The 53,625-nt window shown below is 63.6% G+C and carries 58 protein-coding genes and 1 pseudogene (1 of these 59 only partly in view); 23 read left to right on the forward strand and 36 right to left on the reverse strand.

Features of this window, described 5'->3' with window-relative positions; all coding sequences use genetic code 11:
- Nucleotides 1-211 (forward strand): annotated as a pseudogene (locus B7X65_RS18775) (RNA-binding protein); the annotation flags it as partial.
- A gap of 128 nt (nucleotides 212-339) precedes the next feature.
- Here B7X65_RS18775 and B7X65_RS18780 read toward each other — a convergent pair.
- From B7X65_RS18780 to B7X65_RS18795, 4 genes are all read right to left on the reverse strand, one after another.
- On the reverse strand, nucleotides 340-1,122 hold the full coding sequence (locus B7X65_RS18780) for an SDR family oxidoreductase (protein WP_293595820.1): 783 nt from the start codon (nucleotides 1,120-1,122) through the stop codon (nucleotides 340-342).
- Nucleotides 1,123-1,184: 62 nt separating this feature from the next.
- Nucleotides 1,185-1,874: an LPS export ABC transporter periplasmic protein LptC gene (gene lptC / locus B7X65_RS18785; protein WP_293595821.1), complete on the reverse strand. Its 690-nt coding sequence runs from the start codon at nucleotides 1,872-1,874 to the stop codon at nucleotides 1,185-1,187.
- Nucleotides 1,874-2,476, reverse strand: a complete 603-nt coding sequence (locus tag B7X65_RS18790) for an HAD hydrolase family protein (RefSeq protein ID WP_293595822.1) — start codon at nucleotides 2,474-2,476, stop codon at nucleotides 1,874-1,876. Before B7X65_RS18790 ends, lptC begins: the two co-directional genes overlap by 1 nt.
- Nucleotides 2,477-2,484: 8 nt before the next feature.
- Complete coding sequence (locus tag B7X65_RS18795; RefSeq protein ID WP_293595823.1) at nucleotides 2,485-3,477, reverse strand: KpsF/GutQ family sugar-phosphate isomerase; 993 nt, start codon at nucleotides 3,475-3,477, stop codon at nucleotides 2,485-2,487.
- Nucleotides 3,478-3,567: 90 nt separating this feature from the next.
- On the opposite strand from B7X65_RS18795, the gene B7X65_RS18800 reads away from it, so the two are divergent.
- Genes B7X65_RS18800 through B7X65_RS18810 form a run of 3 tightly spaced genes read left to right on the forward strand, consistent with a single transcriptional unit; the run spans nucleotide 3,568 to nucleotide 6,681 of the window.
- Nucleotides 3,568-5,553, forward strand: a complete 1,986-nt coding sequence (locus tag B7X65_RS18800) for a monovalent cation:proton antiporter family protein (RefSeq protein WP_293595879.1) — start codon at nucleotides 3,568-3,570, stop codon at nucleotides 5,551-5,553.
- A gap of 14 nt (nucleotides 5,554-5,567) precedes the next feature.
- Complete coding sequence (locus tag B7X65_RS18805) at nucleotides 5,568-6,110, forward strand: histidine phosphatase family protein (RefSeq protein WP_293595824.1); 543 nt, start codon at nucleotides 5,568-5,570, stop codon at nucleotides 6,108-6,110.
- A 4-nt stretch (nucleotides 6,111-6,114) separates the two neighbouring features.
- On the forward strand, nucleotides 6,115-6,681 hold the full coding sequence (locus tag B7X65_RS18810) for an adenine phosphoribosyltransferase (protein WP_293595825.1): 567 nt from the start codon (nucleotides 6,115-6,117) through the stop codon (nucleotides 6,679-6,681).
- Nucleotides 6,682-6,788: 107 nt separating this feature from the next.
- Here B7X65_RS18810 and B7X65_RS18815 read toward each other — a convergent pair whose 3' ends face one another.
- From B7X65_RS18815 to rpmH, 7 genes are all read right to left on the reverse strand, one after another.
- Nucleotides 6,789-7,586 carry a hypothetical protein gene (locus B7X65_RS18815; RefSeq protein ID WP_293595826.1) on the reverse strand — a complete coding sequence of 266 codons (798 nt, stop codon included), beginning with the start codon at nucleotides 7,584-7,586 and terminating at the stop codon, nucleotides 6,789-6,791.
- Between the two features lie 255 nt (nucleotides 7,587-7,841).
- Nucleotides 7,842-8,333 (reverse strand): Crp/Fnr family transcriptional regulator, encoded by a 492-nt coding sequence (locus B7X65_RS18820; protein WP_293595827.1) that lies wholly within the window; start codon nucleotides 8,331-8,333, stop codon nucleotides 7,842-7,844.
- 139 nt (nucleotides 8,334-8,472) lie between these two features.
- Nucleotides 8,473-9,921, reverse strand: a complete 1,449-nt coding sequence (gene mnmE, locus B7X65_RS18825) for a tRNA uridine-5-carboxymethylaminomethyl(34) synthesis GTPase MnmE (RefSeq protein WP_293595828.1) — start codon at nucleotides 9,919-9,921, stop codon at nucleotides 8,473-8,475.
- 45 nt (nucleotides 9,922-9,966) lie between these two features.
- A complete protein-coding gene (gene yidC, locus B7X65_RS18830; protein WP_293595829.1) occupies nucleotides 9,967-11,694 on the reverse strand; it encodes a membrane protein insertase YidC in 1,728 nt (575 codons plus the stop codon).
- Nucleotides 11,691-11,981: a membrane protein insertion efficiency factor YidD gene (yidD, locus tag B7X65_RS18835; protein ID WP_293595880.1), complete on the reverse strand. Its 291-nt coding sequence runs from the start codon at nucleotides 11,979-11,981 to the stop codon at nucleotides 11,691-11,693. Before yidD ends, yidC begins: the two co-directional genes overlap by 4 nt.
- 44 nt (nucleotides 11,982-12,025) lie before the next feature.
- Entirely contained in the window at nucleotides 12,026-12,436 is a 411-nt protein-coding gene (locus tag B7X65_RS18840; protein WP_293595881.1) for a ribonuclease P protein component, read from the reverse strand.
- 45 nt (nucleotides 12,437-12,481) lie between these two features.
- Nucleotides 12,482-12,616 carry a 50S ribosomal protein L34 gene (gene rpmH, locus B7X65_RS18845; protein WP_077595646.1) on the reverse strand — a complete coding sequence of 45 codons (135 nt, stop codon included), beginning with the start codon at nucleotides 12,614-12,616 and terminating at the stop codon, nucleotides 12,482-12,484.
- Nucleotides 12,617-13,043: 427 nt separating this feature from the next.
- On the opposite strand from rpmH, the gene dnaA reads away from it, so the two are divergent.
- The 7 genes from dnaA (at nucleotide 13,044) to B7X65_RS18880 (ending at nucleotide 21,041) form a co-directional block, all read left to right on the forward strand.
- Nucleotides 13,044-14,438 (forward strand): chromosomal replication initiator protein DnaA, encoded by a 1,395-nt coding sequence (gene dnaA, locus B7X65_RS18850; RefSeq protein WP_293595830.1) that lies wholly within the window; start codon nucleotides 13,044-13,046, stop codon nucleotides 14,436-14,438.
- Between the two features lie 269 nt (nucleotides 14,439-14,707).
- Nucleotides 14,708-15,814, forward strand: a complete 1,107-nt coding sequence (gene dnaN, locus B7X65_RS18855; protein WP_096699065.1) for a DNA polymerase III subunit beta — start codon at nucleotides 14,708-14,710, stop codon at nucleotides 15,812-15,814.
- 168 nt (nucleotides 15,815-15,982) lie between these two features.
- On the forward strand, nucleotides 15,983-18,556 hold the full coding sequence (gyrB, locus tag B7X65_RS18860) for a DNA topoisomerase (ATP-hydrolyzing) subunit B (RefSeq protein WP_293595882.1): 2,574 nt from the start codon (nucleotides 15,983-15,985) through the stop codon (nucleotides 18,554-18,556).
- A gap of 24 nt (nucleotides 18,557-18,580) precedes the next feature.
- Entirely contained in the window at nucleotides 18,581-18,880 is a 300-nt protein-coding gene (locus B7X65_RS18865; RefSeq protein WP_293595831.1) for a nucleotidyltransferase domain-containing protein, read from the forward strand.
- Nucleotides 18,877-19,227, forward strand: a complete 351-nt coding sequence (locus B7X65_RS18870; protein ID WP_293595832.1) for a DUF86 domain-containing protein — start codon at nucleotides 18,877-18,879, stop codon at nucleotides 19,225-19,227. Before B7X65_RS18865 ends, B7X65_RS18870 begins: the two co-directional genes overlap by 4 nt.
- 14 nt (nucleotides 19,228-19,241) lie before the next feature.
- The gene (locus B7X65_RS18875) at nucleotides 19,242-19,853 is read left to right on the forward strand and encodes a 3'-5' exonuclease (protein ID WP_293595833.1); all 612 of its coding nucleotides are present in this window, start codon (nucleotides 19,242-19,244) and stop codon (nucleotides 19,851-19,853) included.
- A gap of 84 nt (nucleotides 19,854-19,937) precedes the next feature.
- A complete protein-coding gene (locus tag B7X65_RS18880; protein ID WP_293595834.1) occupies nucleotides 19,938-21,041 on the forward strand; it encodes a 3-deoxy-7-phosphoheptulonate synthase in 1,104 nt (367 codons plus the stop codon).
- A 94-nt stretch (nucleotides 21,042-21,135) separates the two neighbouring features.
- Here the strand turns inward: B7X65_RS18880 and B7X65_RS18885 are convergent, their stop codons facing one another.
- The 6 genes from B7X65_RS18885 to B7X65_RS18910 all read right to left on the reverse strand — a co-directional run bounded on the left by B7X65_RS18885 (nucleotide 21,136) and on the right by B7X65_RS18910 (nucleotide 27,098).
- Nucleotides 21,136-21,927, reverse strand: coding sequence for a hypothetical protein (locus tag B7X65_RS18885; RefSeq protein ID WP_293595835.1), 792 nt, complete (start codon nucleotides 21,925-21,927; stop codon nucleotides 21,136-21,138).
- Complete coding sequence (locus B7X65_RS18890; protein WP_293595836.1) at nucleotides 21,920-22,696, reverse strand: hypothetical protein; 777 nt, start codon at nucleotides 22,694-22,696, stop codon at nucleotides 21,920-21,922. Before B7X65_RS18890 ends, B7X65_RS18885 begins: the two co-directional genes overlap by 8 nt.
- Nucleotides 22,693-24,531: a hypothetical protein gene (locus B7X65_RS18895; RefSeq protein ID WP_293595837.1), complete on the reverse strand. Its 1,839-nt coding sequence runs from the start codon at nucleotides 24,529-24,531 to the stop codon at nucleotides 22,693-22,695. The genes B7X65_RS18890 and B7X65_RS18895 overlap by 4 nt, the downstream gene beginning before the upstream one ends.
- Before the next feature lie 255 nt (nucleotides 24,532-24,786).
- Nucleotides 24,787-26,334, reverse strand: a complete 1,548-nt coding sequence (locus B7X65_RS18900) for a DNA cytosine methyltransferase (protein WP_293595838.1) — start codon at nucleotides 26,332-26,334, stop codon at nucleotides 24,787-24,789.
- Entirely contained in the window at nucleotides 26,324-26,806 is a 483-nt protein-coding gene (locus B7X65_RS18905; protein WP_324498450.1) for a very short patch repair endonuclease, read from the reverse strand. Before B7X65_RS18905 ends, B7X65_RS18900 begins: the two co-directional genes overlap by 11 nt.
- Nucleotides 26,799-27,098, reverse strand: coding sequence for a hypothetical protein (locus B7X65_RS18910; RefSeq protein WP_293595839.1), 300 nt, complete (start codon nucleotides 27,096-27,098; stop codon nucleotides 26,799-26,801). The genes B7X65_RS18905 and B7X65_RS18910 overlap by 8 nt, the downstream gene beginning before the upstream one ends.
- 168 nt (nucleotides 27,099-27,266) lie before the next feature.
- On the opposite strand from B7X65_RS18910, the gene B7X65_RS18915 reads away from it, so the two are divergent.
- A complete protein-coding gene (locus tag B7X65_RS18915) occupies nucleotides 27,267-27,680 on the forward strand; it encodes a VOC family protein (RefSeq protein ID WP_293595840.1) in 414 nt (137 codons plus the stop codon).
- A gap of 177 nt (nucleotides 27,681-27,857) precedes the next feature.
- Here B7X65_RS18915 and B7X65_RS18920 read toward each other — a convergent pair whose 3' ends face one another.
- Nucleotides 27,858-28,253: a response regulator transcription factor gene (locus tag B7X65_RS18920; protein ID WP_293595841.1), complete on the reverse strand. Its 396-nt coding sequence runs from the start codon at nucleotides 28,251-28,253 to the stop codon at nucleotides 27,858-27,860.
- A gap of 286 nt (nucleotides 28,254-28,539) precedes the next feature.
- Between B7X65_RS18920 and B7X65_RS18925 the strand changes: the two genes are divergently transcribed.
- The 5 genes from B7X65_RS18925 to B7X65_RS18945 all read left to right on the forward strand — a co-directional run bounded on the left by B7X65_RS18925 (nucleotide 28,540) and on the right by B7X65_RS18945 (nucleotide 31,169).
- Nucleotides 28,540-28,746 carry a hypothetical protein gene (locus B7X65_RS18925; RefSeq protein ID WP_293595842.1) on the forward strand — a complete coding sequence of 69 codons (207 nt, stop codon included), beginning with the start codon at nucleotides 28,540-28,542 and terminating at the stop codon, nucleotides 28,744-28,746.
- Nucleotides 28,747-28,891: 145 nt separating this feature from the next.
- Nucleotides 28,892-29,200 carry a nucleotidyltransferase domain-containing protein gene (locus B7X65_RS18930; protein ID WP_096699076.1) on the forward strand — a complete coding sequence of 103 codons (309 nt, stop codon included), beginning with the start codon at nucleotides 28,892-28,894 and terminating at the stop codon, nucleotides 29,198-29,200.
- Entirely contained in the window at nucleotides 29,190-29,540 is a 351-nt protein-coding gene (locus tag B7X65_RS18935) for a HepT-like ribonuclease domain-containing protein (protein ID WP_293595843.1), read from the forward strand. The genes B7X65_RS18930 and B7X65_RS18935 overlap by 11 nt, the downstream gene beginning before the upstream one ends.
- 205 nt (nucleotides 29,541-29,745) lie before the next feature.
- Nucleotides 29,746-30,324, forward strand: a complete 579-nt coding sequence (locus B7X65_RS18940; RefSeq protein ID WP_293595844.1) for an NnrU family protein — start codon at nucleotides 29,746-29,748, stop codon at nucleotides 30,322-30,324.
- 257 nt (nucleotides 30,325-30,581) lie between these two features.
- Nucleotides 30,582-31,169, forward strand: a complete 588-nt coding sequence (locus tag B7X65_RS18945; RefSeq protein WP_293595845.1) for a hypothetical protein — start codon at nucleotides 30,582-30,584, stop codon at nucleotides 31,167-31,169.
- Nucleotides 31,170-31,296: 127 nt separating this feature from the next.
- Here B7X65_RS18945 and B7X65_RS18950 read toward each other — a convergent pair whose 3' ends face one another.
- Complete coding sequence (locus B7X65_RS18950; RefSeq protein WP_293595846.1) at nucleotides 31,297-33,003, reverse strand: AarF/UbiB family protein; 1,707 nt, start codon at nucleotides 33,001-33,003, stop codon at nucleotides 31,297-31,299.
- Between the two features lie 303 nt (nucleotides 33,004-33,306).
- Between B7X65_RS18950 and B7X65_RS18955 the strand changes: the two genes are divergently transcribed.
- A complete protein-coding gene (locus tag B7X65_RS18955; RefSeq protein WP_293595847.1) occupies nucleotides 33,307-33,765 on the forward strand; it encodes an SH3 domain-containing protein in 459 nt (152 codons plus the stop codon).
- A gap of 86 nt (nucleotides 33,766-33,851) precedes the next feature.
- Here the strand turns inward: B7X65_RS18955 and B7X65_RS18960 are convergent, their stop codons facing one another.
- Entirely contained in the window at nucleotides 33,852-34,214 is a 363-nt protein-coding gene (locus B7X65_RS18960; protein WP_293595848.1) for a DUF4148 domain-containing protein, read from the reverse strand.
- A gap of 294 nt (nucleotides 34,215-34,508) precedes the next feature.
- Here B7X65_RS18960 and B7X65_RS18965 point away from each other — a divergent pair, with 294 nt between their 5' ends.
- Nucleotides 34,509-35,465: an alpha/beta hydrolase gene (locus B7X65_RS18965; RefSeq protein ID WP_293595849.1), complete on the forward strand. Its 957-nt coding sequence runs from the start codon at nucleotides 34,509-34,511 to the stop codon at nucleotides 35,463-35,465.
- A gap of 550 nt (nucleotides 35,466-36,015) precedes the next feature.
- Here B7X65_RS18965 and minE read toward each other — a convergent pair.
- The 5 genes from minE to B7X65_RS18990 form a co-directional block, all read right to left on the reverse strand.
- Complete coding sequence (gene minE, locus B7X65_RS18970; RefSeq protein WP_077592906.1) at nucleotides 36,016-36,288, reverse strand: cell division topological specificity factor MinE; 273 nt, start codon at nucleotides 36,286-36,288, stop codon at nucleotides 36,016-36,018.
- A gap of 6 nt (nucleotides 36,289-36,294) precedes the next feature.
- Complete coding sequence (gene minD / locus B7X65_RS18975) at nucleotides 36,295-37,110, reverse strand: septum site-determining protein MinD (RefSeq protein ID WP_293595850.1); 816 nt, start codon at nucleotides 37,108-37,110, stop codon at nucleotides 36,295-36,297.
- Between the two features lie 128 nt (nucleotides 37,111-37,238).
- Complete coding sequence (minC, locus tag B7X65_RS18980) at nucleotides 37,239-38,006, reverse strand: septum site-determining protein MinC (RefSeq protein ID WP_293595851.1); 768 nt, start codon at nucleotides 38,004-38,006, stop codon at nucleotides 37,239-37,241.
- A gap of 298 nt (nucleotides 38,007-38,304) precedes the next feature.
- Nucleotides 38,305-38,763 (reverse strand): PaaI family thioesterase, encoded by a 459-nt coding sequence (locus B7X65_RS18985; RefSeq protein ID WP_293595852.1) that lies wholly within the window; start codon nucleotides 38,761-38,763, stop codon nucleotides 38,305-38,307.
- A complete protein-coding gene (locus tag B7X65_RS18990; protein WP_293595853.1) occupies nucleotides 38,760-39,209 on the reverse strand; it encodes a MerR family transcriptional regulator in 450 nt (149 codons plus the stop codon). The genes B7X65_RS18985 and B7X65_RS18990 overlap by 4 nt, the downstream gene beginning before the upstream one ends.
- Here B7X65_RS18990 and B7X65_RS18995 point away from each other — a divergent pair.
- Together B7X65_RS18995 and B7X65_RS19000 are read left to right on the forward strand one after the other, a co-directional pair.
- Nucleotides 39,208-39,357, forward strand: coding sequence for a hypothetical protein (locus tag B7X65_RS18995; protein WP_293595854.1), 150 nt, complete (start codon nucleotides 39,208-39,210; stop codon nucleotides 39,355-39,357). The two genes, B7X65_RS18990 and B7X65_RS18995, sit on opposite strands and share 2 nt — an antisense overlap.
- Before the next feature lie 312 nt (nucleotides 39,358-39,669).
- Nucleotides 39,670-40,005: a hypothetical protein gene (locus B7X65_RS19000; protein WP_293595855.1), complete on the forward strand. Its 336-nt coding sequence runs from the start codon at nucleotides 39,670-39,672 to the stop codon at nucleotides 40,003-40,005.
- Between the two features lie 71 nt (nucleotides 40,006-40,076).
- Here the strand turns inward: B7X65_RS19000 and B7X65_RS19005 are convergent, their stop codons facing one another.
- From B7X65_RS19005 to B7X65_RS19020, 4 genes are all read right to left on the reverse strand, one after another.
- Complete coding sequence (locus B7X65_RS19005; protein ID WP_293595856.1) at nucleotides 40,077-41,063, reverse strand: TIGR03915 family putative DNA repair protein; 987 nt, start codon at nucleotides 41,061-41,063, stop codon at nucleotides 40,077-40,079.
- Between the two features lie 354 nt (nucleotides 41,064-41,417).
- A complete protein-coding gene (locus tag B7X65_RS19010) occupies nucleotides 41,418-42,446 on the reverse strand; it encodes a lysylphosphatidylglycerol synthase domain-containing protein (RefSeq protein ID WP_293595857.1) in 1,029 nt (342 codons plus the stop codon).
- Entirely contained in the window at nucleotides 42,443-43,714 is a 1,272-nt protein-coding gene (gene clsB, locus B7X65_RS19015; protein WP_293595858.1) for a cardiolipin synthase ClsB, read from the reverse strand. Before clsB ends, B7X65_RS19010 begins: the two co-directional genes overlap by 4 nt.
- A 33-nt stretch (nucleotides 43,715-43,747) precedes the next feature.
- The gene (locus B7X65_RS19020) at nucleotides 43,748-44,623 is read right to left on the reverse strand and encodes an endonuclease/exonuclease/phosphatase family protein (protein WP_293595859.1); all 876 of its coding nucleotides are present in this window, start codon (nucleotides 44,621-44,623) and stop codon (nucleotides 43,748-43,750) included.
- A 308-nt stretch (nucleotides 44,624-44,931) separates the two neighbouring features.
- Between B7X65_RS19020 and B7X65_RS19025 the strand changes: the two genes are divergently transcribed.
- Nucleotides 44,932-45,408 (forward strand): hypothetical protein, encoded by a 477-nt coding sequence (locus B7X65_RS19025; protein WP_293595860.1) that lies wholly within the window; start codon nucleotides 44,932-44,934, stop codon nucleotides 45,406-45,408.
- Nucleotides 45,409-45,587: 179 nt separating this feature from the next.
- Complete coding sequence (locus B7X65_RS19030; RefSeq protein ID WP_293595861.1) at nucleotides 45,588-45,956, forward strand: glutaredoxin domain-containing protein; 369 nt, start codon at nucleotides 45,588-45,590, stop codon at nucleotides 45,954-45,956.
- Between the two features lie 149 nt (nucleotides 45,957-46,105).
- Here B7X65_RS19030 and B7X65_RS19035 read toward each other — a convergent pair whose 3' ends face one another.
- From B7X65_RS19035 to creC, 7 genes are all read right to left on the reverse strand, one after another.
- On the reverse strand, nucleotides 46,106-47,176 hold the full coding sequence (locus B7X65_RS19035) for a flavodoxin family protein (protein WP_293595862.1): 1,071 nt from the start codon (nucleotides 47,174-47,176) through the stop codon (nucleotides 46,106-46,108).
- 254 nt (nucleotides 47,177-47,430) lie between these two features.
- Entirely contained in the window at nucleotides 47,431-47,988 is a 558-nt protein-coding gene (locus B7X65_RS19040) for a Spy/CpxP family protein refolding chaperone (RefSeq protein WP_293595863.1), read from the reverse strand.
- A gap of 221 nt (nucleotides 47,989-48,209) precedes the next feature.
- Nucleotides 48,210-49,469 (reverse strand): biosynthetic peptidoglycan transglycosylase, encoded by a 1,260-nt coding sequence (locus B7X65_RS19045; protein WP_293595864.1) that lies wholly within the window; start codon nucleotides 49,467-49,469, stop codon nucleotides 48,210-48,212.
- Entirely contained in the window at nucleotides 49,466-50,011 is a 546-nt protein-coding gene (locus tag B7X65_RS19050; protein WP_293595865.1) for a hypothetical protein, read from the reverse strand. Before B7X65_RS19050 ends, B7X65_RS19045 begins: the two co-directional genes overlap by 4 nt.
- Nucleotides 50,004-50,879, reverse strand: coding sequence for an exosortase Q (gene xrtQ, locus B7X65_RS19055; RefSeq protein ID WP_293595866.1), 876 nt, complete (start codon nucleotides 50,877-50,879; stop codon nucleotides 50,004-50,006). The genes B7X65_RS19050 and xrtQ overlap by 8 nt, the downstream gene beginning before the upstream one ends.
- Nucleotides 50,880-50,891: 12 nt before the next feature.
- A complete protein-coding gene (locus tag B7X65_RS19060) occupies nucleotides 50,892-52,973 on the reverse strand; it encodes a VIT and VWA domain-containing protein (protein WP_293595867.1) in 2,082 nt (693 codons plus the stop codon).
- Nucleotides 52,974-53,084: 111 nt separating this feature from the next.
- On the reverse strand, nucleotides 53,085-53,625 hold the final stretch of the coding sequence (gene creC / locus B7X65_RS19065) for a two-component system sensor histidine kinase CreC (protein WP_293595868.1). It continues 905 nt past the right edge of the window; the window shows 541 of its 1,446 coding nt (coding positions 906-1,446); its start codon lies off the right edge, out of view; it ends in the stop codon at nucleotides 53,085-53,087.

A 53,625-nucleotide genomic window follows, 5' to 3' on the forward strand; every position in this document is an offset into this window, starting at 1 on the left:
TCTGGGCGGCCGCAGCGTTGTCGTCAACGAAGCCCGTCCGATGGAAGCTCGTCCTCCACGCACTGGCGGCGGCTTCGGCGGCGGTAGCGGTGGTGGCGGCGGCTACGGTGGTGGTGGCGGCGGTGGTGGCTACGGCGGTGGTGGTGGCGGCCGTTCCGGCGGCGGCGGCTACGGTGGTGGTGGCTCTGGCGGTGGACGCGGCGGCTACTAAGCCCTGACCCCCAGCCTCTTCAGCTTCGGCTGAAAACAGCTTTAAAAGGCTTCAAGACTTAGGTTTTGAAGCCTTTTTGCATGGTGGCCCTTAAAGCGCGGGCGTATGCAGCTATTGTTTTTATAGCGTTAAAGCGGTTTTTCCGGTTGCCGGTGTTTGCGCGGCCGGCCCGCCAGGGCCTTGTCAAACACCGCATTGGGCAACAGGCGCAGCAGCTTGGCCACCACGCCCATCTCCCAGGGAATCACGCGGTAACTGGCGCCGGCCTCAATGGCTGCGAAGGCCTTGTCGGCAAACGCCGCTGGCTGCATCAGAAACGGCATGGCGTAGCGGTTCTTCTGCGTCAGCGGCGTATCGATGTAGCCGGGACACAGGGTCACGACCTTCACGCCCGAAGGCCGCAGCTCGCCACGCAGGCTCTCGCAATAGCTGATCACCGCCGCTTTGCTGGCACAGTAGGCGCCGTGGCCAGGCAGTCCGCGAATGCCCGCCACGCTGCCGATGCCCACCAGCGAACCCGAACCCCGCTGCACCATGGCATCCACAAAGGGATGAAACGTCGCCGCCAGGCCGATATTGTTGGTGGCAAACGTCTGCGCCATCACCTCCAGGTCCTCGCGCACCGCCGTGTCCATGCCGATGCTGATGCCGGCGTTGGCCACCACCACATCCGGCACCCCCTGGGCCGCCATGCAGGCCTGCCCCGACGCCACAATGCTGTTGCTGTCCGCCACATTTGCGCTATAGATTTTATAGCTTTCAGCGCTTATTCCATGAGCCTGAGCCCATGACTCCACCTCGGAGGTCCGGCGCGCCACCAGTGCCAGCCGGTACCCGGCCTGAAAAAACCGCAGGGCCAGGGCCTGGCCAATGCCGCTGGAGGCGCCGGTGATGAAAACGAGTCTGGACATGGAGAACTCCTGCCGGGCCTGAACAGGCTGGCTGATTTTTTGCAGGCGGCCACCGGCCGCCGTCAGGGCGCGCCACCCGCGGGGGCTTTGCGCGGTACGAGCACGCCTTTGACGCGCCCCTTGAGGTCTGCCACGCGGTCCAGATTGTCGTAGGCAAAGGTGTCGCCGGCAAACTGGTCGCTGCCACGCGTGATGACCACCGGCAGGTGCGACTTGGCGCGCTCCTCGTTGACAAACACGTGCAGGAACTCGCCCTGGAATTCGAGCCGCGGGATTTCCTGGCCGGCCGCATTCACGGCCGCTTCGCGCACCACGCGGGCATTGCCGATGAGCTGGACTTCCGAGCCGTCGGCATTGGTCAGGGCCCGGTTTCCGGTGGAGGTTGTCAGCCGGCCTTCCAGGCTGTAGCTGCGGATCAGCGCCTGGTCGATCTCCAGCGTGTCGGTGTCGGGATAGTGGCGCAGTTCGGCGCCGGAGACATCGCTCTTGAGCCGCCCCGCATCGTCAAAGGTCTTGATGCCGAATTTGCGCATGTAGTAGTCCGGCTCGGCGCTGACCGCCCGCTGGCCTTCCGGCGGCAGCGAGGCGGGCGTGTTTCTCACCAGCCAGTATGTGCCCAAGGCCAGCACACCCATCATCAGCACCGGGATGTAGATGGCGGTGCGCTCCCACAGCAGCGACACCCTGTCCAGCGCGTTGCGCCAGGCGGGAACCACGCCGGCGGGCGGGCCCAGGGCGGGGTTGGCGGCCATCAGGCGGTGTACTCCTGCAGCAAGGCCGCGTAGCGGCCACTGGCCACCATCAGCAGGTCGCAGAACTCACGCACGGCGCCGTCCCCACCGCAGGCCCGCGTGACATGCGTGGCCAGGGCCTTGACCTCCACATGCGCGTTGGCGGGTGCGCAACTGAAGGCAACGCGGCGCATCACCGGCAGGTCGGGCCAGTCATCCCCCATGAACGCCGCCTGCGACCAGTCCAGCCCCAGCGCCTTGAGCGTGATCTCGGCCGCCGGTCGTTTGTCTTCGGTTCCGAAATGGGCATGCACGATACCGAGGGCCTGCAAGCGCGTCCGCAGCACGGCGCTGTCGCGCCCGGTGATCACCGCCGGGGTGATGCCGGCACGTTGCAGCAATTTCAGGCCATGCCCGTCGAGGGAGTTGAAGCGTTTGAGCGTCTCGCCCGCGGCATTGAAGCCGGCTTGCGGCGTCGCCCGGGGGTCGCCTTCCGGGTATTCACCGAAATAAAGGCCGCCGTCGGTGAGCACGCCGTCGACATCGAAAAAAGCCACCTTGACCTGGCGAGCAGGCAGCAGCAGTTCTGGCGCGAAATTCAGGGCAGGCAAACAGGGTTTCATCAATGGCTTCAAATGACTTTGGCACGCAGCAAGTCGTTGCTGTTGAGCGCGCCACACAAGGCGCCCGCATCGTCCACCACCAGCACACTGGTGATGCGGTACTGCTCCATCAGCGCCACCGCCTCCACGGCCAGCGCGCCGGCGTGCAACGTACGCGGATCGGGATGCATGACTTCGGCAGCTTTGCTGGCCCGCAGGTCCACGCCTTTTTCAATCAGCCGGCGTAGATCACCATCGGTGAAAATGCCACGCACCTGGCGCGCGTCATCGACGATGGCCGAAGCGCCCAGGCCTTTCCTGCTCATCTCGCGCATCAATTCCGTAAAACTGGCTTGCAAGCCAACCGCAGGAACAGCATCGCCGGTGCGCATCACATCCTCGATATGCGTCAGCAGCTTGCGGCCCAGCGCGCCTCCCGGGTGGGAGCGGGCAAAGTCTTCTTCCCTGAAGCCGCGTGCGTCGAGCAGCGCAACCGCCAGCGCATCGCCCAGCGCCATTTGCGCAGTGGTGCTGGCCGTCGGCGCCAGATTAAGCGGACAGGCCTCCGCATCCACGGCGCTGTTCAGGACAATGTCGGCGTGCTTCGCAAGCGTCGATTCGGCCCGGCCGGTCATCGCCACCAGCGTCACCCCAAGGCGCTTCAGGGCCGGCAGGATGACCGCCAGCTCCTCGACCTCGCCGGAGTTGGAAATCGCCAGCACGACGTCCCCGGGCGAGACCATGCCGAGGTCGCCGTGGCTGGCTTCCGCCGGGTGGACAAACATGGCCGGCGTACCGGTGGACGCAAGCGTCGCGGAAATTTTACGGCCCACGTGGCCGCTTTTCCCCATGCCCATCACCACGACCCGCCCCTTGCAGGCCAGCATGCCATGCACAGCTTGCGCGAACTCGGGGCCGACCCGGGTTTTCAGGCCGAGTACCGCGGCGGCTTCTATGTCAAAGGTTCTGTGGGCCAATGCCAGCGCTTGCGCAGGGTCGAATTTCGCGGGATCAAAGCTCATGCCTGCATTCTATAGAGCCGCACTGAATCAGGGCCTGCCATGCCCGGTCGCCACCCGGGGGAAAAGACCCCCATCGGCTACCATCAAAGCATGACCGCGCTCGAACTCACCCTGCTGTATTTGCTGGCTGCTGTGCTGGGTGTGGTCGCCTGCCGTTCGCTCAAACTGCCGCCCATGCTCGGTTACCTGGCCGTCGGGGTGGTGATCGGACCGAACGCGCTGGCATTGGCCGAGAATTCCGACGGGGTGCGCCATCTCGGCGAGTTCGGCGTGGTTTTCCTGATGTTTGTGATCGGGCTCGAGTTCAACCTGCCCAAGCTGCGCTCCATGCGGCGCCACGTTTTCGGTCTGGGCCTGCTCCAGGTCGCTACAACCATTGTGCTGGCCACGGTAGGCTCCCTGTTTCTGGCCACCCTGGCGCCCACCCTGTGGAAGATGTCCTGGCAGACCGCGCTGGCACTCTCCGGCGCGATTGCCATGAGCAGCACGGCGGTGGTGGTCAAGCTGCTGTCCGAGCGGCTGGAGCTCGATTCCGAACACGGCAAACGCGTGATAGGCGTGCTGCTGTTCCAGGACCTGGCCGTGGTGCCGCTGCTGGTGCTGATCCCCGCGCTGGGCGCCTCGCCGGACAAGCTGCTGATGGCTCTGGCGGTTGCCGCGCTCAAGGCGACCGTGCTGGTCGGCTTGCTGATGACCGGCGGCCAGCGCATCATGCGCTGGTGGCTCACGCTGGTGGCCAGACGCAAAAGCGACGAGCTGTTTGTGCTGAACCTGCTGCTGGTCACGCTGGCGCTGGCCTGGCTGACCGAACTGGCGGGGTTGAGCCTGGCACTCGGCGCGTTTATCGCCGGCATGCTGATCTCGGAAACCGAATACAAGCACCAGGTGGAAACCGACATCCGGCCCTTCCATGACGTGTTGCTCGGCCTGTTTTTCATCAGCATCGGCATGATGCTGGACTGGCGGCTCGTGCTCGAGCGCTGGCCGCTGGTGCTGCTGCTGCTGACCGTGCCGGTGCTGTTCAAGTTGGTCATGATCACGGCGCTGGCGCGCGGCCTGGGCGCCACTACCGGCGTGTCGCTGCGCACCGGCCTGTACCTGGCGCAGGCCGGCGAGTTCGGCTTTGTGCTGCTGACCCTGGCGCAGGGCAACAACCTGATTCCCCCGTCGCTGCTCAACCCCATCCTGGCGAGCATGGTGCTGTCGATGCTGGCCACGCCTTTCATCATCATGTACAGCAACCGCATCGTGATGAAGCTGGTCTCCAGCGAATGGCTGCAGCAGTCACTGCAGATGACCACGATTGCGCGCAAGTCCATCAACACCGACCGGCACGTGATCGTCTGCGGCTATGGCCGCTGCGGCCAGAACCTCGGCCACATGCTGGAGCGCGAAGGCATTCCCTACATCGCGCTGGACCTGGATCCGGACCGGGTGCGCCAGGCCGCAGCGGCTGGCGATTCGGTGGTGTTCGGCGATGCCGTGCGGCTGCAGTCGCTGATGGCGGCCGGCCTGGCGCGCGCCAGCGCCGTGGTGGTGACCTACCTGGACACCGCCAGCGCGCTCAAGGTGCTGGCCAACATCCGTTCCCATGCGCCCACGGTGCCCGTGATTGTGCGCACGGTGGACGACCGCGACCTGGAAAAGCTGCAGGCCGCCGGCGCCACCGAGGTGGTGCCCGAGGCCATCGAAGCCAGCCTGATGCTGGCCAGCCATGCGCTGGCACTGGTGGGCGTGCCCATGCGCCGCGTGATCCGCGTGGTACAGGACCAGCGCGACGCGCGCTACAACCTGCTGCGCGGCTACTTCCGCGGTGCCGACGACGACACGACAGGCGATCTGGAGCAGGAACGCCTGACCACCGTCACGCTGCCGCTCGGCATCAAGTCAGCCGGCCGACCCCTGGGCGAGTTGGCACTGCACGCGACCGGTGTGCGCGTGGTCAGCCTGCGCCGTGGCGGCGGCAAGACCCTCGAAGCGCTGGACACCACGCTGCTCGAGGGCGGCGACACCTTGGTGCTGTCGGGCAAATCCGAAGCCCTGGCCCTGGCCGAGCAGAAACTTTTGCGCGGCTGAGCGCTCCCAGGCTCATGGACCGACGACTTTTCACCGGCGCGCTGCTGGCCGCCCCCTGGCTGGCCGGCGCGCAAACCGACCCGCTCGCCACCCGCCTTCGCGCGGGCGCCTGTGTGATGTTGCTGCGCCATGCGCAGACCGTGCCCGGCGTTGGTGACCCGCCGGACTTTCGCCTTGACCGGTGCAGCACGCAGCGCAACCTCAGCGAAGAAGGGCGCCTGCAGGCCCGGCATATCGGCCAGTGGTTCACGTCCCGCGGCTTGCAGCCACGCGCCGTCCAGTCCAGCGCCTGGTGCCGTTGCAAGGACACAGCGGACCTGGCATTCGGCAGCCACCGGGTTTGGCCGGCGCTGAACTCCTTTTTCGGGTCCGCCGGCGGGGAAACCCAGACGGCGCAATTGCGCGCGGCACTGGGCCGCATCCCGGCGGGGCATTTCGAGGTGTGGGTCACCCACCAGGTCAACATGACGGCGCTGACCGGTGAAGGCATGACGATGGGAGAAGGCCTGGTGGTCGATGCAAGGGGCAAAATGGTGGCCCGCAGCACTTTTGGCTAGATCCATGCCCTCCACCCGCGACGCGTTCAATTTCGGCCCCTATCTCCGCAGCCACATCCGCACCGTGCCCGACTGGCCGACACCCGGTGTCCAGTTTCGCGACATCACGCCGCTGCTGCAGGACCCGAAGGTGTTCCGTGTGCTGATTGACGCGTTTGTGCACCGCTACATGGATCCGGCGCTGCGCCCCGACGTGGTGGCCGGGCTGGATGCGCGCGGCTTCATTCTCGGCGCGGTCGTGGCGTACGAACTCAACATCGGTTTTGTGCCGATCCGCAAAAAAGGCAAGCTGCCGTTCACCACCGTGCAGGAAACCTATGAACTGGAATACGGCAGCGCCACCGTCGAGCTGCACACAGATGCCGTCAAGACCGGCGACAGGGTGCTGCTGATCGACGACCTCATCGCCACCGGCGGCACCATGATGGCCGGTAAAAAACTGCTGGAAAAGCTGGGCGCCCGCGTCATGGAAGGCGCTGCGATTGTGGATCTGCCAGAGCTGGGCGGCTCCGCCAAGCTGCGTGACGCCGGTCTGCCGCTGTTCACGCTGGTGGATTTCGCCGGCCATTGAGCTCGGTCAATCGCTATCAATTCAATAGCCGTCGGCGCCCATCTACAAAGGGCTGGAGGTCGATTTGATTCAATATTCCAGAAAATGCGGGCAGCTGCGCCCGCAGTTCACATCAGGTCGCCGTACTGCGTTGCACTGAGCGCCGGCGCCGAGACAGGCATCTCCGGCATCTCGGTGTCTTCAAAGCCGGTGAGCAGGGTGTAGGAGTGCGGGCCGCTGCGGGTTGACACGCCTTTTGCCACCTGCGCCGCGCCGCCGTTGGCGGACGCGGCAGCCAGGGCCTGCTTGAAAGCGGTCACTTCGTCGTCCTGAATGGGTTCAAAACGGGAGGTGATCGGCGCCGCAACAGCCGTCTCGACGGCGGCAACGGCAGCGACAGCCGGCTCGGGTAACGCGGCTGGCGCGCTGTGCGGCTGGGCGCCGTGGGTGCTGGGCCGGGGGCGGCCCACCGACACCAGCTCGTTCATGCGCCAGTACACGGCCGTCACACGGATGTTGTAGCGCGACTTGGCGCTCTGGGCAATCATCACCTCGATTTCCGCCAGACGATCCGTCTGGCCGCCGAACTCCTGCGCCAGGTCCATCATGACCATGAACTGGTCACCGCGCGGGTCCAGGGACAACACCTTGAATTTGTAGCTGGCCGACAGGACGCCGGCCCGGATCATGGCCTCGCGCACGGCGGCATACAGCAGCTCCCTCTTGGCATGCCGCTGGGATTTCTGCTCGCCGGCGTGTTCGCCGGCTTTCAGGGGTGTTGGCACCGAAGCCCTGGCCCGCGCGCCTGCCACCGGCCGGGTCCGCTCATCGCGCGTCAGCCCCGAACTGTCGCCGCCAGGCCGCGCCTTGCCGGAGACGCGCTGGTCGTTGCTGGAGGTACCCGAAAACCAACTGAAAAATGACATCGTCTGGCGCCTGGAAAATGATGGCTGCGCATGCAGCGATCGGGTGGTGTTGCAGGAGGCCTGCAACTTTCATCGGTCTAGTTTACTGATTCCCCTTGTCAAGGCAGCCCGCGCCGGGCGGATGCAAGGTACCGCCGGTAAGTCCTGGCGCCCATCCCTGCAATAAATCACGTTATCGCCGCCTGAATGCACAGCCAGCGCCTTGTTTACACCTGCCTTTGTGGTGACGCCACCACTGACCACGACCCAGCGCCCTCAGGTGACCGCCACACGTTTGGGACGGTTGTACAGGCGCCTGGCCATCACCCCGCCCATGGCCAGACACAGTTCGAGCGCGATCGGGCTGTGCCGGTTGGACAGCTCCTTGAAACGAATCGCGGTGAGACACCAGAGCTGGCAGGCGTTGGTGGCCTGCACGGTGGCGTTGCGCGGCAGGCGCGAGAAAAAAGCGCCTTCGCCCACCATGGAACCCGCAGCCACCATGGCCAGCCGTACGCGGCCCTTTTCGTCCTGGTAGTGAACGCTCAGCGTCCCGCTCTCGATGAAATACAGGGTCTGGTCCGCCGAACCCTGCTCGATCAGCGACTGCCCCTGTTGCAGCGCGAAAGGCTGTATGTAGCCGGCCAGCACGTCCCACTGCTGCGGGGTGAGCTGACAGCGCAGCGCGTCGCTGGCATGGCTGTGCGCCATCGCATTGATCAGCCCCTGGATGTCAAAGCGGACCGAAGTGGGAAGGGGTGCGTTCATGATGGGTGGAAGATACCCTTCGCGGGGACCTTGCCGCAAGGGACGTTAACGCCCGTTTACACCTGATACACCGGCACGCCACACGTAATCTGTCCGCTGTCACCGTCGGCCCAGGCCGGGGTCACCCATCGTTAGCGTGCTATTTGCCGATGCAGAATTTCGAAAAAATCTCGCCGAGCAGGTCATCGGTCGTGAACTGGCCGGTGATGTCGCCCAGGGCATTCTGGGCCTGGCGCAGGTCTTCCGCCAGCAGGTCCAGCGCAGGCGCCGGTGCATGCAGCTGGGCGGCGGCTCGCGCGAGTTGCGCCTCGACCTGGCGTAGCGCCCGTACATGGCGCTCCCGGGCCATGAACACCCCTTCGGGCGCGGCCTGCCAGCCCACCACCTGCAGCAACTGCTGACGCAGCTGCTGCAGGCCAGCGCCGGTTTTGGCGGAGATGAGCACGCCTGAAGAAACCGTGGCCAGCACGTCGGCACCGGCCATGTCGGACTTGTTCCAGACATCGATCACCGGCGTGTTGGCAGGCAACCTGTCGGTGATGGCGTCAGCGATTTGGGCGTCTGCCGCGAGGTAGTTCATGGCAATGCGGAGATCCTCGGGCGTGTGCTGGCGCGTCAGGTCGTGCAGGAACAGCACGGCATCGGCACTCTGGATTTCCGTCCAGGCGCGCTCGATGCCGATTTTTTCTACTTCATCGACCTCGGGCAGCAGGCTGTCGCGCAGGCCTGCGGTGTCCACCACATGCAGGGGGACACCATCGATCTGGATCAGTTCGCTGACCTTGTCGCGCGTGGTGCCGGCCACCGGCGTCACGATGGCCAGCTCGGCACCCGCCAGCGCATTGAGCAGCGAGCTTTTGCCGGCGTTGGGCTGGCCGGCAATGACGACCTTGATGCCTTCCCGCAGGATGGCGCCCTGCTGCGTGCGCTGCAGTACCGTGGCCAGCGTCTGCTGCAGACGGGTCAGCTGGCCCTGGGCATCGGCCTTCTGCAGGAAGTCAATATCTTCCTCGGGGAAATCGAGCGTGGCTTCCACCAGCATGCGCAGGTGCACCAGCTGGTCGAGCAGCGCATGAACCTCTTTGGAAAACTCCCCGGACAGCGAACGTGCCGCCGATCGTGCGGCCGTTTCGGTGCTGGCGTCGATCAGGTCGGCAATGGCCTCGGCCTGCGCCAGATCGATCTTGTCGTTCAGAAAAGCTCGCTCGGTGAATTCACCGGGCTGGGCCAGGCGCAGGCCGGCGAGCCGCGGCCGCCCCGTGGCGGCATCATTTTCTGCCGCCGCCTCCAGGCAGCGTGCCAGCAGCAACTGAAGCACCACCGGCCCGCCATGGGCCTGCAACTCGAGCACATCTTCGCCGGTGTAGGAATGCGGCGCCGGAAAAAAAATCGCGAGCCCCTGGTCGATCGGCTGGCCGGCCGCGTCGCCAAAAGGCAGGTAGGTGGCCTGCCGGGGTGTCAGCGCGCGCCCGCACAAGGCCTCGACCAGCGGTGCCATGGCCTTGCCTGAAATGCGGACGATGCCCACCGCACCGCGGCCGGGCGCAGTGGTGATGGCAGCGATGGGGTCGTGGTGACGGGCCAGCATGAGGGCACCATGTTAAAGGGCCGCGAAGCGGCCCTTTTTTTGTGTTTACTTGAACTTCGGCAAATTGAACTGCGGCGGCACACCCATGCGGGTGTTGATCACCCACTGCTGCGCGATCGACAGCACGTTGTTGGTGATCCAGTAGAGCACCAGGCCGGCCGGGAAGAAGAAGAACATCACGCTGAAGATCAGCGGCATGAACCACATCAGTTTGGCCTGCATCGGATCGGGTGGCGTCGGGTTCAGGGCCGTCTGCAGCATGGTGGTCAGGGTCATCACGATGGGCAGGATGAAGTAAGGATCCGGCGAGGACAAATCCTTGATCCACAAAATCCAGGGTGCGTTGCGCATCTCGACCGAGCTGAGCAACACCCAGTACAGGGCAATGAACACGGGAATCTGGATCAGGATGGGGAAGCAGCCCCCCATGGGGTTGACCTTTTCGTCGCGGTACATCTTCATCATGGCCTGCTGCATTTCCTGCGGCTTGTCTTTCAGCCGCTCGCGCATTTCCATGATCTTCGGATTGACCGCCTTCATCTTGGCCATGCTGGCGTAAGCCTTGGCGTTGAGCCAGTAGAACGCGGCCTTGAGCAGCAGCACCAGCGCCACGATGGACCAGCCCCAGTTCTGCAGGAAGCCGTGCAGCTTGTCGAGCAGCCAGTACAGCGGTTTGGCCAGAATCGTCAGCCAGCCGTAGTCCTTGACCAGCTCCAGGCCGGGCGCAATGGCTTCGAGCTGCTTTTCAATCTGGGGGCCCACAAAAAACCGGGCCTCCACCGTTTTGGTGGTGCCGGGCGCCACAGCCCCCAGCGGCGTGATCATGCCCACCGCATACAGGTTGGTGTCGACCTTGCGCAGGAAGATATCGCGCTGGACGCCGTCGGCCAGCATCCAGGCCGACGCAAAATAATGCTGCACCATGGCCACGTAGCCATTGCTCGCCTGTTTCTCGACGTCCACCTTGTTTTTCTCGATGTCGCTGAACTCGACCTTCTGGTATTTCTTGGCCTCGGTATAAAGCGCCGGGCCGGTGAAGGTGGAATAAAACGAAGACTCGCCGGGCGGCTTGTTGCCGTCGCGCACCAGCTGCAGGTAAAGCTGCGGCGAAGCCGCGCTGCTGCCCGTGTTGACCACGTCGTGACGCACGGTCATGTCATAGACACCGCGCTTGAGCGTGTAGGTCTTGACCAGCTTGACACCGCCGACCTCGGCCGACTCGAACTTGACTTCCAGGGTGTCCTGCCCGTCCTTGAGCGTACGCTCGCCGGGAACTGCGGTCATCAATGTCTTGTGGGTCGGGAAACTGCCGCCCTCGGCGCCGGCAATCAATCCGGACTGCGCCACATAGACACGCGCCGCACTTTCATCAAGCAGCACAAAGCCCGAGGACTGGTCGACCATGTCCTTGTGCTTGAGGAAGGAGGAGTGGACCAGCGTGCCGCCTTCGGTGTCGAAAGTCAGGCTCAGCACATCGGTGTTGACGACCAGACGCTCCTTGGTGGCCGACGGCGTGGTGGCAGGCAGCGCACCCGGCGCCGAAGCCGCCGCGGCACCGGCCACCGGGGCCGGCACGGCACTGCCGCCGACCGGGCCGGTGGGCACACTGGCGGCACTGGCCGGCTTGTTCGCCGGTGCCGTGCTGCTCACGGCGGGGGCGGGCGACGGGAAAAAGGTGGCCTTGTTGCCATTGAAAAGCTGCCACTGGTCCCACAGCAGGACCATGGAAAAACCAAAAATCACCCACAAAATGGTACGGCGAATGTCGTTCATGACGGCTTCTTTTTAGAGGGGATCGAGGCCACGGGCGTGACCAGACGGGTGAAAAGGGAAGGACGGCCGGAAGGCGGCGGCACCGGATCGTAACCGCCGCTGCACCAGGGGTGGCAACGCGCCACCCGGTAAAGCGTCAGGTAGCTGCCCCGGGCGGCGCCATGCTGCTGCAAGGCCTGCAGTGAATAAGCTGAACAAGTCGGCTCAAAGCGGCACGACGATCCCAGCCAGGGGCTGAGCAGGAGGCGGTAACCCTTGACCAGGGCCACCAGTGTTTTCTGCGGCAACCGGCTCAGCGTCACCGCCGCACGGCGAAGCGTGGACAGCGCGCTCATGCGGCCTGCGCCCCGGCCTGCATCAAGGCCTGCACTTCGCTGCGTACGGCCTGCTTGAGCGCCTCCGAGCTGGCGCTGACAAATTCCTTGCGCGAAAAGTCACGACGCAAACGGATCACCCACCCGGAACGGGACAGGCGAGGCGAAAAATCAGCGCTCACGGTGTAGATCTGTCTTTTGATGGCGTTGCGCGTGACGGCCCGTTTGGCCCAGCGTTTGGGCACCATCGCCCCGACCCAGACATCCTGAACGGGAAACAGGTCCGGCGTGTCATGGGTCTTGCTGGGCACGGTTTGCGCGTTCATGGCATCGAGCGCATTGCGGTGCAATGCGAAATGCGTTGTTCTTGCAACAATGACGCCAGCAAGGACTGCCTGGAACTGGGGTCGGGTTTTAAGCCGCTGCACTAGCGCCAGGCGTCCGCGAAGCAATAGGCCTGCTGGACCCGGCGCTTAGACAGCCAGGCGCTTGCGGCCCTTGGCGCGACGGGCCGCAATCACTGCGCGGCCGCCACGTGTTTTCATGCGTGACAGGAAACCGTGCGTACGGGCGCGCTTGACTTTGGAAGGTTGGTATGTGCGTTTCATGATGGGTCCTACAAGCTACAAAAAGCTCCCTTGTGCAAAATCTGAAAATTCTGCGATTCGATCCTGGCGGCTGTACAACACAACCAACTCTGCAAGTCAGCAGGGCCCGCAAGGCGTAAACGGTGCTTGAAAACAAGCATCGCCACGGCGCGCCGACCCGCTATGAATCAGGGAAACCCACGATTATCGCAGATTTCCCAACGCTGGCAACAAGTTAGGGGCCGCATTGCCGGTAAATGCTGAGATCCCCCTGTCAACGCCGGCGCCAGGGCCGCGCAGCGACCGCCCGGCGCTACCTAGGTTAAAACCCGAAGTCCTTTTTGTGTGGATAACTACGCCACACGACTACAATAACGGGTGCCAAAAATTAATAATATCCACAAGCAAAAGCATGCTGGCCAATGCGACTACCCAGCCCCCGGACACCATGCGTGAGGGAGCCGTTCACAGTTCAAGCCAGGACTTGTGGCAAAGCTGCGTGGACCATCTGGCGCAGGAACTGCCCGAGCAGCAGTTCAACACCTGGATCCGTCCGCTGGTGGCCGAGGTCGCCGGCGACCTGTCCAAAGTCACCATTCAAGTTGCCAACCGCTTCAAGCTGGACTGGATACGCGCGCAATATGCCGGCCGTATTTCTGCCCTGCTGGAGAAGGTTTCCGGCCACAGCATTCATCTTGAGTTAGCGCTCGCTCAGCGCGAACCCGGCACCAGGTCTGCACCTTTGACGCGCAGCTTCGAAGGTAACGGCGTCACCGAGCCGGCTGGCTTGGGCGTCGCAGAAGACGCTGCCGGTGCGCCGTTCAAGAGCCGGCTCAACACCGCGCTGACCTTCGACACCCTGATCGAGGGCACGGCCAACCGCATGGGCCGTGCCGCCGCGATGCATGTGGCCAGCAGTCTGGGCCAGCTTTACAACCCGCTGTTCATCTACGGCGGCGTCGGCCTGGGCAAGACCCACCTGATGCACGCCATCGGCAACAAGCTGATGGTCGACAACCCCGCCGCCAAAGTTCTCTACATCCACGCCGAGCAGTTTGTGTCGGATGTGGTTAAAGCCTACCAGCGCAAGACTTTTGACGAGTTCAAGGAGCGTTATCACTCGCTCGATCTGCTGCTGATCGACGACGTGCAGTTCCTCGCCAACAAGGACCGCACCCAGGAAGAGTTTTTCAACGCCTTTGAGGCGCTGCTGACCAAGAAGTCGCACATCGTGATGACCAGCGACACCTATCCCAAAGGCCTGACGGACATCCATGAGCGCCTGATCTCGCGTTTTGACTCGGGTTTGACGGTTGCCATCGAGCCGCCCGAGCTGGAGATGCGCGTGGCCATCCTGATCCGCAAGGCCGAGGCCGAAGGCACGGTCATGCCCGAAGAGGTCGCGTTTTTTGTGGCCAAGAACGTGCGCTCCAACGTGCGTGAGCTTGAAGGCGCTCTGCGCAAGATCCTCGCCTACTCCCGCTTCAACCTCAAGGAAATCTCCATCCAGCTGGCCCGGGAAGCCCTGCGCGACCTGTTGTCCATCCAGAACCGCCAGATATCGGTCGAGAACATCCAGAAGACCGTGGCCGACTATTACAAGATTAAAGTCGCCGACATGTATTCGAAGAAGCGGCCCGCCAGCATTGCCCGGCCGCGCCAGATTGCCATGTACCTGGCCAAGGAACTGACCCAGAAGAGCCTTCCCGAAATTGGCGAGCTGTTTGGCGGCCGCGACCACACCACCGTGCTGCACGCCGTGCGCAAGATGGCGGCCGAGCGCCAGCAGATGACCGAACTCAACCAGCAGCTGCACGTGCTGGAACAAACATTGAAAGGCTGAATTGAATACTTTTTCAGCAATTTCCCACCGGTTTCAGGCTTGCCTGACAACCATGGGGACAACTTTTGAACAACTGATGACTTATCCACAGGGGAAGTGGATTTCCGGAAGTTGTTCATGTCGAGCGGCAGAGTAGAGGGTGGTCTGACCACAAGGTTAAACAAGCGCCAAGTAGTTGATCAAAAAGAAGAAAATAGGGCTGTCCACAGAAACGTGCTTCCCTTATCTACTACTACTAATTTGAATTAAAGAAATAAGAGGTTAAGACAGTGATCGTTCTCAAAGCCACCCAGGATAAAGTTTTGTCGGTTCTGCAATCGGTCGCGGGCATTGTTGAGCGTCGGCACACGTTGCCGATTCTGGCCAACGTGCTGATCCGCAAGACCGGCGCGCAGCTGCAGCTGACGACCAGCGACCTGGAAATCCAGATCCGCACGACAGCCGAGCTGGACGGTGACACGGGCAACTTCACGACCACCGTTGGTGCACGCAAGCTCATCGACATCCTGCGTTCCATGCCCAGCGACCAGACGGTGTCGCTGGAATCGGCGCAGAACAAGCTGATCCTCAAGGGTGGCAAGAGCCGCTTCACGCTGCAGACGCTGCCGGCCGAAGACTTTCCGCTGGTGCAGGAAGCCGCCAACTTCGGCCCCAGCTTTTCGGTGCCGCAAAAGGTGCTCAAGGAGCTGCTGAACCAGGTCTCGTTTGCCATGGCTGTGCATGACATCCGCTACTACCTCAACGGCATCCTGTTCGTCGCCGAAGGCAAGCAGCTCAGCCTGGTGGCCACCGATGGCCACCGCCTGGCGTTTTCGTCGGCCACGCTCGATGTCGAGGTGCCGCGCCAGGAAGTGATCCTGCCGCGCAAGACGGTGCTGGAGATGCAGCGCCTGCTCAGCGACAAGGAAGGTGCGATCGAGATGCAGTTCGCCGGCAACCAGGCCAAGTTCTCGTTCGAAGGCATGGAGTTCGTCACCAAGCTGGTCGAGGGCAAGTTCCCCGACTACAACCGCGTGATCCCGAAGAACCACAAGAACATCATCACCCTGGGCCGCGTGCCGCTGCTGGCCTCGCTGCAGCGCACCGCCATTTTGACCAGCGAGAAGTTCAAGGGCGTGCGCCTGAACATCGAACCGGGCACCCTGCGCGTAGCGTCGAACAATGCCGAGCAGGAAGAAGCGGTCGACGAGCTCGACATCGACTACGGCGGTGACGCCATTGAGATCGGCTTCAACGTGACCTACCTGATCGACGCCCTGGCCAACATGGACCAGGACATGGTGAAGATCGAGCTGGCCGATTCCAACAGCTCTGCACTGCTGACGATTCCGGACAACGCCGCCTTCAAATACGTCGTGATGCCGATGCGGATTTAAGCGCCACAGCTCGCGAAAAATAAAACCGCCACCCAGCCGAACCCGCTAGCCAAAGCGGGTTTGGTCATTCAAGAGTTTGAGAAAACGAAGTTTCACCGTAGGTAAAAGTTAGTTATGACCGAAGAAAACAAAGCCAACGAAGCCGCTCCTGACAACACGGGCCGCGAAATGGAAGGCGTTCATTCCGGTGAGGGCGGCGAGGGAAGCTCCAATTTCCAGCCCAAGATCGACTCCAACCAGGCTGGCGCCTCTGAGGGGTACGGCGAGGGCTCGATCCAGATCCTGGAAGGGCTGGAGGCCGTGCGCAAGCGCCCTGGCATGTATATCGGCGACACCTCCGACGGCACGGGTCTGCACCACCTGGTGTTCGAGGTGGTCGACAACTCCATCGACGAATCGCTGGCCGGCCATTGCGACGACATCATGGTCACCATCCACCTGGACAACTCCATCAGCGTGGTGGACAACGGCCGGGGTATCCCGACCGGCATCAAGATGGACGACAAACACGAGCCCAAGCGTTCGGCCGCCGAGATCGCGCTGACCGAGCTGCATGCCGGCGGCAAGTTCAACCAGAACAGCTACAAGGTTTCGGGCGGCTTGCACGGCGTGGGCGTGAGCTGCGTGAACGCGCTGTCCAAGATGCTGCGCCTGACGATTCGCCGCGAAGGAAAAGTCCATGTGATGGAGTTTTCCAAGGGCTTTGTGCAGAACCGCATCATCGAGCAGGTCGGCGGCGTCGATGTGTCCCCCATGCAGGTGCTGGGTGATACCGACAAGCGCGGTACCGAGGTGCATTTTCTGCCCGACACCGACATCTTCCAGCAGAACAACGATTTCCATTACGAAATTTTGAGCAAGCGCCTGCGCGAGCTGAGCTTCCTGAACAACGGTGTGAAGATCCGCCTGAAGGACGAGCGCACCGGCAAGGAAGACGACTTTGCCGGCGCCGGCGGCGTGACGGGTTTCGTCAATTTCATCAACAAGGGCAAGACCGTCCTGCACCCCAACGTGTTCCACGCCATGGGCGACCGCCAGAGCGACCAGAACACCAACATCGGTGTGGAAGTCGCCATGCAATGGAACAGCGGCTACAACGAGCAGGTGCTGTGTTTCACCAACAACATCCCGCAGCGTGACGGCGGCACCCACCTGACCGGCCTGCGCGCCGCGATGACACGGGTGATCAACAAATACATCGACGACAGCGAGCTGGCCAAAAAAGCCAAGGTCGAGGTCACCGGCGACGACATGCGCGAAGGCCTGACCTGCGTGCTGAGCGTCAAGGTGCCCGAGCCCAAGTTCTCCAGCCAGACCAAAGACAAGCTGGTCAGCTCCGAGGTGCGCGGCCCGGTGGAAGACATCGTCAGCAAGCTGCTGACCGACTACCTGCAGGAGCGGCCCAACGACGCCAAGATCATTGTCGGCAAGATCATCGAAGCCGCGCGCGCCCGTGAAGCCGCGCGCAAGGCCCGCGACATGACACGCCGCAAGGGTGTGCTCGACGGCATGGGCCTGCCCGGCAAGCTGGCCGACTGCCAGGAAAAAGACCCGGCGCTGTGCGAAATCTACATCGTCGAGGGCGACTCCGCCGGCGGCTCCGCCAAGCAGGGCCGCGATCGCAAGTTCCAGGCGATCCTGCCGCTGCGCGGCAAGATCCTGAACGTTGAAAAAGCGCGTTATGAAAAGCTGCTGACCAGCAACGAGATCCTGACGCTGATCACCGCGCTGGGCACCGGCATCGGCAAGGCCGGCGGCACCACCGGCAACGACGACTTCAACGTCGCCAAGCTGCGTTACCACCGCATCATCATCATGACCGACGCCGACGTGGACGGCGCGCACATCCGCACCCTGCTGCTGACTTTCTTTTACCGCCAGATGCCCGAGCTCGTCGAGCGCGGCCACATCTACATCGCGCAGCCGCCGCTGTACAAGGTCAAGTCGGGCAAGGAAGAGCAGTACCTCAAAGACGGCCCGGCCCTCGACAGCTTCCTGCTGAAGATAGCGCTGAAAGACGCCGCTGTGTTGACCGGTGCCGACCCCGCCAATGGCCAGGGCACGCTGCTGAGCGGCGACACGCTGGCTGAGCTGGCGCGCAAGCACCAGCTGGCCGAGTCCGTCATTGCCCGCCTGCGCGGCTACATGGACGCCGAAGCGCTCAAAGCCATTGCCGACGGCGTGGCCCTGAACCTCGACACGGTGGAAGACGCCGAGCGGTCCGCTGCCGCGCTGCAGGCCCAGTTGCCCACGGCCGAAGTGGCCGGCGAGTTTGACAGCCGCAACGACAAACCGATTCTGCGCATCAGCCGCCGTCACCACGGCAACGTGAAAAGCAGCGTGCTCACGCAGGACTTTGTGCACGGCGCCGACTACCTGGCACTGGTCGAAGCTGCGGTGACCTTCAAGGGCCTGATGAGTGAAGGCGCCAAGGTGACGCGCGGCGAAGGCGAGCGCCAGAAGGAAGAAAAAGTCGAGACCTTCCGCGACGCCATGGCCTGGCTGATCACGCAGGCCGAAGCCGCCACCGCACGCCAGCGCTACAAGGGCCTGGGCGAGATGAATCCGGCCCAGCTGTGGGAAACCACCATGGACCCGACCGTGCGCCGCCTGCTGCGTGTGCAGATCGACGACGCGATCGAAGCCGATCACGTGTTCACCATGCTGATGGGCGACGACGTCGAGCCGCGCCGCGAGTTCATCGAGACGAATGCGCTGCGCGCCGCGAACATTGACGTCTGAGTTGCTCAGCGCATAATTTGCAGCATGAACATTGCACCGGCCCAACACTCACAGATCGCCGAGATCTGCAGGCGTTATCACGTCCGCAAGATGAGCATGTTTGGGTCTGCAGCAATAGGCCAGGAGCGTCCTGAGAGCGATGTCGATTTGCTGGTGGAGTTTATTCCCGGAGAGGCTCCGAGCGGCTTTGCCCTGGTGGACATGCAAGACGAGCTGTCTGCCGCGTTCGATGGACGGAAAATTGACTTGGCTTTTCCTTCCATTCTCCGCAATGCCTACCGGCGCATGGCCATTGAGCCGCAATTGCGACCCGTTTTTGAATGACGATTGATCGCACCCCGGCACATCTGGCCGATATGCTGCAGTTTGTGCAGGAGCTCCGCGGATTGCTCGCAGAACAGCCTCTTGAAAAGTTTCTGGCGAACCGTGTTCTTTGTCTCGCGACTGAAAAACTGTTTATCAATCTCGGCGAAGCGGCCAGCCGCATAGACGTGGCGCGTTGTGGGCAGATGCCCGATGTGCCGTGGCGGCAGGTGATCGGCTTGCGCAACATACTGGCGCATGGGTATGAGCAGGTTGAACATGAAACCCTGTTCAACACCGTCTCCCGGGATCTGCCTCAACTCGAAGAGGCGCTAAGCCAGGAGCTGCTGAAGTATCAGCTGCGTTGAGGCGCCGGCCGCACATGACCCGCATCGCCGTCATCGACTTTGAAACCACCGGCCTGTCGCCCGCCATGGGCGACCGCGCCACCGAGGTGGCCATCGTGCTGCTTGAAAACGGTTGCGTGGTGGACCGCTTCCAGAGCCTGATGAATGCGGGCGTGCACATTCCCGCCTTCATCACCAGCCTCACCGGCATCAGCAACGCCATGGTGGCTGCGGCGCCCGAGGCTGCCGGCGTCATGCGCGAGGCCAGCCGCTTCGTCGGCAACGCACCCATGGTGGCGCACAACGCGTCGTTTGACCGCAAGTTCTGGCAGGCCGAGCTGGCGCGTGCCGGCGCGGCGGCGTTGCAGCCCTTTGCCTGCACCATGCTGGTCGCGCGCCGGCTCTACCCGCAGGCCCCCAGCCACAAGCTCGGCGTGCTGGTGGACTACCACCACCTGCCGCGCGCCGGCCGTGCGCACCGGGCGCTGGCCGATGCGGAAATGGCGGCATCGCTGCTGGGGCAGATCCAGCACGACCTGCGCACCCGCCACCGCGTGGGCAAGCCCGACCACGCCTTGCTCATGACCCTGCAGCGCTGCGCGAAACCTGCCGTTCCTGCGCTGATGGCGAAGTACGCCAGTGTGTGAGCGGCGCTGAATCGCTATTAAAAGCGTAGCTGGTTGCGCCCGCCCCCAAAGGGCTGGAGTCATAAAACGCTCATAATCTGCCCCATGCCCTCCCATACCCACCCCGCCACGCCGCTGTCCACCCACGACACCACCCGCATCGACGACACCCGCATAGGCGCGGTGCGCCCGCTGATCACGCCCGCCTTGCTGCAGGAGTGGCTGCCGGTGCCCGAAGCCAGCCTGAGCCTGGTGGAGCGCAGCCGCGCGGCCATCTCGCGCGTGCTGCATGGCGCCGATGACCGGCTGATCGTCGTGGTGGGGCCCTGCTCCATCCACGACCATGACCAGGCCATGGACTATGCCCGCCAGCTCAAGGTGCAGGCCGACGCACTGGCCGACGACCTGCTGGTGGTGATGCGTGTGTACTTCGAGAAGCCGCGCACCACCGTGGGCTGGAAGGGCTACATCAACGACCCGCACATGGACGGCAGCTTCGCCATCAACGAAGGGCTGGAAATGGCGCGGCGCCTGCTGCTCGACGTGCTGGCTCTGGGCCTGCCGGTGGGCACCGAGTTTCTGGACCTGCTGAGCCCGCAGTTCATCAGCGACCTGGTGAGCTGGGGCGCCATTGGCGCGCGCACCACCGAAAGCCCCAGCCACCGGCAGCTGGCCTCAGGCCTGAGCTGCCCGGTTGGTTTCAAGAACGGCACCGACGGCGGCATCAAGGTGGCCACCGACGCCATCCAGGCGGCGCAGGCGCAACACGCCTTCATGGGCATGACCAAGATGGGCCAGGCCGCGATTTTTGAAACCCGCGGCAACAACGACTGCCACGTGATTCTGCGCGGCGGCAAACAACCCAACTATTCAAAAGCCGATGTGGACGCCGCCTGCGCGCTGCTCAAGGGCGCCGGCCTGCGCGAGCAGGTGATGATCGACGTGTCACACGCCAACAGCAGCAAGCAGCACCAGCGCCAGATCACCGTGGCGGCCGAGGTGGCCCAGCAGATGGCGGCTGGCGACCAGCGCATCACCGGCCTCATGATCGAAAGCCACCTGCATGAAGGGCGGCAGGACATCGTGCCCGGCACGCCGCTGCGGCCGGGTGTGTCGGTCACCGATGCCTGCATCAGCATGGCGCAGACGGTGCCTGTGCTGGAGGGGTTGGCGCGGGCGGTCAAAGAGCGGCGGAAGGCTAAAGATTAAGTGAATCCGAATCCTGCGCTTCAAATGTGTCGATTGCGTAGCGAGCAGAAAGTCCTGATAGCTACATTCAATACACAGAAGGGGTTTGTCCTCGTCAGCGGGAGGAGCCTCCTATTTTTTTTTTTGGTTTCTTCAATTTGCTTGGGTTCTTGAAGCGAGTGAACTCTTCTGGAAGCAATTGCAGGAGTGTATCGGTGGGGGGATCTTCAAGATCGTAAGTCAAGTCGAATTGATTTAGAACGGAAACGAATCTACGAGGGCCGCCGTCTTCCTTTGTTGAACTGCCAGCCTTCAGTTTGTCGGTTTTTTCATCAAAGTAAAGTTCATAAGCAAGTCGAACTACATTTTTGCTTTCGACAAACTGCTGAGTAGCCGATATCTGCATCTGCGGTTCAGCACGAACTGCGACGGGAACGGGATGCTTTGTGCCGGGCACAAGGAGTACTTTGCTTCGGTCGCCATGGACGGTGACTAACGCCCAAGCGCTTCTGACTATGTGTCGGTAATAACGTTGGTATGAATACTCCTTGGCCAACACATAGGCGGAAAGCTCCAATGGCTTCCGATTCCCCTCAATCGATGGGCACAGCTCATCAAATAGATAAAGTGCCAACCAGTTCCACAAGCGGTAGTCGTGTGAGATGTCACTTTTTGGTAGTGATACCAAAACGCTAGTGCACAGGTAATTGCCTAGCTCATACGCAGAAGAAAATGGGCGACCATACGGTCGTGGCTCTATTTGCGCGGTGAATTTAGCTTTCTCTGACCAAGCATCATCAAGCAAGATTTCCTTAGGTGGCTCCAGTGTTGCATCATCGGCCAGAGACAGAATATAGGCGGTGAACTTTGATATTCCTGCATCGTTGAGGACCCGTATTTCATTCATGGTACGAAGGCTCCGGCTCTTTTGTGATCATTGCTTGAGTCGCGAATTGATACTTATTCGAGAAAGCCGCAACGGCTTGATTGACAAATGTGTCTCGCTCATCATCTTCATCAAACAACTGGCTCGGAAATGAGATACCGAGCTTGGCCAGAAAGATCTTCCAAGATGCAAGCCATTCAAGCTCCGCCGACTCCGGGTCTAGCATATGCATTACGATTTTCCGGAATGCCTCCACGAAAACAGAGCCTCGAAGTAGTGGATCGTTTTTGATCCTATAGGCTAGGTCAGGAATTCGGTTATTCACAAGGAGATATGGTCGATCTGTATCGGCCAGGCTGATGTCCCAAATTCGCTCCCCGAGCCATTCAGGCTTCGCGGGGAGAAGGGGTTTGATGCCGGCTTGATCGCCCGAGACCAATGGAGCGTTCGCCGGTATGCGATGGCCTGATGCGAGAAGGCGACCGACGTGGCTGGTTGTATCGATAACCTTTACGCGAAAGAGAATTTCGCCACCCTTATCAATTTCCGCAAGTGAAGTATCTGTCGGAGGTGTTATTTCTCCGATAGTGCCGTAAGTAAAGCGCGAGCCGCTGGCGCGAAAGTATGGCTCAACTATGACCGATGCGTCATGGGGCAAGCCAAGTTCGCTTAGCCCCGCAAGATGTGCTGTGAAACTCGTCGGTAGTCCGTCCGGCGTCCGAGCTATGTCAAAGGACACCATTGAGCGATTTATACGCAGCCGACCCGTGGAGTTAATCGTTCGCTTCATTCGGATTGCTCCACGTTGAGTTCTAGATCCCGCTCCAAGTCAAATCCCGTTATGTCGAGACGGAATGCTGGATTGGAGACGTTAATCTCAAGGGTGTTCGGATTGATGGCTTTCCAAGATGCACCGCTAGCGGAGACATGAGGATGTGTAGAACCTGAAAAGTCGAAGTCTTGTCGCTTGTGTTTGTTGAATGCATTTCCTCTGAAAACGCCATAGGCGAGTTGAATGATCAACTTGTAAGGTACTGAAACCGTCGATGCTGCAACTCCCACAACCAGAAAGCCACCCGCTTTGGGAATTACTTTGAATACGCGCGGCTCAGGTGGTGGTGGTGGAGGCGGTGGTGGTGGTGGTGGAGAGGGGTCGGGTTTCTTTTTGACCTTCTTTCCTGGATCCGGATCAGGAATGGAGAAGAACTCGGCAAAGACGTCTTCGTCGACGGTAGTGTCTGCGTCTGCGACAAGATCATAGAACTCATTTAGAAGCCTGCGTATTGCTGAGACCGTTTCTGCGCCCCGGTCCCAGCTATCGCTAAGCTTCTTCGCAGAACCAACCCACTTTGTATGAGCCGGATTTTCGGCGTCGCCTAAAAACTCGGTGATCGGATCATCCGCTGCGATTAGGGCGCCGAACGCGCTTCTACCTTTGAAGGCACGAGCTTCGCCAGGAATCGTTATGCTGCCTCTAACGAACAAAGCCAAGCCGTTCGAATTTTCTGGCGTTTTCTTTAAATAAGCATCAACATAAGTTGTTTCTTGTGACCCGTCCTTGCGGTGTAGCGTTATCGGGGCTCGTAAAGATGCTAGCAAGCCCGAGCGATAGGCCGCTTGCAAAATTTCTTTGCTCGCATCTGACAACGACGCCGCGGTTCCCCGCTTTGGCCATTCCTTCCCTAACTGCTGCCGTTCCGTGTCAGCGTCATGTCCCGGGATAGAACGAATAAACGTGACTAATGCACCATCAGAAAGAGCCGCCCCTCCATAGGCCTTGGCAATCGAATCGAATGTGTCGGCTGTGATGGTTTTATCCCCTATCTCCACGATCAATTTGCCTGTTAGAACAGGAAAGAAATAATTCGAGATTACGTGTGGAAGAAGAGTAATCGGTTCAAGACCACTACCAACACAAATTATTGCTATCGATAGGCCCGGTTCATTCTTTCGTTGAATTCCGGCGGCTTTGCAGAATCGCTCTATGACAGAGCTTGTTCGCTCCGGTAGTTGAAAATTATCATCGGCAGGAACAGCAAAGAAGATATGTGGTGCGTAGTCTTTATCCCCGATTTTGTGATTATTCAGAACTGCTTGACCCATTAGCAAACGCTCTAAAGCCGGGTCGCCATGCCGAATAGTTAGTCCGAAAAATGTGCCAATTGCTGATGCGCTGGAATACACAAGTTTTCCTAGGCCCCAACGGCCACCGGCTCCCCCCTTTTTATGAGATAAACCAAATCGGCGCCAGAAGTCCGAGAAATTGAGCGTGTCTTTGTTGTCCGGGTCGCCCAGTAGCCCCGTAGTGCCAAAGTCTTCGATTAGGAGGATTCGCGGTTTCGATAGATCAAGGGCAGATAAATTTATTCGTGATGCTTCTAGGTGTGGGCGAAGCGGCGATAGCAATTCGTCCCAATACCTAGCATCAGTTGCGGCTGCTTCAACAAGAGCGATTCTTGTCCTGACCGGTTCAGTTGAACCTTTGACCCGACCATCAAGCGAGTTCTGGTGCGGTTCACGAATCAAAGTTTCGCCAATCGCGAATTCTTCGGTATTGAATTGATCCCGCTGGGTAATACCCTGATCGACTTCGGCGCGCGGAATTATCCTTGGCATGCACTTCATTTTTCTCTCCCTTGGCCATTAATTTATTTACTTCCCTATATCCGCAGCCGCCAAGGAGAGTCCTCATATCGAAGACGCGTAACTGACGAGAACCGCCATCAGTTGTTAACCTTGTGCATCTCGACTTTGGGAAGGGGAGGGGCTTGCTTTTTTCCCGTTACTTGCGAATTTGGATGGCCTTGCCGCTCGCGTTTTCCGCCAGCGGATAACACAAAATGTAAGACAAAACTAACATTTACAGTACTGGCATTTTCCTCAGTGAGGTTGGCCTGCCCCGCGTAGTATCTGACTTACTACTTGCGCAATTTGATTGGCTAGTAAAGGTGGTACGGCATTGCCAACTTGGTGATATTTCTCTGTCCGATTTCCTTCAAAGAAATAGTTGTCGCGAAAGCTCTGTAGCCGGGCAGCCTCGCGAATCGTCAGGCTACGGCATTGTGCGGGGTCGTGGTGAATGAAGTAGTGCCCGTCCTTGGCAATGTGACTGGTTACGGTACTGCTCGGTGCTCCCTCAACCTGGGTCCTGAACCTGTCACAAAATTTTCCCGTTTTCCAGTTGGCGTGGGCTGGTGCCAAGCCGTCCAGGTTGAATTCCGTATCACCCTTCGGTGAGCGCTTGAAGTGCTCCGTAAATGTTGCTGAATAGAAGTACCGCCCGAGATCGCTAGCCATGTGCGAGCGTGCGGCATGATGCAACCAGACCTCAATGCGCTCATCGCGCACCCAGTTGAGATAGTCGTCTGAGGATTGCCTGGGTGTTCGCTTTTGGAGTCGGTCATCACCGGTGGGTAGGCCGGGCTCCATTGCTCTGGCGTTGGCCAACAGCGCTTCTGCCAGTGGGTGTTTGCGGTGCCGGGCGTCGTTGGCAAAACCACGTGCAATTCCAGTCACTGTCTGGTACCAGCCGTCTGGGCTGTCATTTGTGCTCAAGCGACTGCGTAGCCTGGGTAGATCTCGCAGTGCGAAGCCCACGGTTCGTTGCTGTTGGCGCGCAAGCAACGGGTGCTGAGTGGGCTCGAAGCCTTCCTTTACACCCAGGAGGATCACGCGATGGCGAGCCTGCGGAATTCCATGCTCTTCAGCACGAACAATAAAGTCGGCCGGGTCAATTTCGCTGATTTCCATTTCCGATGTGTACTTTGTTTCGGAAGACAGTGAGTAGATGGTGTATCGGGCACCCTTCTTTTGTCCAGCTGCTGCGCGCGGGTTCGTTAGATCCTTCAAGATGTCGTGGAAGACCAGGTGACCGTTGAGCTTTGAGGAAAGAATGCCCTTGACGTTTTCCATTACAAAGGCGGCCGGCTGCTCCTTTGCCAATATCCGGAGGTATTCCTGATAGAGAAAATGACGATGGTCTTCCTCCGGAACGTAGTCCTTCTTGCCAAGGTTGCGTGAGCGTCCAACCAGTGAGTAGGCTTGGCAGGGAGGTCCACCGATGAGAACGGTGTTTTCACTTGACAGCTTTTTCTTCCTCAGGATCTGATCCAGGGTTTCGTTGGAAGCAGGATCTCCCAGCGTCAGCTGTTGAGCCTCGCTCTTCGCTGCCGCCCAGAGGCTTGTATGCGCTGTTGAGGGGTGCGGAGCCCCCACGTAATTGCAATAGGCGTAGTAAGTGTCGATCGCTTTCAGGTCCCCGACCCGCTGAGCGTGCCTGAAAAAGGCTCTCAGCGTCAGGGTCTTGTGGGCGCTGCTCTCCATCTCGGCTGATACGGCAATCCGAAAGGCGTTGCCCTTATCCAGCGAGGAAAATCCCTCGCCAAGGCCGCCAGGGCCAGCAAACAAGTCAATAACGTCAATGGTCATGTAGTCGGTCGTTCAAGTCGGGTAGTTCCAGCGCGGGTTGAGCGCTTGGGTGTTGTATCCAGGATGCCAGAGTATCCATGCGGAAGGGTAACTTTGCCATTGCGTCCTTTCCCCGTAATGCGCATTCCCAGACAGTGGCAACTCGCCAGCCTGCAGAGAGGAGGCTGAGCAACGCAACAGTGTCACGGCTCGTATTTGCGTTTAGTTTGGTTTCCCAGAATGGCCGATTGTTGGCCGGCATCTTGGAAAGGGCGCAGCCATGCCAATGCCAGAAGCATCCGTGGACGAAGACGGCTACCTTCCATTTCGGGAGCACAACGTCCGGGCGCCCCGGAAGACCTGCGCCATTCAGGACATACCTCAAGCCTCGGCGGTGCAGCTCCTTGCGGACAAGCAACTCTGGCTGGGTGTTCTTGCCGCCGATACCGGCCATCATGCGGCTACGTGTCGCCGCATCTACTACGTCAGCCATACATCGAATGCATGGCTCTCCGCTCTGCTGGGATATGGAAAGTTCTGCTCACGACCTCGAAAGCCAGGTCATGAAGTTCGTCGCCGTGTTTTGCGAAGAGCACATCAAGGATTCCTGCAACTTCCTTGGCTTCGTTGTCAGAGTAAAGCCGGGTACCGTCCGATATCCTGAGAATGTCTTCTGGCCTGTCATCAAGGCAGAAAAGCAACTCTTGCTTGTGCATGGCCTGGAGCCACGCAAACGCCGCTTCTCTGGATGTTCCGTCGAGTTGAGGGATGCGTGATTCCGTCATGATTGCTGTTCCTTTGACAGGGGGGCTTTGCTTCACCAGGTTAACAGGCCGGGGATCACTTGGCAACCGTCAGATGGCCGTGTACGCTTGATTTTCGGCGGGATGCGGTGGGTGGTTTCATCAGTGTCTTGCTGAGAACAGTCGATCATATTCACCCAAGGAGCCACCATGTCCGATCCCTCCGACCTTCCCCCCAGCATCCTCTCCCACCTCTCCATAGGCACCAACGACTACCCGCGCGCCCGGGCGTTTTATGACGCGGTGCTGGGCGCGCTGCAGATCAAGCAGGTCATGACGCACGGCGAGTCGGTGGCTTATGGCCGGGCGTTTCCGGAGTTCTGGGTCGGGCGGCCGCTCGATGGGGGGCGGGCTGCGCCGGGCAATGGCACCCACATCAGCTTCCTGGCCAACTCGCCGGCGGAGGTGGATGCCTTTCATGCGCAGGCGCTGGCGCTGGGCGCGTTGTGCGACGGGCCGCCCGGCTTGCGGCCGCACTACACGCCGACGTACTACGCGGCCTTTGTGCGCGACCTGGACGGCCACAAGATCGAGGCCATGTGTTTTGCCGAGGCGGCGGGCTGAGGCTCTTGCTCTTGGGTCCGGCGGGGCCTGTTGGCCGGATTTTAGGGGTGAAATCTGCCTCTGGACCTTATGGAGTGTGCGTGGGCAGCTACTAAATACGTAGCAGATCCGTAGCGCACCCGGGCCGCTTCGGCGCCGGCTGAGGGGTGTGCAGGCCGCGCTGGCGGCCTGCCGGCACTACCAGCGTGTTTCGCCGGTGACCCGCTCCACCTCGTTGATCGCATAGGTGGTGAACTCCTCGATCTCGGTGGCTTTGTCGAACACGGCGTCGGCGCCTGCGGCCAGGCAGCGCTGGCGCATGGCCGGGGTGGCGTAGCCGGTCAGCACAACGATTTTTTGCCGCAGGTCGCGGTTGCCGCAGCTTTTGACCACATTCAGGCCGTTGCCCTGCAGCAAAAACAGGTCGACCACGGCCAGGTCCCAGTCTGTGGGGTGGTCGGCCAGCCATTGGCGGGCCTCGTCTTCGCTGCTGGCCCCGCCCACCACGCGGGCGCCCACCAGCTCTTCCAGGGACTCGGCCAGGTTGGCGCGGATCACGGGGCTGTCTTCGACCAGAAAGATTCTCAGGCGCATCAAGGGACCGGTTGAAGAAAAAAGCCGCCTGGGCAACAGGCGGGCGGGGTGCAGAAATTCTTCAGGCGAGTCTACACAAGGATGGGGGTTGCCTTGAAAACTGCCCACAGGGGCCATGGGACGCGCCGCCGGGCTTGGCTGGCTGCGTTTGCAAGCGGGCCTGTATGACATAAAACAAGAACACGCAGCCAAAAAGGCGTAACTTGATGGCATGGCCCAACCCGGCAGCATGGCTGGCGCGGGGACCTTTTTCCCCTTCATCCCCCTTCATTCCAAGGAGTGCACCATGCCCAGCAGCAAGAACCAGAACCCGCGTGACAAGCAGCCCCCCCACACCGGCAAGGTGGAAAACGACACCAACAAAATGGGCGAGCAGGATGCCACCCAGCTGAACCAGGGCAAGCGCACGCCCGACAGCCGCAGCGACCGCGAGGCGCATGTCGGCGGCAGCAACCAGTCGCAGGCGCGGCGCGGGAAAACCACCGGGCATTGAGGCGGCCGGTTCGGGGGCTGGCGCGGGCATCCAATCGGGGCCCAGCCCTTGATTGGTGAGCGCCAGCAGCTATGTTTGTCATAGCGGGCTGATGATGGTTGCCTTGCTGGATCAATCACACCCTCGCTGGTACCATTGCGCCACGATGCATCCCCTCATCACGCAAAAGCGCGCGGACATTGCGCGCATCTGTCAGCGACTGCACATCCAGCGGCTGGAAGTGTTTGGATCGGCCGCGCGCGGCACCGACTTCGATCCACTGCGCAGCGACGCTGACTTTCTGGTGGAATTTGCCCCCGGTGCCAAGCGCGGGCTTGATGGCTACTTTGCGCTCAAGTCGGAGCTGGAGCAGTTGCTCGGGCGCGGTGTTGACCTGGTTGAGCCGCGCAGCGTGCGCAACCCGTACGTGCTGGCAGGCATCAATAGCGCACGTGAAGTGGTTTATGCAGCGTGACCCGCGGGCCTGGCTTTGGGACGTACGCGAGGCTGCCGCAGCCATCAAGCAGTTCACAGCCGGGCTGGACGCCGACAGTTACGCGCACACGCCGCTGGTTTATTCGGCGGTGGAGCGGAAGTTTGAAATCATCGGCGAGGCGCTGAACCAACTGGACAAGGCGCAAGCTGAACTGGCTGCCCGCATTCCACACCTGCCGCAGATCGTGGCGTTCAGAAACCAGCTCATTCATGGTTATGCGCGGGTAGATCACGATACGGTTTGGGACGTCATTGAACACTCACTGCCGGCGCTGGAAGCGGTGGTCAATGAATTGCTGCAGGAGCTGGGTCAGGGCTGACGGGGCCGGGCCGGGATGACTGGCCTTTTTGATTCTGCGTGACTTTTTCATGTCAAATCGGCCTTCAGCCCTTTATCCACCTGCGCCACCAGCTATTAATTCAATAGCGGAATGGCGCCAACCAACTCAACCAGTTCAGCCCGAACGGCGTGGCGGCGCACGCCGCGGGCGCTCATAATCGCTTCCATACTTCGAGGAGATGGCGGTGGCAATACTGATTCTGGGTCTGGTGCTTTTTCTGGGCGTGCATTCCATACGCATCGCTGCCGACGGCTGGCGCACGGCGACGATAGGCCGCGTGGGTGAGCTGCCCTGGAAGGCGGTTTATGCGCTGCTGTCGATTGCCGGTTTTGTGCTGATCGTGTGGGGCTTTGGCCTGGCGCGGCAGCAGCCGGTGCAGCTGTGGATGCCGCCACGAGGCATGCGGCACCTGGCCTCGTTGCTGACGCTGATCGCTTTCATCCTGCTGGCGGCCACCTATGTGCCGCGCAACGCCATCAAGGGGCGGCTGCACCACCCCATGGTGCTGGGCGTGAAGGTGTGGGCGCTGGCCCACCTGCTGGCCAACGGCAACTTGGCGCATGTGGTGCTGTTCGGCGCCTTCCTGGTGTGGGCGGTGCTGAGCTTCAGGGCAGCGCGGGCGCGTGACCGGGCGGCAGGCACGGTGTACGCGGCGGGTACGGCTTCGGGTACGGCGATCACGGTGGTGGTGGGTGCGGCGGCCTGGGCGGTGTTTGCGTTCTGGGCGCACGGCTACCTGATCGGCATCCGGCCCGTCGGCTGAGTTGGGCCGGCAGCGCCTGTGCCGGTGGCCCGGAACCGCGCTTGGGCGGGAATGCGGGTAGTGAATGGTGACATCCGCTACATCCGGCCGGCATGGCCGTTCCGCATGGTGAAGACGGCTTGTCATGTAAGCGGTCACTTGCGCTAAAGTGCTCGCCTAGTGGTGGCAATGCATCACCTTACAAAGCCAACGAAGCCGACACTCAGTGAACATTCTGGCGTTGGAAGATGAACGCTTCTTCAACAGCAGGAGCTTCAATGATCCGTTTCAACAAATTTCAATCTGCCTCTTCCCGAACGCTGGCACCTGTGGCCAAGCCGCGGGCCTTGCGCGCCCTTCCTTCCCTGATGGTGCTGACCACGGCCATGATCTGGGGTGTGTCAGCGCAGGCCGGCGGCTTGGTGAATGTGGACGGTGCCGTGCGCGGCGCCACCGGCGTGACCGTTGCCGCCGGCCCGGCGGCGAATGCTGGTGTGGGTGCAGGCATTGGTGCGAACACGGCCGTGCAGCCCGCTGGCGGCACCGCCAATGCCGGTGTTGGCCTGGAGGCCGGCGTGCGCGCAGGTGCCAATGGCAATGCGACGGCGGAAGAGCACAGGGCGCCCGCAGGCGCGGCCAACAGCGCCACTGATGGCGCAGGCAAGGTGCTGGGCGGTGTGCGTGATACGGCGGAAGCCGCAGGTGGTGCTGCAACGACCGGCGGCAAGCGCGTGGCGCAGGCCGGCAAGGCTGGAGTGAAAAGCGGCACCGGCGCAGCCAAAGCTACGGGTGGCCAGGCGAAGGCCAAAGTGAAGGCCGATGCCAAGGCGGACGCGGCCGTTGAGGGCGCCGCCCCGGCCCGCTAAAGCGCGCCAACCGTCTTTGACGGGCTTTTAAAAGACCGTAACAGGCTTTAAAAGACGCTCAAAAGGCTGGAGGCGCCTTCAACCCAAGCAGCATTTGCCAACAGGCGGATGCTGCTTTTTTTTGGGTTTACTCCGCTTCGTCGATGTCGCGCCCGCGGCTGCTGCGCCAGATGGCGCGCACCAGCCACAGGCCGCCCAGCACGGCGCCGGCGAAGCCAAGAAAGCCGAACAGCGGCAGGCCCATCAGCGTGGGGCCGCCCTTGACCGTCATGACGATGGACGAACCGATGATGAGGGCGGCAATGATCAGCGCCATGGCCAGGCGGTTGGCGGCGCGGTTGAGCTGGTCGCCCACGCGTTTGAGGTGGGCCAGCTCGATGCCGACGCTCAGGTGGCCGCGGCGCGCGTTGCGCAGCAGGCGCGAGACGTCGTGCGGCAGCTGTTCGGCCACGGCCAGGGTGCGGCGCAGGGTCTTCCAGGCGCGGCCGGCCAGCGCCTCGGGCTGGTAGCGGGCGCGCAGCACCTGGCGCAGCATGGGCGTGGCCTCGGTGGCCATGTGAAAGCCCGGGTCCAGCCCGCGGCCCATGCCCTCGAGCGAGATGAAGGCCTTGATCAGCAGCGCCAGGTCGGACGGCAGGCCCAGGTGGTGCTCGCGCAGCAGCGTGGTGACGTCGGCCAGCATCTGGCCCAGGCTGAGCTCGGCCAGCGGCGTGCCGTGGTACTGGTCGACAAAGGTCTCGATCTCGGTTTCGAGCTGCCCGAGGTTGGTGCCGTGGCTGTCGCCGGTCCAGTCCATCAGCACGTCGGCCACGGCCTGCGCCTGCCGCTCGACCAGGCCCAGCAGCAGCTGCAGCAGCTCTTCGCGCCGGCGCTCGGACAGGCGCCCGACCATGCCGAAGTCGATGAAGGCGATGCCGTTGCCGGGCAGGTAGAACACGTTGCCGGGGTGCGGGTCGGCGTGGAAGAAACCGTCTTCCACAATCATCTTGAGCACGGCGCGCGCGCCACGCTGGGCCAGCAGGGTGCGGTCGAAGCCGGCCTCGGGCGTGAGCTGGTCGAGCTGGTCGCCGGGGACGCCGGTCACGAAGTCCTGCACGTTCACGCGTTCGCCGGTGTGCGCCCAGTGCACGCGCGGAATGACGATCCACGGCAGCGGCGCCATGTTGGCGGCAATACGTTCGGCGCTGCGGCACTCGCCGGCCAGGTCCAGTTCGCGGCGCAGGGATTTGACCAGTTCACGCACCAGCTGCTGCGGGCGGTAGGGTTTGAGCGCGGGCATTTCCGCTTCCACCAGCGCGGCCAGGCGGCCGAGCAGGCGCAGGTCGGCCTCGATCACCTCGGTGATGCCGGGGCGGCGTATCTTGACGATGACCTCGGTGCCGTCCTTGAGTTGCGCGCGGTGCACCTGGGCAATCGACGCGGCGGCCAGTGGCTCGGTGTCGAAGCGGGCAAACACGCCTTCGGGCTCGCCGCCCAGGTCTTCGCGCAACTGCGGCCGCAACTGCTCGAAGGGCACGGCGGGCACATGGCTGTGGAGTTTTTCGAACTCGGCAATCCACTCGGGGCCGAACAGGTCGGCGCGGCCGGCCAGGATCTGCCCGAGCTTGACAAAGGCCGGGCCCAGCTCTTCCAGGGCCAGGCGCACCTGCACGGGGGGCGCAATGCGGGCCAGGTCGGCGGCGCTGTCCCACCTGAGGGCGTGGCCGGCGCGCTCGAGCTTGTCGGCCAGGCCCAGGCGGCGCACGCTGTCGCCGAAGCCGTGGCGGATCAGCACACCGGCAATTTCGTTGAGGCGCCCCATGTCGCGCGCGGCGCTCAGAGTCTCTATCAGCATGGGGCGATGATAGCCGCGTGCCGGGGCGTTGCGGTGGCCTGGCGCCTGGGGTGGACTCCGGGCGTGATGGAAAAAAGGGCTCCAGCCCTTGCTGCTGTTGCGCGGGCAGCTATGAAAAATGGAGTGTCTGCAGGATGCCCGGACCCGCCGGGCTAACATGAAACCGTTGCCGCCGCGCCGTGCCGGCCGCTAAACCCATGCACGCAGGTGCGACAAACTGCGGGCTTTGACACACAGGCTCAGGGTGAAAGAATGCGGCTTGGGCCCCGTGGGCCGCCGCGTTAATTTTTGAACTGGAGTTGCATGTCACACCTGACCCGTCTGGCCGGATGGCTGGTTTCCCTGAGTCTGGGGACCCTGGTGTTCACCCACGCCGCGCAGGCGCGCGAGATGGTGAGCGTGAACCGGCCGGAGATCAGGATGCGCGCCGGTGCCGGCACCGGACATGCCGCGCGCTGGGCGCTGAACAAGGGCTACCCGCTGGAAGTGACCGGCCGCAAGGGGCGGTGGCTGAAGGTGCGTGATTTTGAAAACGACACCGGCTGGGTGTACCGGCCGCTGGTCGGCAAGACGCCGCACCATGTGGTGAAGGCCCCGGTGGCCAACATCCGCAGCGCGCCGACGACCGGCAGCCGCATTGTGGGCAAGGCCGAGCGCGGCGAGGTGCTGCGCACGCTGGAGCGCCGCGACAGCTGGGTCAAGGTCCAGCCGGAGAGCGGCCGCAAGGGCTGGGTGGCGCGCCGCCTGCTCTGGGGCTGGTGAGGCGGCAGAAACGCGCATGCCCGCAGCGGGCTTGCGCTGCGGGCCTGTGAATAAAAGAGGGGGGCCGTGGCAGGCCCCGGAGCCCCTTATTGGGCGGCGTTAAAAGGCTGGCCGGCAACCCGCACGCCGTTGGTCACCCCCTGGTGCTGCGCGAGGTAATGCGAGCCACTGTCTTCACCATTGAACGCCGCGACTTCGTTGCGGGCGGCCACATACTCGGCAACCACCTGGGCGCGTGAAGCGGTGCTCTGGAACTTGGCCAGTGGGTTGTACTGGGTGGACCAGGGGCTGGTGCCGGACTTCTTGAACTGGTCGAGTTCAGCGCGCACTTCAGCGCGGCTCTTGGTGCTGTTGAAAGGCGTGGTGTCGATGGTGATGTCGTCAGCGAAAGCGTTGCCGGCCACAGCAGCGGCGGCGATGACGAGGGCGGAGGCGATATGGCGGTTCATGATGATGGATCCTTGAAAAAAATGGATGACAAATCCGGGCATGGCGAGCCCTGGTGGCCCGTCTGTTTCCAGCCTCGGTGAGTCCTTGCTTGAAAGTTGCGGCTCATCGATGAAGAGCAGATGGGCGGCAAAGCCCCGGCAACAAGCTGCCGCTTCGTCGATGCTCTGTTTCGGTTTTGGAAACAATCAGGCCGCTGCGGCGTACGGCCCTTGCCGCCTGGACCGGCGGCCCGCGTGATAGGCTGCCGAAGTTTGAATGCACCGGCATTCAGTATCCTGCGGCGGAGCGACTCTATGACACTGTTCTTACGAAGCCTTTTCTTCTTTCTGGCCGCCTTGCTGGTTCTCGCCGCGGTGGCTCTGGTGGCCACCTGGGCGCCGGACCAGCCGGTGGAGGCGCTCAAGCCGCGCTGGGCGCAGCCGCCCTCGCAGTTCATCACCATCGACGGCATGCAGGTGCACCTGCGTGACGAGGGGCCCAGGGACGACCCGTTGCCCATCGTGCTGATCCACGGCACCTCGGCCAGCCTGCACACCTGGGAGGGCTGGGCCGCGGCCTTGCGCGGGCAGCGGCGCGTGATCCGCTTCGACCTGCCGGGTTTTGCGCTGACCGGGCCGAACCGGCAGAACGACTATTCGGCCGAAGCGTACGTGCGCTTCGTCACCGCCGTGGTGGACCAGCTGGGCGTGCAGCGTTTTGTGCTGGCCGGCAATTCATTGGGCGGGCAGGTGGCCTGGGCGACGGCGGTGGCGTTGCCGCAGCGTGTGGCGCGGCTGGTGCTGGTGGATGCCAGCGGTTACCCGCCCGAGTCGGCCAGTGTGCCGCCCTCGCTGCCGCTGGGTTTTCGCATTGCGCGCATGCCCGCGCTGCGGGCGCTGACGCAGTACACGCTGCCGCGCAGCGTGGTTGAAAAGAGCGTGCGCAATGTGTATGGCGACCCCGCCAAAGTCACGCCCGAACTGGTGGATCTGTACATGGACATGACCTTGCGCGCGGGCAACCGCCAGGCGCTGGGGCGGCGCATGGACCAGGGCTACACCGGCGATGTGGCCGGGCTGAAGGCGCTGGCCGTGCCGACGCTGATCCTCTGGGGCGGGCAGGACCGGCTGATTCCGCTGGAGTTCGGCCAGCGCTTTGCGCGCGACATCGCCGGCAGCCGGCTGGTGGTGTTCAACGACCTGGGCCACGTGCCGCACGAGGAAGACCCGGCGCGCACGGTGGCGGTGGTGAAGACGTTTCTGGGGCTGTAAGCCGCGGCGGCAGGCCCCTCGTTGTCATGCCGGGCCTGACCGGATCCATGTTGGCTTGCTCGGGTCGTTTGGTGCGCCTGCACCTGTAGGCCGGGGGTTGCCCGGCGGCAAGTAACTTTCTTTTGCTTCGCCAAAAGAAAGTCACCAAAGAAAAGGCGACCCGATGGTCCGGGTCCCCTGCGCTGCGCTTCGGGGCAACCTGCGGTGCTCGCCAAAATCGGGGTCGAGCTCGAACTCGCCTTCGGCTCAGACAATCGCTCGCCCTGATCCGTTTTTGGCTGCGCTCCTCGGCCCAGCCCGACGGGTGGGGACACAAATGCGGGAACGGATGCGGATGCGGGGAGACCTGACGCGCGCAGCGCGTCAGGTCACTCACGAGACGGTCATGTATGCACGTGGTCGCAGCACACGCGGCCAAATGAAGTCCCCCTCCATCGCCCCGCGGGGCGAGGGAGGGGCTAGGGGTGGGAGTGGGGAGTTGCGCCTACTGCCCGGAGCACACAGCAGGCGCAGCGTGATGCAAGCGACGCGGGCGCGCCGCAAGCGGACCCTACTTCTTGTCCGCGGCCTCCGGCAGCTCGATCTTGACTTCGAGCACATCGAGGTTGTCCTGGCGTTCCAGGTTGACCTTGATGTCGTTCGGGTCGATCTTGATGTATTTGGAAATCACCGCAATCAAGTCACGCTGCAGCGCCGGCAGGTAGTCGGGCTCGTGGCTGTTGCGGCCTGAGCGTTCATGCGCGAGGATGATCTGCAGCCGCTCTTTGGCGACGCTGGCGGTTTTTTTCTTTTCGCCGAGCAGGAAGGAAAGGAAGGAGGCCATGGCGGGTTATTTCCCTCCAAACACGCGTTTGAAAAAACCGACCTTGGGTGCGTCGATGAAACGCAGCGGCTTGTCCTCGCCCAGGAAGCGGGCAATCATGTCCTTGTAGGCTTCGGACACGTCGCTGCCTTCCATGTGCACGGCGGGCACGCCCTGGTTGGAGGCCTGCAGCACCGCCTCGGACTCGGGGATCACGCCGATCAGCTTGATGCGCAGGATGTCCTTGATGTCTTCCAGTGAGAGCATCTGGCCCTGGTCCACGCGGCTGGGGTTGTAACGCGTGATCAGCAGGTGCTCCTTGATCGGATCGCCTCCTTCCATGCCGCGTTTGGTCTTGGAGGACAACATGCCGAGGATGCGGTCGGAGTCGCGCACCGAGGACACTTCGGGGTTGGTGACCACCAGCGCCTCGTCGGCAAAATGCATGGCCATCAGCGCGCCGGTTTCGATGCCGGCCGGCGAGTCGCAGACGATGTATTCGAAGTCCATGTCGGCCAGGTCGTTGAGGACCTTCTCGACGCCTTCCTTGCTCAGCGCTTCCTTGTCGCGGGTCTGCGACGCGGCCAGCACGTAGAGGTTGTCGCACTGCTTGTCCTTGATCAGGGCCTGGTGCAGATTGGCTTCGCCCTGGATCACGTTGATCAGGTCGTACACCACGCGGCGCTCGCAGCCCATGATGAGGTCGAGGTTGCGCAGGCCGACGTCGAAGTCGATGACGGCGGTTTTATGCCCGCGCAGGGCCAGGCCGGTTGCAAAGCTGGCGCTGGTGGTGGTTTTGCCCACGCCGCCCTTGCCGGAGGTGACCACAATGATTTTTGCCATGCGTAAAAGTCCTTAAAGAATGAGAAGAGATGGCTGTCCCGCTATCCGTTCGTCCTGAGCCTGTCGAAGGATGGCCAGGAACCCTTCGACAAGCTCAGGGCGAACGGCCAAACCTGAAAAGCGGGGCCTCATGTTTTGATCAGATCCATGACCAGCTTGTCGCCTTCGGGACCGGGCACCAGGCGCACCTGCGTGGGCTGGCCCCACACACCATCAGGCAACGGGTTTTCGCTGGTGCGGTAGATGCCGGCGATCGACAGCAGCTCGGGCTCCAGGCTGAGCGCAAAAATGCGCGCTTCGGTGTTGCCGCGCGCGCCGGCCATGGCCTTGCCGCGCAGCGGTGCGTAGACATGGATGTGGCCGTCGGCAATGACCTCTGCGCCGGCGTTGACCATGGCCAGCACGACCAGATCGCGCCCGCGGGCATACACCTGCTGGCCGGAGCGCAGCGGCTTGTCGATCACCAGTGCGCCGGGAGCCGGCGCGGCGTGCGCTTCGGCCACCGGTGCCGTCGCCTTGCTGCGCGTGGCGGGTGCCGGGGCGGCTGCGGGAGCGCTGACAACACGAGCGTCCGGCGCGGCGACCAGCCCGGCGGCCAGGGCCGCGGCCAGTTGCGCCGGGTTGCCGCCGCGCACTGCCAGAGGGGCGACGCGGTAGGGCCGCAGCAGCGCGATCAGCGCTGCAAAATCAACCGTGGCCGCGTCAAGAGGCAACTGCGAGAGGTCGATGACCAGCGGGTCGTTGTCGAAAAAATCAGGGATATCGCCGAAGCGCAGCGCCATCTCGCGCGACAGGGCGCTGAGATCGGAGGACTTGAGGAGCAACGCCACCAGGGGCAGGTTGGCGCTTTTGATTTCGAAGGTGGCGGGGGTGCTGGCCGGGATGGCAACGGTCATGAGGGATAGGCGTCGCGTTGTCGCGGAAAGGAGAGAAAAAACGGGCGATTCAGACGGGTCTGAAAGGGACGAATCTTAACAGCGGGGCATGACGCAGTTGTGAGCGAATGAAACGCCTGTGATTGTGTGAGGATGCGCCTCATGACACAGGCAAGCCCATGTCCTGCGCACGAAACCCGGCGACGACCTGCGCGGAGGCGATGCACCGGCAGGGCTGAGCGGGAAAAGCATTGTCTACAAGCAAAAAAGGCCTCCAGCCCTTGGTTGGTGGGCGCAGGCAGCTATGTAAATAATAGCGTCACTGTGTCTGCCGAGCGGCGGCGTTGATATTGCGCGCCGTGCCGAGCAAGGTGGCGCACAGGACTTCTTCGCCCTGGCTGCTGACGGCGTACACGTCTGCCGCACAGATGGTCAGCAGCTTGCCCGCGCTGACCACCCGCCCTCGCGCGCGCAGCAGCGCACCTTGCGCGGGCGCCAGCAGCTTGATGGTGGCGTCCACCGTGGCGTTGACCCAACCCGGTGCCAGCGAGGTACCGGCGGCCGCCACGGCGGCAAAGTCGGCCACGGCAAACACCGCGGTGGCCTGCAGCTGGCCGGGGCGAAAGCAGAAGGCCTCGAGCACCGGGATTTCGACCTCCACTTCGCCGGGCACGATGCGCCTGAAGGCCAGGCCCAGGGTGCGGGCCATGGGCATGGCGAGCACCAGTTGTTCAAGCGGCTGGAACTGCGGGGAGCTGTGTGGGGCTTCGGTCGTCATGGTCTGGTTTTCCTGCGTGGTGTGGAAAGGGCGGCGGGCCAGGGTGCCTTGCCGTTGGGTGTTGCCGCGAGGCGTTGCGCTTTTTTGGCCTGGTGCGCGCGCTGCTGTTTGTGCATCCACGCGATGTGCGCGACCACGGCGCGGCGCTGGGTTTTGAGTTCGCCGATCTGCGCGTCTATTTCTGCCACGCGGGCCTGCATGGCTTCGACCATCTGTTCAAAACTCAGCCGTCCGGCGCGGTAAGCGGGAAGCTGCGCCGCAATGGCCTTGAGCGAAAAACCGATGCGGCGTGACATGGCGATGAATACCACCTCGCGGCGCATGGCGTCGGTATATTCGCGGTAGCCGCTGGCGCGGCGCGCGGGCTGGAGCATGCCGAGCTTTTCATAGTGGCGCAGGGCGTGCACGGAAACGCCGGTGCGTTGGGCGAGTTCAGAGATCTGCATGGCCACCACATTAGCAAGCTTCGCCCTGCACGAAGCTAGTGCAGTGTTGCACGCTATCTGGAACATAAAAGCGCGTCTTTTGCGCCATGGCGGCGTTGCAAATCCGCGCGATACCCTGGGTATCGCTGTGGTTTGCGCCTTGCCCTGACCCAAAATCCATCGCTTTTATTCGTTCCATCAAGCATGCAACACTGCACCAGGGCCTGTCCTGCCGCTGTCACCTGCGCGGCAGCTGGCCTGCGGCGCACAACTGTTACAGCCATGCGGGCTGGCTGCCGATAAGCTGGGGCGTGAGCGCGTCCCGTGTTGAAACTGCGGACCTGCCACTGTGCGGGCGGATCAGGAAAAGGGAGACGGTATGCGCATGCAACACTGCACTGGAAACCCTTGCGCCAGGACAACCCGCCGCGCCCCGCGGGTGATAGGCTGGCGCCTTGCCCCTGAAAGAAGGAGAGTTTCCATGAAGGCCCCTTTCTCAAGTTACTCACGGTGTTCAGCTGCTTTGTTGCCTTTGTTTGCCGCCATGTTGCTGGCCGGCGGCGCGGCGCTTGCGCAGGTGGCCCCTCCGGCAGACCCGTCCATGCCTGGGCCGCGCATCAACCGCAACCCGGAATTTCGCCGCAACCTGCCGCCGGCGCCGCCCGTGGAGCCGGACCCGCGCGACTCGACTGTCCGGCCGGTGCAGCCGGCCGAACAGCCACCGGCCGATGGCCGCAGCGTGGTGCTGCCGTTGCCCGGGCCGCAGGCGCCCGCCTCTGCACCGGCGTTGCCGGCCTCCGGCGCGCCGGGGCGTTGACCCGGGTTTTCAGGGCAAATTGGCTTGTAGCCTATATGTGGCGCGCGCAGTCAGCTATCAAATAAATAGCGTCAAATAAGCAGCGGCTGCAAGGCGTCCGGCGAGGGGGCGAACTCGTCGAGGGACAGCTGAGCCGGCGCGCCCGGCGGCTGCGTGGGGACGGCCAGCGTGGCCCGGGGCTGCGGCACACGTCTGGCCATGCGTGTGGCGGGCTGCGCGGTCAGGTGGTGGTTGCGCTGGTGCGCGGCCGGGGCCAGCGGGTGGAGCCGGCCAGCCTCCGGCAGCTTGCGCCGCGGCCTGCGCGGCAGGGACTTTTGCAGGCTGCGACCCGGCAGGCGCTTGGGCTTGAAGGTGTGCTCGTAGCAGGCAAGCCAGCGTGTTTCACCGGCGTCGGGCAGGGGCGCGTCGGCCGTCTTGATGCCCGGGCCGAAATGCAGCCGGGCGCCGTCCCACTGCGCGCTGCGCTCGGGCGTGAGGATGGCCCAGCGCATCTGCGCGAAACGTCGCGCAAAAAACGCGGCCATGACCTCGATGAGGTGGTGCTCGGGCGCGACCCACGCCACATGCAGGGGCCCGCCCTCCGGGTGGTTGCGAAAGCTCTCGTCCTGCACGCTGTGAAAACGCACAAAGGCTTTCATGCTGTGCATCTCGTCGCGCACGGCCTGCGCCATGCGCTGGGCCTCGGCCAGGTCGGCGTCGAGCGGGTCGTGGCGCAGGCCGGGCTCATGCACCAGACGCCACAGCAGGCGGTAAAGCAAGTCAAAACGCCGGGGGTCGGCATGCAGGATGGCGCTTTCGCACAGGGCCACAAACTCGGGCGGCACCTGGACTGCGGGCGCATCGCCGACGGCGGTGTGGCTTTCCGGCGGTGCGGTCAGCGGATCCTGCACCGGCAAACCGGTGCAGTGCCAGCTGACCTGCGCGGGCAGGATCTGTTGTGCCAGCAGGCCGCGTGCGGCGCGCCGGAAGCCTTCCAGGTCGCCGGGGCCCTGCAGCGTGACGGTCAGCAGCGCCTGCGGGAAGAGGTCGTTCGTCAGGGGGTCACTCATCATGCCCATGCCGTGCTCCTTGGGTGGCCGGGGTTGCCACCTTGCTCTGATGGTGCGCGTTGTGAAGGGATTGGCGCTGTAGTCCGGGAGGCTGACTGCACTGCAGGCTGGGGCGCGTCCGGGGCGCTGGAAAAGGGAAATGCGGCAGCTACAGCCCAACACGGGGCGGCGCTTGCGCCTGCGCGGGCACGACGCCCTGAATGGGCAGCGACGGTCGTTTTGGCGATTTGTTGCGGTGTATCCACTGTATCAATATACAGTGGTTTGGCGATTTTGACCAGTCATGGACGGACCGGATTTCCGCCATGTGTTGTCTTTCAGGGCGAAAAACCGGGGCAACGGCGCCTAAACACCGTTAACCGCCTAACTGGGAGATTCGGCCGTGGCAGCTTCGGCCGGCGTTGCCTTTGGCGCCAGTTTTTTGGCCCGCACTTCCATGACCAGGTAGATCGTCGTTGCGAGCGCCAGCGGCACCAGGTAATAGATGACCCGGTAGGCCACCAGGGCGGCCAGCAGCTGGTGCGTGGGCATGGCATGCGAGAGCAGGGCGACAAACACCGCTTCCAGCACGCCCAGGCCGGCCGGCACGTGGGCGATGACGCCCGCCACGGCGGCCACCAGCAACACGCCGGCCACCGCCGGAAAGGCAATTTTTTGCTGCAGCAGCAGAAACATCAGGCCGCTCATGATCAGCCAGTTCGTTGCCCCCATCGCCACCTGCAGCAGCGCCATCCTGCCGGAGGGGAGTTCCAACCGATGACCGCGCAGGGTGATGCTGCGCTGGCGCGACAGGGTGCACAGCAGCAGGTAGGCCACGGCGGTCGCCAGCAGCACAAAACCCAGGATCTGCAGACCGGCGCTGCCCATTTTCCAGCCGGGCGGCAAGGCGGGCGTGGCAAAGGCGAAGATCAGGCCGCCCAGGAACAGGTAGCCGGTCCAGTTGGTCAGCATGCTGAGCGACAGGACCCGGGTGATGGTCCCGGTACCCAGCTTCAGCCGGGAATAAAGCCGGTAACGGAAGGCGACGCCGCCCACCAGCGAGCCGAGGTTGAGGTTGAACACATAACTGATGAAGGTGACCAGCATCACCGTCGGGGCGCGCAGCTTGTGGCCGGTGTAGTGCCGCCCCAGCAGGTCAAAGCAGCTGTACAGGCCCAGGCTCAGGGCGGCCAGCGCCACCGCGCCCAGCAGCAGCGCCGGCGGGTAGGCGCGCAGCGCGGCAAACACCTCCTGCCAGTCGATGGCGCGGCCCTGCTCGACCAGCAGCCAGGCCACCAGGGCAAAAAAAACCAGCGTGGCGACCCGTTTGAGCCAGGGCCACCAGACCTTGCCGGTGATGCCGGCCTTCTTCGGACGGCCCAGGTCGGGCAAGGCGGGCGCCGTGTTGTTCATGAGACCCGGCCCTCGTTGACATGGCTGATTTTCACGTCCACGTCTGTCTGGCCCAGCAGTTTTTCGGCCAGTGTCAGGCGCGGCACGTGGGCCGGCAGCCAGCCAAACCAGGCCGGGTAGTGGCGCAGCAGGTGAAAGACAAAAAAGCTGCGCAGACTGACCCAGGGGCCGGCTTCGGCCACGTCCCTGGCGTGAATTTGCGTGCAGCTGTCCTGCATCAGCTGCTCCAGGTGCTCACCGAGATGCTGGTTGAAGGCGTGGTCCTTGATGATGACGTTGGCCTCCAGGTTCAGCGACAGGCTCAGCGGGTCGAGGTTGCTGGAGCCGACGGTGGACCATTCGTCGTCGGTCAGCGCGACCTTGCCGTGCAGCGGCCGGTCGTGGTATTCGTAGATCTTGACGCCGGCGGCCAGCAGGTGGTGGTACAGCAGGCCCGCTGCGATCTTGACAATCGGCATGTCGGGCTCGCCCTGCAGGATGAGGCGCACGTCCACGCCACGCCGCGCCGCCTTGCGCAGCTGCCTGAGCAGGCGGTAGCCCGGAAAGAAGTAGGCATTGGCGATGATGACGCGGCGGCGCGCACCGCGGATGGCGATGCGGTAGTGGCGCTCGATGTCGTTTCGGTGTTCCACGTTGTCGCGGGTCACGAAGATGGCATCGGAAGGGCCGGTGGCCGGCGGCGGGGTGCCGACAGGCGCGGCGGCGGTGGCCGGCCGGCGCTTGAGAACCCGGGCCAACCGGCTGCCTGGCGGGTGCTGGCCGAGCAGCAGCTGGGCGCGGACAAACTGGTGAACTTCGGCAACCAGCGGCCCTTCCATTTCAACCGCATAGTCCTGCTTGGCTTCGGCCCCGAAGTCTGCGAGGTGGTCGGCCGAATAGTTGATGCCGCCGACAAAGGCGCGCTGGCCGTCGATCACCACGATCTTGCGGTGCATGCGGCGAAACAGGTTGGTGCGGTAGCCCCACAGCCGGGGGCTGGGGTCGAACACATGCACCCGCACGCCGGCCTGCGTCAGCGCCAGGATGAAGGCGGGCGAGAGGTCCGGGGAGCCGTAGCCGTCGATGGTGATGTCGATCTGCACGCCGCGCCCTGCGGCGGTGAGCAGGGCCTCCTGCAGGGCCTGGCCGACCTTGTCTTCAAACAGGATGAAGGTTTCCAGCAGCACCTCGTGCTCGGCCGCCGCGATGCATTCGAACACCCGCGGGAAAAAGCCTTCGCCGTTTTCCAGCAAGGTGAAGCGGTTGCCGGCGACCCAGCGTCCGTTCATGGGGTGGTCCCGCGTGCAGGCCCCTGGTGCATGTCAGAACTCGATCTCGGCAGCCAGCGGTGCGTGGTCCGACAGGTGCGACCAGGGTTTGAGCGGCAGCACGACAGGCGAGTGGCCGATCGCGTTGCGCACGTAGATGCGGTCCAGCGGAAGCACCGGAAAGCGCGCCGGGAAGGTGCGCGCCGCCTTGCCGTTGGCATTGACGAACACCTCGTGCATGGCGGCTCCTTTTTCGAGCACGGCATGGGCGCGGCGGCGCCAGTCGTTGAAGTCGCCGGCCGCGATCACCGGTGCGCTCGCCGGAATATCCTTGCGCACCAGGTCACACAGCATGTGCAGCTGCTTGAGCCGGTGCGATTCGGCCAGGCCCAGGTGGACGCAGATGGCGTGGACATGCGTGTCGCGCCCGGGCACTTCCAGCACGCAGTGCAGCAGGCCGCGCCGCTCGGGGCCGCTGATGGACACATCGCGGTTCTCGAAGTGGACGATGGGAAACTTCGACAGCACGGCATTGCCGTGATGGCCGTTGGTGTACACCGCGTTGCGGCCGTAGGCAAACTGCGGCCAGATGGTGTCGGCCAGGAATTCGTAGTGCGGTGTGGCCGGGTAGTTGGCGACGCGGCTTTCGTGCCGGGCATGGGTGCCGGTGACTTCCTGCAGGAACACCACATCGGCGCCGACCGTGCGCACCGCTTCGCGCAGCTCATGCAGGATGAACTTGCGGTTGAAGAAGGTGAAGCCCTTGTGGATATTGACCGTCAGGACCTTGATGGAAAAACTCAGGGCGGCGGTGGCAATCGCCTGCTGGGTCTGCGCCAGTGCATCGGCCTCATCGGGCGGCGTTTCCACCACCGGGATGGCGGGCGCGACGGGTTCGCTGGGCTGAAGAGGTGTTTCGGAAGAGGGCATGGCGCGGCAAAAGGGGGGCAAAACCCTATTGTCGCGCGGCCGCGCCCAAAGGCTGTAGGACAGCAAGCTCATTTGCCGTCTGGCGGGTCTTTTGCCCGAATGTCAAGCGGCTGTAAAGGTCGATGTCCTACGCCCGTCAGGGGGGCTTTCCGGCAGATCCGCGCCGCCCTGGGCCGTAAATTTGCGTTATCCAGTTCCGGCAAGGCGCTGGCGCCTGCAGATGCCTTCCCGGCGCCCTGCAGGCTGGCAGCTACTTCAGATGGTCACGACCTCTCCTGACCTGCCTGTTTCATCACAAGGAGTTTGAAATGAACAAGTTTTCCATGCGTTCCCTTTCTGCCGCTGCGGCCCTCACCGCCACGCTGGCTTTTGCCGCCCATGCCCAGGTGGGTGTCGGCGCCGACGTCGGTGTGCGCACCGGTGTCAACAACAACATCAGCAACGACGTGCGTGCCAACGCAGGCGTTGGCGTGAATGCCAGCGCTTCTTCGTACGGGACGGCCACACGCAGCGACAGCTCGATGGGCGCCAACACCGACACACGTGCCGGTGCGCAGGTCTCGGGCAGCGGCGTCAAGGGCACGGTCAGTCGCACGGCCAACCGCGCTGAAAACGCGGTTGAACGCGGCGCCAATGCGACCGCCCGGGTTGGTGCACGCGCCGGCAACGCGGTGGGCAATGCGGCCCGCCGTGCCGGCAACAGCATCCAGAACGCTTTGCCCGCCGGCGCGCGCGGCAATGGCCAGGTGAATGTGCAGGGCTCCGGCGCTGCCGAGGCGAAATAAGCCTGCGCTGACCACACGGTCCAGCGGGGCCGGGCCGCCGGGGCATGTTTCCGGTGGCCCGGCCCTTTTTTTGCCCGCGTGGCTGGCGTCTGCGCGCTGTGCCGTATGCTGCGTCTGGTTCCGGCGTGGCCTCACGCAGGCCCCACCCCCTGCCGCCCACCCACTGAAAGGCTTGCCCCATGCCCCGCGCCATACTTGATGAGTCCCGCATCCATCCGGCCATCCAGGGCAAGATCGCCCGCCATGAGCAGGCCATCGTGCAGGAAGTGCAGGCCGCCGTGGCCGCCCATGCGGTGGTGGTGGTCGGCATGGCCATGAACCCGTTTCCGCGCAAGGCGCGCCGCGCGCTGGATGCGGCGGGGGTGGCGCACCACTACCTCGAATACGGCAACTATCTCAACACCTGGCGTGAGCGCAATGCCCTGAAGATGTGGACCGGCTGGCCCACCTTTCCCATGATTTTTGTGCGCGGCACGCTGATAGGCGGAGCGGCCGACCTGGACAAGCTGATCGCCAGCGGCGAACTCAAGACGCTGGTGGGCGGCTGAAGCGGAGTTCATGCGGGGGCACCGTTAACCACATGCGTGGGGGGCTCCCTCTTCACCAGCCGGGGCCGCGGATCTGGCTTTGCCAGTCCGCAGGCGCAGCGCCCCCTCGGGGGGCAGAGAGCTACGCGCAGCGAGCGAACGTGGGGGCGTTACTTCCGCCGTGGCCGTGAAAGACCTTTGTCGGGCTGCGACAGGGTGCCGGCCCGCAGGGCCTTGACGGCGTTGGCCACCGCGCTGGCGACATTGCGCACCTCGGCTTGCACGGGCGCGTCGGCGTCCAGGGCGTCGTGGCTGGTGGCATAGGACTCGTAGTAGCCGACATAACGGTCCAGCCGTGCCTGGCTACCGGCGTCGATCAGGCCCATCCAGTCGAGCCAGTCCGACAGGCCGCGCCGCACCCCCTCGATGCCTGCAACATCGCCGTGCACGACCAGGCCGTAGGCACGGCCGGCCAGGTGTTGGGGGTAGTCCCAGCCCTGGAGCTCGAGCGCCTTGGCCTCGGCGGCTTTTTTCCCGTGGGTGCGGGTGGGGTCGGGGTTGCCGCCATCGGCACAGACCAGCCGGTCCATCATGAGCTTGAGCGGGCTTGGTGACTGGTACCAGTACACCGGCGTCAGGATGATGACCGCATGCGCCGCGGTCCAGCGCTCGTAGATCTCGTTCATCCAGTCGCTGGTCTGTCCCTGGGCGTGGTTGGGGTAACAGCTGCAGGGCCAGTGGCACAGCGGCATGGCGGTGGAGACGCAGCCTTTGCAGGGGTGAATGTTCAGGTGGTAGCTCGATGTCAGCAGGCTGAGGTCGAGCACGTCGGTCTGGATCTGCGCCTGTGCGAGGGTTTCTTCGGCCCACTGCACCATGCGAAAGGTTTTCGAAATTTCGCCGGGGCAGGTGCCGTCGTTGCGTGCCGAGCCGCAGACCAGCAGCACGCGCGAGGGCGTGGCCGGGTCGGCCCAGGCCGCCTGCGCCTGGTCGATGCGTTCTTTCGTCGCCAGCCACTCGACGGACAGGTCGTAGTCGGGATCGGCGTAGCCGGGGCCGGCCTTGCGGGTGCGGGGCGCCTTGCGGCCTTCCTGGTAGGCGTCCCAGGCAATGGCCTCGACGCGGGAGATCGCCTCGGCCTCGGCCTGGAAAGCCGGGTCCATGAAAGATTCCATGAAACGCTCATGGAACACGCTGCGCGATAAAGCGGCCGGCGCCTGGCCTTTGCGGATGGGGGTCATGACGCCAGTTTAGGCAGGCAGCCGGCTGGAAAAGCGAAGCTTGCACCTCGTCCTACGCAGGATGGCGATGGCGTCTGGCGAGGCGGAAATTGTAAGTAAAAAGTGCCTCCAGCCCAATACCTGTCTGCGCAAGCAGCTCCTGAAAACATAGCGCTTCAAGTACGAGCCACCAGCAAAAAGGCCTGCGCCACGCCCGGAAGGGACGCGGCGCAGGCCGGGGGTCAGGCTGCGCTCAGGCGCTGGCCTGCGAAGGCTCAGCCTTTGTGATGCTGGCCGTGGTGTCCGCCCTGGCCCTGGCCTTTGCCGCCGCGGCCCATGCGCTGGCTGTCAAAGACTTTTTGCTGCTCGGGGCTGAGCGCGGCATAAAAGGTTTTGGTCGCCTCGCCACGTTTGTCCATGGCGGCGTTCATCTCGGTCATGCGCTGGGCGCGCAGGGCACGCATCTTGTCGATGCGCTCGGGCGTGGTCAGTTTGTCGAACTCGGCCCTCATGGCAGCATGGTCGGGACGGGCGCCATGAACCGGCGGTTGCATGGTTGCGGTGAAGGTCGTCCACGCGCCTTCCTGGGCCGGCGTGAGTTTGAGTTTGGCCTTAAGGTCGGCCTGGTGCCTGGCGATGCGCGCCTGCATCTGGGCCGGGTCGTGACGGCCCATGCGGTCGCCATGGTAGCCGCCGGCTTTGGCCGGAGCGCCTGCTGTGGCGGGTGCCGCTGGCGCGACGGTTTGTGCCGTGGCGGCCAGGGCCGCGGTGGCCATGATGCCGGCAAGAACCAGGCTTTGGACAGATTTCAGGGGTTTGAACATGGAGGTCATGAGAGCTTCCTTTCGGTAGAAGACAAGCCCGGTGCCGGGAGTGGCGTCAGGTTGAAAGGAAGTTTGCGCCGCCTGTGTAAGGGCGCCATGAGGCGCATGTCAGGATTTCGTAAAGTTTTTTGTCGCTGCGCGGCCCGCCGGGGTAGCCGGGGGGAGGAGGGTGCGCTGCTGCACCGGGGCAGCGGGCTTTTCCGGCCCGTTGTACACCCGCCCGGTTCAGTTCATGGCGAGTGCCCGGGTGCCGGTGCCTGCCAGGCCGCCTCGTCCAGCACCCTGGACAGACTGGCGCGCTGCTTGCGCGGCACGCCGCGCAGGCCGGCCAGCACCCACTGCGCGCGCGCTGTGTTGATCTGGCCTGTGTCCCGCCAGCGGCTGGCTTCCAGTGTCGGGTTGTGCAGCATGGCGGCCAGCCAGATGGCCTGCGCGGGTTCGAGCGCATGTGCGCGTCGGCCGAAGTAGTGCTGCGTCGCCGCCTCGGCGCCGCACAGGCCGGGTCCCCAGGGCGCATGCGCCAGGTAGAGCTGCAGCATGCGCGGCTTGCCCAGGGTCTGCTCCATTTCCACCGCATAAAGCAACTCGCGCAGCTTGCGCACGGGGCTGCGCTCGTCGCCGGTGACCAGCAGTTTGGCCAGCTGCTGGGGCAGGGTGCTGGCGCCGCGGACGATACGGCCTTCGCGCTGGTTGCGGCTTAGCGCGGCGCTGAACTCGGCCAGGTCGTAACCTTGGTGTTCGTAAAAGCGCTGGTCCTCGGCGGCCACCACGGCGCGCGCCAGCCAGCTGTCAGCGGTGAGGCGGCTGGTGCGCCGGCTGCAGCCCGAGCGGGCCGCCGCAAACACTTCCGTGCCCAGACCGCTGACCTGGAAACCTTCGACTTGCGGCGCCAGGCTCAGGCGGCCGCCGGGCAGGCTCAGCTGGGCCTTCAGGGCAAACCGGCCTTCGATGCGGACGCGCGTCAGCTCGGGAATGGCGGCGCCGAACAGGGCATAAGCGTCGGCGATGGCGCTGGGCGGGAGCTGCAGGTGGATCTGCAGTTCGCGGTTGCTCAGTTCACCCTGCCAGGTGGCGCGTAATGCGCCCGAGGCCAGCTCGCCGTCAAGCAACAAGCCTTGGCGGCGGACGCTGAGCCGCAGTTCCTGAAGGACGACCCGCTTTTCGCCCAGCCCGGCCGGCGAAACCGTGCACGGCGCGCAATAAAGCAGCAGCGTGCGGGTGGGCGCCTGCCAGGTCAGTTGCACCGGCCCGGCGCGTGTTGCCAAGCGGCGGCCGTCCAGCAGGGGCCCGACCCAGGGCGCGGTGGCGAGGCGCAGCATGGTCGGCACGCCGGCCTGCAGCTGCAGCGGGCCGGCGCGCAGCGGCACGGACCATTCGCCGGGCAGCGGTGTCAGCACCATTTTTGCTATGAAATAGATAGCTGTCAGTGCAGACACCATAAGGGCCAACAGCCCAAAAAGCATGAAGACCACGAAGCGCAGCGTTTTCACAGCGGGCTCGCGACGGTGATGGCTTGCCACGGGCCCTGCGACTGGCCGAGGGCGGCGGCCCAGTACCAGGCCGAGGTGTCAGTGAAGCCCCGGCCGCTGGCATCCACAATGCGCTCGCAGACCCGCAGGCGCTGCCCGCCGCGCCGCGCTTCAAAGCAGCGCCAGAGCAGCCGCTCGCTGTCCAGTTCGAGCTGCTGTGCCGCGATCTGGTAGCCCAGACCCTGGTAGCAGTCAGTGGCCGGATGCAGCATGCGGGTGGGCTTGTCCACACTTCGCACCACCAGCACCTGCGTGCCGTTGGTCAGGCGGCTCAGCGTGCCCGGAAAGCGCCGTGCAAAACGCTGCTCGACCTCGCTCAGAGCCAGCGGGCGCAGCGCCTGGCCCTGCCATTGCGTGGCGAACTCGCTGCTGCCAGCGGGCTGATGCGGCGGGGCAGCTGGCCGGGTCAGCGCAGCGAAGGCGGCCCACAGCATGCATGCGGGCAGCAGCACGGCCCACAGGGTTTTGTGGATGACGCGGTTGATGAAACTGTTTTCAAACATGGCGTGTTTTCTCGGGGCGCGACATCACCCCGGCAATGGCGGTACACACGGCGGCCAACACCAGCAGGCCCACGCCTTCATGGACCCATCCGGGCACAGGGCTGCCCGAGGCTTCGGCGGCCACCAGCACGGTGTTGCGCACGATGTTGCCGGCCAAGACCAGCACGCTGACCGCGGGCAGGCGGGTGAGGAAGGCGCGATTGCCGCGCGCCAGGTAAAGCGTCACGGCGCAGGCGCTGAAGTAGCCGAACCAGGCCATCTGTACGCCCGAACAGGGCGCGTCCACGATCACCAGCCGGCCGTCCACCAGCAGGCTGGCGCCGCTGCGTTCGACCTCATGGCCGAGCATCAGCAGCCAGCGGCTGGCCTCGGCGGTAATGACGCGCAGCGGGTAGCCGGCATAAAACTGCAGTGAGGCCAGCAGCGGCAGCGACAGCACCGCCAGGCCCAGCACAGGCGCACTGGCCACCTTGCCAGGCAGGAAGGCGCACAGGCCGGCGGCCAGCGCGGTGAGCGCCAGCAGCGCCACCACCAGCGAGGGCAGCAACCCCTGGCTGAGCGTGGCGGCGATTGCGCCGGCCAGCGCCAGCGCCAGCCACACCAGGCGCGGCGCGGGCCGCAGGCGGCGGCGCTGTTGCCAGGCCAGCAGCCCGAGCGCCGACAGGGCCAGCAGGCCCAGCGGATCGTCGGAGTGGTCCAGCATGCGCTGGCCCATCCACAGCCAGGTCGGCCACAGCGCGGCGGCCAGCAGGGCCAGCCAGATCCATTCGGGGGCGGTGTCGATGCGCACGCCCCAGCGCACAAAGCCGGGCCGCTTGAGCAGGCCCTGCGGGCGGGCCAGCGTGTGAAAGCCGGTAAGGAAAGCCATGGCTGCTGACCTTCAGGCGGTGAAACGGGCGGCGTTGTGGCGGCGCTGGCGGCGTGCCAGCATGGCCAGCACCGACAGCATCATCGCCATGCCGGCCCAGGTGGCTGGCTCCGGCGTGCCGGGCACTTCGGCACCGATGGCCAGGTTGCTCACGCCCTGCGGCATGGGCGAGGGCTGGTTCACGCTGGGCGTATCCAGCGGCTGCGTGTTGCGTACGACCTTGTCCACCGCGAGGAAGCTGGTGTATTGGGTCAGCAAGTTGTATTGCAGGCCGAGTTCGGTGATGCGCGCGCGCTGGGAGTCGCCGCCTTCAAGCGCTTCCTGGTCGGACAGGCCGGCAACGCGGTGCCGCGCCCAGAGGTAGCGCAGTGCGGCCGCGTCCTGGTTGCTGCTGCCGACTGGCAGGGCCTGGCGATAGGCGCCGCTGGCGCTCTGGCCTTCGATGACAAGCTGGCCGCCGGCGGGGCCGCGCCATTTGCCGAAGACCACCACCGGGCGTTCGCCCAGCACGTCGGGCAGCTGGGCCGGCTCCACGTCGTACACGTCCATGCCTTCGAAACGCGCCTTCACGCTGGTCAGAACGGGCGACTCGATCATCTTGCGAAAGCGCGCTGCCTCGGCTGGCGCTTCTGCGGCGTTGGTGATGATGAAAGGCTCGCCCATGCCGGCGCGGGCCAGGCCTTCCATCAGGTGGCGATTGACCGAGGAGCCGATGCCGAAGGAGAACAGGTTGGCTTGCGAGAGATTGCGCCGCACCAGCTCGAAAGCTTCACGCTCCACCGTGACGTAGCCGTCGGTCACCACCACGATGGTGCGCGACACGTCGGCGGTCTTCGGCTCGGCGTAGACGCGCTTCAGGGCCGGGATCAGCTCGGTGCTGCCGCCACCGCCCATCTGCACGATGGTGGCGATGGCCTGCTCGATGTTGGCGCGGCTGGCGGGCACGGACGTCGGGCTCAGGAAGCGGTTGCTGCCGGCGAACAGCAGCACGTTGAAGCTGTCGCTGGGGCGCAGGCTGCCGATCAGCTCGCGCAGCAGGGCCTTGGAGGTTTCCAGCGGAAAGCCGTGCATGGAGCCAGAGATGTCGACCACAAAGATGTACTCGCGCGGATTGATGGTTTGCGCCGCGATCTGCTTGGGCGGCTCGACCATGGCGAGGAAGAAGTTTTCGCCGCTGCCGGGGTTGCCCTGGTAGAGCATCACGCCGGACTCAATGCGGTCACCGGCGAGGCGGTAGTCGAGGATGAAGTCGCGGTTGTTGGCCGGGCCGCTGCCGGGGCGCAGTGACACGCTGGCGGTTTTACTGCCTTCGTCGCCGGCTTCCCGGCTTTTTTGCACGTCGATGTTGTGGGAGTTGGAGCGGACTTCCTTCAGGCCGATAGGTGTGGCGAGCTGCACCTTGATGTCGAAAGCCGTGGCCGAAGGCTGGCCGGCCGGCAGGTAGGGCTTGGCCACCCACTTCGCCTGAGACTGCTCTGACTGCGGGCTGTTGTAGCGCGGGCCGACCACGGTGGGAAAGACGAACTGGTAGTTGCCTGATTGCGGCACCAGCAGTTCGGTGTAGCGCAACTCCACCTTGACGTCGTCGCCGGGCAGGATGTTGGCGACATTCATCTGGAACACATTGGGCAGGTGCTGCTCGAGCAGGGCGGCGGTCTTTCCCTCTTTTTTGGCGCTGTCATATTCGATCCGCGCCTGCTGCTTTTCGCGGATGTTGGCGGTGATGAGTCGGTCGGCCAGGCGCACGTTCATGCCGTAGACGGCGGCTTTGGTGGAGCCGGGGAAAACGTATTTCGCCTCAATCGCACGCTGGCCTTCGTTGCGGTAGTGCTGGGTAACGGTGACGTCGGCAATCACGCCGGAGATGCGCACATCGACTTTGGTCGCCTTGAGCGGCAGCTGGTCCAGGCCGGGCTCATCGCTTTTGACGAAGAAATAGGGGCTTTCGGTTTTCTGCCGCGGGGCGGTGTTGTCCCGGCCCTGGGCGTGCGCGGGGCGCAGCGTCAGCGTGACGAAACAGGCGGCGGCAACACCGGCGGTGGCAAGCCACAGCCAGCGCGCGGCGGGGGCCGGATGAGACAGGGTGAGCGGCATGAAAAACTCCTTGGCGGGCGTGCGACAGTGCACGGGTCCAAGGATGGCGACCGTCCGGGAAGGCGGTTTGAAGCTTTCAGGAAGCTTGTGTGAAGTCGGCGTGAAGTGCTGTTACGAAGCGGCGCGCGGCAGCGACAGGGTGGCGACAGCGCCCTGCCCGGGCTCACCGGGCACGTTGGCCAGCTCGATACGCCCGTCGTGCAGCGAGGCGATCTCGCGCACAAAGGCCAGGCCCAGGCCGGTGCTTTTCTTGCGTGAATGCGGCCGCGCCAGCGAATAAAACTTTTCGAATACCTTGTCCTGGGCGTATTCGGGAATGCCGGGGCCGCTGTCCTGCACCCGGATGCGCACCGTGCGCGCCTGCAGCTGCAGCGACAGCACCACGGTGCCGCCGTCGGGCGAGAAATCGATGGCGTTGTCCAGCAGGTTGCTGACGGCGCGGCGCAGCAAAAAGGCATCGCCCTCCACCACCGCGTCGTCCGGCGCATCGACGGTGATGCGGATGGCGCGCGCGGCCGCGGCGTCCTGCGCTGCGCCCGCGAGTTCCTCGAGCAGCGGCTTCATGGCCACCGGCACCGGGTGATCCAGCGCGCGGCGTGTCTCCAGCGCGGTGAGCTCCATCATGCGGTCCACCATCTCCTGGATGCGGCCG

This window comes from Polaromonas sp. 39-63-25 (genome assembly GCF_002278925.1).
Classification (GTDB): Bacteria; Pseudomonadota; Gammaproteobacteria; order Burkholderiales; family Burkholderiaceae_C; genus Polaromonas.

What these genes read in the sequence shown, in the direction of transcription:
- B7X65_RS18960 (WP_293595848.1), bottom strand. Translation starts at nt 34,214, where the DNA reads ATGAACCGCCATATCGCCTCCGCCCTCGTCATCGCCGCCGCTGCTGTG.
- yidC (WP_293595829.1), bottom strand. Translation starts at nt 11,694, where the DNA reads ATGAACGACATTCGCCGTACCATTTTGTGGGTGATTTTTGGTTTTTCC.
- B7X65_RS18880 (WP_293595834.1), top strand. Translation starts at nt 19,938, where the DNA reads ATGCCCTCCCATACCCACCCCGCCACGCCGCTGTCCACCCACGACACC.
- B7X65_RS19025 (WP_293595860.1), top strand. Translation starts at nt 44,932, where the DNA reads ATGAACAAGTTTTCCATGCGTTCCCTTTCTGCCGCTGCGGCCCTCACC.
- B7X65_RS18885 (WP_293595835.1), bottom strand. Translation starts at nt 21,927, where the DNA reads ATGAATGAAATACGGGTCCTCAACGATGCAGGAATATCAAAGTTCACC.
- B7X65_RS18865 (WP_293595831.1), top strand. Translation starts at nt 18,581, where the DNA reads ATGAACATTGCACCGGCCCAACACTCACAGATCGCCGAGATCTGCAGG.
- B7X65_RS18990 (WP_293595853.1), bottom strand. Translation starts at nt 39,209, where the DNA reads ATGCAGATCTCTGAACTCGCCCAACGCACCGGCGTTTCCGTGCACGCC.
- B7X65_RS18945 (WP_293595845.1), top strand. Translation starts at nt 30,582, where the DNA reads ATGATCCGTTTCAACAAATTTCAATCTGCCTCTTCCCGAACGCTGGCA.
- xrtQ (WP_293595866.1), bottom strand. Translation starts at nt 50,879, where the DNA reads ATGGCTTTCCTTACCGGCTTTCACACGCTGGCCCGCCCGCAGGGCCTG.
- B7X65_RS18800 (WP_293595879.1), top strand. Translation starts at nt 3,568, where the DNA reads ATGACCGCGCTCGAACTCACCCTGCTGTATTTGCTGGCTGCTGTGCTG.
- B7X65_RS18790 (WP_293595822.1), bottom strand. Translation starts at nt 2,476, where the DNA reads ATGAAACCCTGTTTGCCTGCCCTGAATTTCGCGCCAGAACTGCTGCTG.
- B7X65_RS18875 (WP_293595833.1), top strand. Translation starts at nt 19,242, where the DNA reads ATGACCCGCATCGCCGTCATCGACTTTGAAACCACCGGCCTGTCGCCC.
- B7X65_RS18920 (WP_293595841.1), bottom strand. Translation starts at nt 28,253, where the DNA reads ATGCGCCTGAGAATCTTTCTGGTCGAAGACAGCCCCGTGATCCGCGCC.
- rpmH (WP_077595646.1), bottom strand. Translation starts at nt 12,616, where the DNA reads ATGAAACGCACATACCAACCTTCCAAAGTCAAGCGCGCCCGTACGCAC.
- gyrB (WP_293595882.1), top strand. Translation starts at nt 15,983, where the DNA reads ATGGAAGGCGTTCATTCCGGTGAGGGCGGCGAGGGAAGCTCCAATTTC.
- B7X65_RS18795 (WP_293595823.1), bottom strand. Translation starts at nt 3,477, where the DNA reads ATGAGCTTTGATCCCGCGAAATTCGACCCTGCGCAAGCGCTGGCATTG.
- B7X65_RS19060 (WP_293595867.1), bottom strand. Translation starts at nt 52,973, where the DNA reads ATGCCGCTCACCCTGTCTCATCCGGCCCCCGCCGCGCGCTGGCTGTGG.
- B7X65_RS18815 (WP_293595826.1), bottom strand. Translation starts at nt 7,586, where the DNA reads ATGTCATTTTTCAGTTGGTTTTCGGGTACCTCCAGCAACGACCAGCGC.
- B7X65_RS18965 (WP_293595849.1), top strand. Translation starts at nt 34,509, where the DNA reads ATGACACTGTTCTTACGAAGCCTTTTCTTCTTTCTGGCCGCCTTGCTG.
- mnmE (WP_293595828.1), bottom strand. Translation starts at nt 9,921, where the DNA reads ATGCTGGCCCGTCACCACGACCCCATCGCTGCCATCACCACTGCGCCC.
- B7X65_RS18995 (WP_293595854.1), top strand. Translation starts at nt 39,208, where the DNA reads ATGGCCACCACATTAGCAAGCTTCGCCCTGCACGAAGCTAGTGCAGTG.
- B7X65_RS18805 (WP_293595824.1), top strand. Translation starts at nt 5,568, where the DNA reads ATGGACCGACGACTTTTCACCGGCGCGCTGCTGGCCGCCCCCTGGCTG.
- B7X65_RS19035 (WP_293595862.1), bottom strand. Translation starts at nt 47,176, where the DNA reads ATGACCCCCATCCGCAAAGGCCAGGCGCCGGCCGCTTTATCGCGCAGC.
- B7X65_RS19030 (WP_293595861.1), top strand. Translation starts at nt 45,588, where the DNA reads ATGCCCCGCGCCATACTTGATGAGTCCCGCATCCATCCGGCCATCCAG.
- B7X65_RS18950 (WP_293595846.1), bottom strand. Translation starts at nt 33,003, where the DNA reads ATGCTGATAGAGACTCTGAGCGCCGCGCGCGACATGGGGCGCCTCAAC.
- B7X65_RS18870 (WP_293595832.1), top strand. Translation starts at nt 18,877, where the DNA reads ATGACGATTGATCGCACCCCGGCACATCTGGCCGATATGCTGCAGTTT.
- B7X65_RS18915 (WP_293595840.1), top strand. Translation starts at nt 27,267, where the DNA reads ATGTCCGATCCCTCCGACCTTCCCCCCAGCATCCTCTCCCACCTCTCC.
- B7X65_RS18820 (WP_293595827.1), bottom strand. Translation starts at nt 8,333, where the DNA reads ATGAACGCACCCCTTCCCACTTCGGTCCGCTTTGACATCCAGGGGCTG.
- B7X65_RS18810 (WP_293595825.1), top strand. Translation starts at nt 6,115, where the DNA reads ATGCCCTCCACCCGCGACGCGTTCAATTTCGGCCCCTATCTCCGCAGC.
- B7X65_RS18955 (WP_293595847.1), top strand. Translation starts at nt 33,307, where the DNA reads ATGTCACACCTGACCCGTCTGGCCGGATGGCTGGTTTCCCTGAGTCTG.
- B7X65_RS18935 (WP_293595843.1), top strand. Translation starts at nt 29,190, where the DNA reads ATGCAGCGTGACCCGCGGGCCTGGCTTTGGGACGTACGCGAGGCTGCC.
- B7X65_RS19005 (WP_293595856.1), bottom strand. Translation starts at nt 41,063, where the DNA reads ATGGGCATGATGAGTGACCCCCTGACGAACGACCTCTTCCCGCAGGCG.
- dnaA (WP_293595830.1), top strand. Translation starts at nt 13,044, where the DNA reads ATGCGTGAGGGAGCCGTTCACAGTTCAAGCCAGGACTTGTGGCAAAGC.
- B7X65_RS18930 (WP_096699076.1), top strand. Translation starts at nt 28,892, where the DNA reads ATGCATCCCCTCATCACGCAAAAGCGCGCGGACATTGCGCGCATCTGT.
- lptC (WP_293595821.1), bottom strand. Translation starts at nt 1,874, where the DNA reads ATGGCCGCCAACCCCGCCCTGGGCCCGCCCGCCGGCGTGGTTCCCGCC.
- clsB (WP_293595858.1), bottom strand. Translation starts at nt 43,714, where the DNA reads ATGAACGGACGCTGGGTCGCCGGCAACCGCTTCACCTTGCTGGAAAAC.
- B7X65_RS19000 (WP_293595855.1), top strand. Translation starts at nt 39,670, where the DNA reads ATGAAGGCCCCTTTCTCAAGTTACTCACGGTGTTCAGCTGCTTTGTTG.
- B7X65_RS18895 (WP_293595837.1), bottom strand. Translation starts at nt 24,531, where the DNA reads ATGAAGTGCATGCCAAGGATAATTCCGCGCGCCGAAGTCGATCAGGGT.
- B7X65_RS18780 (WP_293595820.1), bottom strand. Translation starts at nt 1,122, where the DNA reads ATGTCCAGACTCGTTTTCATCACCGGCGCCTCCAGCGGCATTGGCCAG.
- B7X65_RS19050 (WP_293595865.1), bottom strand. Translation starts at nt 50,011, where the DNA reads ATGTTTGAAAACAGTTTCATCAACCGCGTCATCCACAAAACCCTGTGG.
- minC (WP_293595851.1), bottom strand. Translation starts at nt 38,006, where the DNA reads ATGACCGTTGCCATCCCGGCCAGCACCCCCGCCACCTTCGAAATCAAA.
- B7X65_RS18985 (WP_293595852.1), bottom strand. Translation starts at nt 38,763, where the DNA reads ATGACGACCGAAGCCCCACACAGCTCCCCGCAGTTCCAGCCGCTTGAA.
- B7X65_RS18905 (WP_324498450.1), bottom strand. Translation starts at nt 26,806, where the DNA reads ATGGCTGACGTAGTAGATGCGGCGACACGTAGCCGCATGATGGCCGGT.
- minE (WP_077592906.1), bottom strand. Translation starts at nt 36,288, where the DNA reads ATGGCCTCCTTCCTTTCCTTCCTGCTCGGCGAAAAGAAAAAAACCGCC.
- B7X65_RS19020 (WP_293595859.1), bottom strand. Translation starts at nt 44,623, where the DNA reads ATGCCCTCTTCCGAAACACCTCTTCAGCCCAGCGAACCCGTCGCGCCC.
- B7X65_RS18900 (WP_293595838.1), bottom strand. Translation starts at nt 26,334, where the DNA reads ATGACCATTGACGTTATTGACTTGTTTGCTGGCCCTGGCGGCCTTGGC.
- B7X65_RS18925 (WP_293595842.1), top strand. Translation starts at nt 28,540, where the DNA reads ATGCCCAGCAGCAAGAACCAGAACCCGCGTGACAAGCAGCCCCCCCAC.
- B7X65_RS19040 (WP_293595863.1), bottom strand. Translation starts at nt 47,988, where the DNA reads ATGACCTCCATGTTCAAACCCCTGAAATCTGTCCAAAGCCTGGTTCTT.
- B7X65_RS18890 (WP_293595836.1), bottom strand. Translation starts at nt 22,696, where the DNA reads ATGAAGCGAACGATTAACTCCACGGGTCGGCTGCGTATAAATCGCTCA.
- B7X65_RS18910 (WP_293595839.1), bottom strand. Translation starts at nt 27,098, where the DNA reads ATGACGGAATCACGCATCCCTCAACTCGACGGAACATCCAGAGAAGCG.
- minD (WP_293595850.1), bottom strand. Translation starts at nt 37,110, where the DNA reads ATGGCAAAAATCATTGTGGTCACCTCCGGCAAGGGCGGCGTGGGCAAA.
- B7X65_RS19010 (WP_293595857.1), bottom strand. Translation starts at nt 42,446, where the DNA reads ATGAACAACACGGCGCCCGCCTTGCCCGACCTGGGCCGTCCGAAGAAG.